This window comes from Clostridium aromativorans (genome assembly GCF_020908015.1).
In the GTDB taxonomy this organism is placed as follows: domain Bacteria; phylum Bacillota; class Clostridia; order Clostridiales; family Clostridiaceae; genus Clostridium_B; species Clostridium_B aromativorans.
The window spans coordinates 1-57,671 of sequence record NZ_JAJJPB010000010.1 but is presented as its reverse complement, the minus strand read 5'-3'; the positions used below and the strand labels follow the sequence as shown (position 1 = coordinate 57,671).

Here is a 57,671-nt window from a genome sequence, read left to right as displayed (position 1 = left end):
GTCCATAAAATGCGGAACAGTATTTAGCACTGTAAGCCATTATGCCCACATCCTTGAATCCATTTTCGTCCAAAGTATTTCTAATAGCTCCCACTCTTCCATCCATCATATCAGAAGGAGCCACCATATCAGCTCCAGCTGCAGCGTGGGACAAAGCTATTTTTGCAATATATTTTATAGTTTTATCATTATCAACTTCATGCCCATTTAATATCCCGCAGTGACCGTGACTGGTGTATTCACACATGCACACATCAGTAATTACAAAAAGTTCTGGATTCAATTCCTTAAGTTTTCTGATAGCTCTTTGAACTATTCCATTTTCCTCAAAAGCCGAGGTGCCGACTTCATCTTTATATCCTGGAATTCCAAATAAAATTACACTCTTTACCCCAGCATCTTTAAGCTCATCTACAATATCATGAAGCATGTCTACAGAATAATGATAATTGTTTTCCAAAGAAGATATTTCCCTTTTGATATTTTCTCCCTCCACCACAAACAGCGGATAGATAAAGTCCTGCCTGTTAAGGGCTGTTTCCCTTACCATATCCCGTATAACTTGATTTTTTCTAAGTCTTCTGTGTCTTGTAAACATCTCTATTACTACCTTTCCTTATTTTATATTTAGATATCACTGTGAATCGTGCACTGTGAATTGTGCATTGTGTAAACAATAGTATCTATAACACCTTTTGTAGTGTACTCCTGAGACATATGATAATATATATCATGTTTTTCTAATTCCTTTCCAGTTATAGGACCTATAGCTACCACTTTTTTCTGCCTTATAGCTTCAATTCCAACAAGACATATCATATTTTTGACTGTGGTAGGGCTTGTAAATACCACTATATCCACATTATCAAAACATTCTCCATGAGGTAATTTGCCCAATACAGTCTCATAAGTATAACATTCATCCACGATACATCCTTCTTTCCGCAGGGTTTCTGCCAGATAAGGCCTTGAATTTTTAGATCTCGGAATAAATATCTTGTCTCCCTTTTTTATAAAACTTTTCATTTTGTCGTGGAGGCTTTCAGCTACAAATTTTTCTGCCACCATTTCCGGTATAATTCCCCTCTGCTTTATAGCTTTTTCTGTAGCAGGACCTATTGCCGTAAACTTTCCTTTTATCTTTCTAATATCGTAGTTTTCACTTAAAAGCCTGTCAAAGAAACTATTTACTCCATTTACACTGGTAAACACAATATAATCATAGTCCGAAAGCCTGTTTATATATTTTTTAATATTTTCTGAAGTATACTTTATTTCAATAGAATGTATTTCAGTAACTTCTGCTCCCAGGTCCAGTAACTTTTGTCGCATTACCCTTGACTGTGTTTTGGATCTGGCTATACAGACATTCCTCCCAAAAAGCGGCTTTTTTTCATACCAGTTCAGCTGTTCACTAAACCCGACCACTTCCCCTATTACTATTATACAGGGAGAGGACAATGAAGCCTTGCTGGCCTTTTCGCATATATCATTAAGCTGTCCTACAATCTTTTTTTGTTTTGCAGTAGTTCCATTCATTACTACTGCACAAGGTGTATTTTCCCTCATTCCATTTCTCATCAAATTGCCGCATATTATACTTAAATTTTTAAAGCCCATCAGGAAAATCAAAGTACCACCTATTCTGGCTGCAGCATTCCAATCTATTTTCAATTTATCTGCAGTTTTCCCTGTAAACACATGAAAACTTTGAGCTATTTTTCTATGGGTTACAGGTATACCTGCATAATTCAGCACAGAAATAGGTGATGTAATTCCCGGAATAACCTCAAATTCAATACCTTCTTTCAAAAGAGCAAGAGCTTCTTCTCCTCCTCTTCCAAATATATAAGGATCTCCCCCTTTAATTCTTCCTACAATATGACCCTCTTTTGCTAGTTTAATTAACATTGCATTTATCTCATCCTGACTTTTATAATGACAACCTGGTTCTTTTCCACAATAATATATTTTACAGTGATCATTCAAATATTTTAAAACTCCGGTACCTGCCAATCTATCATACATTACTACAGTACATTCTCTAAGTTTCCTTACGGCTTTTAAAGTTATAAGTTCCTCATCACCAGGACCTGCACCTATAAGATAAACTTTACCCATATGCAACCTCCCTCAAGAATTTATTATATTTTTAGCAAGTTTTTCACCTAAAAACATATAATTTTCTTCATTACCCGTTATGTCCTTTTTCACCAATTTACTTCCCATCTTAAATATTCCTATGATATTTATAAGATTACCCTCTATTTTGGCATAGGCACCTATTGTAGAATGGCAGTCTCCCTTCAATGTCCTCATAAAACTTCTTTCAGCTTCCACGCAGATTCTCGTACTCCTATCATTTAAATTCACAAAAAAATCTTTGTGCTGGCTGTTCTTTTTTATTTCCACCCCCAGAGCTCCCTGCCCAATGGCAGGTATCAATTCTTCTATTGGAAAATAATCTGTTACTAATTTTTCAAGTTTTAATCTCTTAATACCTGCTGCAGCTACAACTATTCCCTGCAAATCCTGTTCTTTTATCTTTTTTATCCTGGTCTGTATATTGCCTCTTATAGCAACTATCTCCAAATCAGGTCTTAAAAGTTTTATCTGGGCAGCCCTTCTATTACTGCTTGTACCAATTTTTGAGCCTTCGGGCAGTTCTTCAAAATGTACATTACCTGCCGAAATAAAAGCATCTCTTACATCTTTTCTTTCTAGTACAGCCGCTATTTCAAACTCACCGGGAATGTCGAAGGGAACATCCTTCATGCTGTGAACTGCTGCATCCGCCTTGCCCTTCAAAAGTGCCAGCTCAATTTCTTTTAGAAACAGCCCCTTTCCTCCTATTTTATTTAAAGCTATGTCAAGTCTTTTATCTCCAGTAGTTTCTACAAGTATTTTTTGACATTCAGCATTAAAATTTCTTTTCAATATACCCATGACTATTTCAGTCTGAAGTTGAGCCAGTTTGCTCTTTCGAGTTGCAATCTTAAACTCCAAATGATATCACCCCCTACAAAAACGAATCATCATTTACCCAAAAAACATCTTCATTATCATAGAAGATTTCCCTTTTCTGTAGAAAAAGTAAAAATCCTCCGTACACACAAATCTCATGACTTTTTCTCTATATTCCATATTTCCCATATTGTTTCTCACTTTAGAGGTAAACTTCACAAAATCATCATAGTCCTTCAAATATTTTACTACCTCATCTGCAATAAACCTCGAAGTCATAGGAGACACACCTACTCCCATAGTATTAATTCCCAGGGAAATATTTTCAGTATTCCTCTGACATGGGATAATACAGCTGCCATTTTCAGGTTCTGAGGCATCTAAATAAATTTTACACAACTCCCTGCAATGCCTTCCTATAACCTCATTTAATTCTCTATCACTGGTGGCAATGACCACAATGTGTTTATCCTCTATATATTTTTTTTGATATAAACCCGGAATTATATCGACATTCAAATTATCTTTCATATGATAAAATTCCTGGATAAACTCCGGTGAAAGCACGTATACCCTGCATCCTTTCAGTGCAAAAGTCCTTGACTTTATATAAGCTGCTCTTCCTCCGCCTATTACTATAACTTTTATTTCCGACGGCAGTAGAGCAATGAGCATATTTGAATTATTCTTCAACAGGTTTTTATTCACTTCTCTATCTTCTCCTCCAGCTAAATCTTTTTCAGCAGGTTTATCAGCTTTTGATTTTTAGCTCTATCCTTTATTGCCAGTCTTATAAATCTGCAGTCCAGACCTTTAAAATTGCTGCATTTTCTTATGAGTATACCCTTCTCCAGACATCTTTTATAAAGTTCTTCACAGTTCACACCCTGTATTCTGCAAAGTATAAAATTACTGAATGTATCATATACTTTTTCTATTATGTGAATTTTACTCAAATTGTCCATCATAAATTTTCTTTCATTTTCAATCCATTCAAGAGAGCTGTCCATATAAGATTTATCCCTCAATACGTATTTACCTGCCGTCTCTGCAAAACAATTTATATTCCAGGGATTTTGTTTAGCTCTTATTTTATCCATCAATTTCCTGTCTCTACAGAGCCCATAACCCATTCTTATTCCAGGTAGTGCAAAAAATTTTGTAAGCGCCCTCACGACAAAAATACATCTGTTCTGTTCCATTTCCTCTAAAAAACTACAGTTCCTTTTACCTGTAAACTCCACAAATGCTTCGTCTATAATTATTGTCCTGTGGTTTTCACTGCAGAAATTTACAATTTCATGAAATCTGCTCTTATCTATTATCACACCATTGGGATTATTGGGATTTCCCAAGATCAGAGCCTCCGCATCTTTAATCTTTGATTTAATATCCTGATAATCATAATCCATATTCTCTGTCAAATTGGAATAGCTTATACTGCACTTCCATTTCAGTGCGTCTTTCTCATACTCTATAAAAGAAGGCACTACTATACATATACTTTTAAAGCAGCTTATGGCCAGATCTATTATTTCAGCAGCCCCATTTCCCAAGACTATATCTCTATCATCAATGACATTTTCTCCATCATATCTAGAATTTCCAAAATAATTCTTTGAAAATTTCAAATACCTCTTTATATTACACTTTAATTTTCTGTACTCAGCATCTGGATATTTTTCCACACTTTCCAGTGCTTCACCTATATTTTTTCTAAAACTGTCCGGTACGCCTAAAGGATTTATATTTGAGCTGAAATCCAAAAGCTCCTTTCCCTTCAAAAGTCCTTCTGTATATATATCTCCACCATGTTCCATATAAACACATCCTAATCCCAATCTTGATCTTTAAATATAGCTCAAATTCAGCACAATCAGTATTATTCCAATTAAAATCACCATGAATATTTCTGTAAAATACATGAGATCTATACAATGCTTTATGTGTTCAAAATTCAATGTTGTAAGCTTATCTCCTATAGTAGGCTTATACACTATTTCACCAAAATAAACATTCGTACCGCCAAGCTGAACTCCCAGGGCACCTGCTGCGGCGGCTTCCGGATAAGCACAATTTGGACTCTTGTGATTTTTTCTATCCCTTATCATAATCTTTAAAGCTTTCATTGGGCTGCCATTTATCATAAAAGATGATATGCACATCAGCAATCCCGTAATTCTTGCAGGTATAAAGTTGAATAGATCATCTATCTTAGCGGGAAAAAATCCTATATACCTATACTTTTCATTCATATAACCAAGCATTGAATCCATAGTATTTATACCTTTATAGAGCATAGCAAAAGGTGCTCCCAGTACGGCTGCATATATAAGCGGGGCTATAACTCCATCGGAAGTGTTTTCTGCCACCGTTTCCACATCTGCCCTTATTATCTCCTCACTGTTTAAGTTAGATGTATCCCTACCCACTATATAGGAAAGCTTTAATCTTGCATCCTCAATATTCTCTTCCTTCAATGAATAATATACCTTTTTAGCTTCCACAGCTAGACATTTGGCGGAAATAGTTGTCCACATAATAAATACATTTACTATATGATATAAAACCATATGCTTTCCAAGAAGCATAAGCACAGCAAATGGAACCAAAAAGCTTACAGCTCCCACTACTAAAACTATCAAACCCCCAAAAGCTTTTAAAGTACCATTTTTCCTGCAAAATTTTCTTCCTCTTTTTTCTAAATAGGATATAAGTTTCCCTATATATATAACGGGATGCGGAAACCAATGTGGATCCCCAAATATCCAATCCACTATAACTGCTGCAAAAAGATCTATCATATTTATACTTATAAGGGAAATAGACAAATCAATCCCCCCATTCTAATATTACTGTAAGTAACTGTACAAGCTTTGTATCCATTATCTATTTACACTCATAATGGCATATATCTTATCTATGTCAAGATTTTTTCTCACTATACCAGCAAGTTTTTCTATCTCGCCTTCCCTAAGATCTTCATATACTTTGGACTTTTTATAACTCAAGCCTTTATTTTGTCTTATTTTATTTAAAATATATTCTCTGAAATCAATGGCATCAAAAACGCCGTGTATATAAGTTCCAAATACATTTTGTCTTGTGTTTACAGCTCCATCTTCTATATTGACTTTTTCTCCATTTTTCTCCGTAAATCTAAACAGCGGCTTTGCATTTTCACCATATTTGCATATGCCCATATGAATTTCATATCCATAGACATCCAATTTTCTTCTTTCTAAGGATCCATTTCCTTTTATAAAAGGGAAATCAATATTGCTTATGGCCTTTATCCTTGTGGTTACTTTTTCTTTTTCAAATACAGTTTCTATATCCAGAAGATCCATTCCCTCTACTTCTCCCATATCAGTTTCTGTTTTATATGGATCGCTTATGGTCTTTCCAAGTATTTGATAGCCTCCACAAACCCCTATTACAATTCCGCTTTCACTGTATTTTTTAATACAGGCTTCAAGTCCACACTTTCTAATTTTTATCAAATCTTCTATAGTATTTTTGCTGCCCGGAATTATAAGTAAATCAGGGTTCCCAAATTCTTCTACAGAAGTTATGAATCTCACTGAAACATCCTCTTCACTTTTCAGTGCATCCAAATCTGTGAAATTAGAAATATGGGGCAATTTTATTACAGCTATATCTATAGGTGCTGTAACCTTCCTGTTAAATTCCACAGCTCCATCTTCATCTTCCAGTGCCAGATTAAAATATGGTATAACTCCTATGCAGGGAACTTTAATAATATCTTCCAACATATTAAGACCGGGTTTTAGTATATCTATATCCCCTCTAAATTTATTTATTATTGTACCTTTAACTCTTTTCTTTTCCTCTTCATCAAAAAGCAGCATAGTCCCTGCAAGAGAGGCAAATACTCCTCCTTTGTCTATATCACCGGCTAAAATCACCGGTGCATCCACTATCTCAGCCATGCCCATATTCACGATATCTCTATCTCTTAAGTTTATTTCTGCAGGACTTCCTGCGCCCTCCATCACTATTATTTCAAAACTTTCTTCCATTTTTTTAAAATGATTTCTAAGCATGTCCCTAAATTCCAGCTTCATGTTGTGATATTCCATGGCAGTGCTGTTACCATATACCCTGCCATTTACTATTATCTGACATTTTTTATCCGAAGTTGGTTTCAACAATATTGGATTCATATAAGCCTCAGGCTGCAGTCCTGCAGCATAAGCCTGAAGCACCTGGGCACGCCCCATCTCTTTGCCATCCAGAGTTATATAGGAATTTAACGACATATTTTGAGATTTGAATGGACATACTGAATATCCATCCTGTTTAAATATCCTACAAAGAGCAGAGACAATTATACTTTTACCCACAGAAGAACCCGTTCCCTGGATCATAATTTTCGCCATCATAACCACTCCTCTAAACCTGTTAAATAAAATAAAAATTTATTTTTATTAAAATATATATTTAAATAAAAAGCGATGAGTTCTAGAGCTCATCGCTTTTAACATAAAAATTCAGCTTACACTGAAAGATTAAACATACTAAAAGTTCTTTCCCTCCGAAAGCAAAAACAACTACTAGGCAGGTCTCCTGGCTTATGATCCATATTTATTTTGAGCTCTTACTTTTAAAGTTAAAAGTCAAAATTCATAATCAAATACAGTAGCGGGGGCTGTTACGGATTCTAACCGCATTCCCTTTTCACCTATATATAAGGCACCTAGAATCTATTTTATATTATAGTTTTAAGTTTATTATATTCCACTTTCCATGTCAACTGATTACTTGATATTATATTTTATCAAAAAATCATTATCCTCAATTACCTTATTATAAACATCATCTCTTATTATATGATGATCTTCTGAAAATACCAGTACACGTTTAAAAAGCCCCTTTACATATTCAAAATCATGTGTAGAACATATTATGGTCTTTCCTGCCTTATTTAACTCTATAAACAAATTATTTAAAAACTTTTTACCCTTCGGATCTATGCCACTCATAGGCTCGTCTAAAACCAGCACTTCCGGGTTAAGAGCAAGTACAGCAGCTATGGCCACCCTCTTTTTTTCCCCTCCACTTATGTTATATGGCTCTTTGTCTTGTAAATTTTTTACATTCAAGAGTTTTAAACAATCTTCCACTCTTCTTTCTACTTCAGCCTCGTCCATTCCCATTTGTCTTGGGCCAAAGGCCACTTCTTCATATACATTGGAACAGAAAAGCTGCGCATCAGAGTTTTGAAATACAAATCCCATTTTTTTGTGAAACTTTTTAGAAAAACTACTATCCTCCAATTTACTCCTAGATATCTGTATATTATTAAAATAGTAACTTCCACTCATAGGAAATATCATCCCATTCAATAACTTTAAGAAAGTTGACTTTCCACTGCCATTGGCACCTATAAGTGCTATTGAATCTCCCTGTTCTATTTTAACATTTATACTCTTGAGCACCTCTTCATCTTTATATTTAAAAGATACATCCTTAAATTCTATCATCCTAACCTCATCCTAGCTATGTAAAAATACATGCCTATTATAAAAATATTTACTATTGAATATAGGAAATCAACAAACTTAAACTTGAACTTCACATGAGATATATATTCTCCTGTAAATCCTCTACATTCCATGGCATAATACATTTCATCTCCCATTTCCTTGGACTTTAAAAACAAACCTCCCATGAGTTTTGAAATGGAAGAATATTTGTTGCTGTTCTTTCCAACCGATCTCAGTTTAAGAGAATAAAACATATCTAGAGCAAATTCTCCTAAAATGTAAATATATCTCAAGGTTATATCAAATACTAGGATAAAAATATCAGGCACAAAAAACTTTTTCAGTGCTTTTATTATATCATGCCAACTGGTAGTATAGGATAGAGTATTTATGGAAATTATAGTTCCAACTACCTTTAGTATAAGCAAAATGCTGTTTTTTGTATTGCCCATAACCATGGAAGGCATGAGCATTACAGCAGTGAACAGCGGAACAGCTGTACTTAAAATCAGTATTCTCTTTATTTCTTTTATATTCAAAAGGCTTAATAACAACAGAAAATATACATCCATTAAAAATACATAGTGAAAACTTTTGGACAAAGATAAAAATATTATATTTAAAATAGTAAAAGACAATTTCACTATGGGATTTAAATTGTATAAGAGATTATTTTCATTTCTATTATTTCTTTTAATAAGAGATAATAGATGTAATATAGAAAAAATACTTTTGTCTATAAATTTATCTTTATCTTCTGGTGGAATATAATCATCTTTTTTTAAAAGCCAATCTTCCATAAATTACACCTGCAATTTCAAATTATAATATGTCCATGTTAAAAATATATCATAATTGTGATTATATTTCAAACAAACTCCCAATTCAATTTTGATTATATATTCTCCATTCCAAAAAAAGCATACCATGGACCCATGGCCACAGCAATTCCCCTAGCCTGCTCTTTTAAAAAAAATTTTTTTATCTCTTCTTTTTTCAGGGCAATTACTTCTATATCTTCTGCTGCTTCTAAATTCTGTTTTGGTTTCTTATTTTCCTCTAAATTCTCATCTATCTCAACTTTTACTACTCTTACTTTGTCCGTCAACAGTGCTGCATTGGAATACAGAGAAATCCCTACAGATTTTACATTTCCTGTATACCCCGTTTCCTCTTTTAACTCTCTCAATGCATTTTCAGGTAAACTTCCACTTTCCACAAGTCCAGCCGGGAATCCAATAACATAATTATCTATAGTAGGTCTATACTGTTTTATAAGTATATATCTATTGGATGGAACCATTTTACTTATTATTACAACTGTGTTTGTAGTATTGGTTCTCTCTATACTTTCCCACTTCAGCTGTTCATGTTTCTTTCCCTCATAAGTTATTTCCTCCAATTTAATCCAGTTTCCACTGTAAAGCGTTTTATCCGATAATTTTCTCATCATATACCTCCTAACTTTTTAGCTTCTTCTCCAATTATGCTAAAACCTTTTTTTATATCTTCTCTGCTCACCCTTGAAAAACCAAGTCTCAAAGTGTCCTGTCCCTTGTCATCTACATAAAATATATCTCCAGGAGTGAATATAACATTCCTCTCGCAGCATTTTTCTAAAAGTTGCCTGGAATTTATATCCTTTAGTTTTATAAAAATATGCATTCCTCCTTCACCAAGTATTTCCCTATTGGGTATATAATTCTTTGCACATTTCAATGCAAATTCATATTTCTCCCTGTATATTCTTCTAGCTTTTTTGATGTATTTATTAAAATCTCCACTTTGCAAATAGTCATAAAAAATTGCTTGATCCAGAGAAGAAGTATGTATATTTCTTGCCCGCTTGACACTCTCCAAATATCCCGTAAGTACCTTATCTGACAATATCCACCCTATCCTTATTCCTGGAAACAAGACTTTTGAAAAACTTCCTACGTATATGACACTGTTACCCTTCCCTGCAATAGCAGCTATCGGAAGCACATGGGCACCTGAATATCTCAATTCCTCATTAAAACCATCTTCAATTATAGGTATATTATAACCTTTAAGTATATTATACAACTTTGCTCTATTTTCGGGAGACATTACAATGCCTGTAGGATTGTGATAAGAAGGTATAAAATAGGAAATTTTAAATTTTCCTTCCTTTAATTTTTCTTTTAACTCATTTAGATCTACACCTTCTTTACCAATTTGGACCCCTTTTATATTGAGTCCATGTAATTTCATAATCTTAATAGCCGTATTATGAGTGGGGTTTTCACACAATATATTATCTCCCCTGTTTGTAAGACAAGACAGCACCAGATCAAATCCCTCAGTAAAACCATTTGTTATAATTATATCTTTTCCACTTGTATTAACACCTTTGTTCTCCATATACTTGAGAAGATATTCTATGAGAAACTTATAACCCTGAGCATATCCATAGTTCAGTATTTTTTTTCCTTCTATGGACATGCGGTTTAAAAAGGATTTTTTAAATTCCTCTATATTAAAAAGATTTTCATCAGGAGCTATGCTTTTAAAAGATATCATTCCACTTTTCCATTTTGTTTCATGTTTGATTATATCTAATTTTTCCGACAGCCTTCCATATTCATTTATTTCATCTTCCCAATCTATATTCCATTTTCCCTGGGTATTTACCTTTACGTCTGAAACAAAAGTGCCCTTTCCTCTTTTTATATAAACAAAGCCCTCATCCTGTAAAAATTCATAAGCATACATCACCGTATTTCTGCTTATATTTAACATTGAAGCCATTTCTCTGGAAGAGGGAAGTTTTTCATCTGCCCTAAGTAATCCCTTCAATATCATACTTTTAATATAATCTTTTAATTGTATATATACAAATTTATTATCCCTTATTTTCATATCAGAGAACATAATAGATTTCACCTCACCTATATATATTTTACACAATTGTGCATATAAATAAAGGGTAGTGTCCTATATGAAACCACAGCTTAAGCAAAATAGACCAAATGTGGTTCTTTATTTTACAAGGTAAATGTATAAAATAATTATTGAGAACAATAATATCAAAATTCAATAGTAGGTAAAATAATAAATGTGGAGGAATTGATATGAAAATAGGGGTTATAATGGGCGGTATATCTTCAGAAAGGGAAGTTTCATTAAACTCAGGCAAAGAGATAATAAACTATCTGGATAAAAATAAATACGAGGTAAAACCTATCGTTATAGATAAAAAAAGTGATGCTTTTGAAAAAGTAAAAGATATAGATTTTGCATTTATCGCACTTCACGGGAAATTTGGTGAAGACGGAATAATTCAATCTGTATTTGAAACCATGGATATACCATATTCAGGCTGTGGTCCTTTAACAAGCGGAATATGCATGGATAAGGATATAAGCAAAAAAATATTTAAGGCTACAGGAATTAATACTGCAAAATGGTTGTGTATCAATTCAATAGATGAAATAGACTATAAATACTTAGATGATATGGGATATCCTGTAGTTGTAAAGCCCAATTGCGGTGGTTCAAGCGTAGCTACAAGTATAGTAACCGAAAAAAAGCATGTAGAAGATGCCGTAAAGCTAGCTCTTGATTATGACCGGGAAATTATAATCGAAAAATATATAAAAGGTGACGAGGTAACCTGTTGTATATTAAACGGTAAGGTACTTCCACTTATCTCCATAAGACCCAAGGCTAATTTTTTTGATTACACTTCCAAATATGCGGATGGCGGGTCAGAAGAAATAATAGTAGAGCTGGAAAAATCCCTTCAAAATGAAATAGAAAAAATATGCCTCAAATGCTGGAAGGTTTTGAAATGCACCGGTTATGTAAGAGTGGATATGATAGTAAAAGACAATACACCATATGTACTTGAATTAAATACTCTTCCGGGTATGACAAAAAATAGCCTCTTTCCTAAAAGTGCTAATGCTGTAAATATGTCTTTTACACAATTGTTAGACAAAATAATTGAGTATTCTCTTAAAAAATAATAACTTCTAAATCATGCGATTTTCAGGTTCAGGATATATAAGAAGTTCAAAGTTCAAATATCAAAGTCCAATTTTGGTAGATTTCATCTGCCGTCAAAAATTGTCATACTTGATATTTGTTCTTTGAACTTTTACACATCGTGAATTGAATACATTCATCTTTCATTAAAACATATATTGTCTATCCCATCTGCTATAAATAAATGGCTGCTAATATTTTTTGCTCTAGTAGAAGCTAGACTTGCAGCATTAATCAATTTATCTATACAATTTAATATATCAGTTTCTTCATGGAGATTTTTTGCTTTATACTCTGCTATTCCTATAGATACCGAAACTAAAATCTTATCTGGGAAAATACTTTTTTTTATCGATGATATTAGCTGCTCTGCCAATACCTTATTTTCGCTTGAAGAATAGGATGTTAAAATAGCAAACTCATCCCCAGCATATCTGCAGAAGCAGATACTATCAGATACAATAATATTTTTCTTTAAAATAGAGGCCACTGATTTTAATATTTTGTCTCCTTTTATATGCCCATATTTCTTATTTATGAATCCAAAATTATCTAAATCCATAAATATAATTGAAATATTTCTATTTTCCTGAATAAATCTGTAAGCATTGTAAAATATATAATCACTTTTATAAAATTCCGTAAGTAAATCAATATGTTTCCCCAATTCAATTTTTAAAATCATTTTTGTAATAAATCCCACAATAACATTTTTTTCTTCCACCAATATGATTTCTAAATCTTCATTCTTGTTAAATATATCCAATGTTTTCCATATATACGTACTCCCCTTTACACATATATATCTATCCGACATGACATCTGCAATTATCCTATTGGGATGGGCCCTGATCAATTCTCTTTCTGTAACTATGCCAACCAATTCATTAGATTTGTAAACTACAAAACACTCAACATCATTTTCATAAAAACAGTGCTGGATAGAATTCGCCCCTGAGAACATATTGACTTTTAAAAAATTTTTATCTGCTATACTCAAAACATTTTGTATCATAAATCCACGGATTTACTAACATGCAATGTTATACTAACCTGCGCTTTTATAATCATTGTTTCGTCAGCAATTTTACCTCCTTCCTCCATAATGATAGAAATCAACTTATCTTCAGGTATTAAATTTATTAAAGATTTTTTAAGAACAATTGCCTCCACATATTTATGTTCTATTTTAATCACTTCATATTGTTCTGGAGAAAGCATGTCTACCATTCTTCTAGCTGCCTCCGGACCAATAGGAGACCTTTTGCCAATGATCAGAACATCCTGCATTGGAGGTACTTCAAATTCCGAAAAATACATTGATACTTCCGCTGTTTTCGTACCTTTATCTCTATTTTTCATTAACACGTCCCCTTCCTGTAACTTATATATAATATTATCATATTTTGTCTAAATCTTCTATAAATTATTTTATACTTGTCAAATCTGTATATAACAAGTCATATTTTATACTTTCATTTACCATTTTAATACACAGCCTGTTTTATGTTCAAACTCATTCTTTATATCCTTTAATTTTTCCTTATTGTTTTCTAAACATCCTTCTTTAATTTTCAATTCTACACTCAAATCAAAACTATTAAAAGCCGGATTCTTTCTCAATTCTATGCTTTCTCTTTTGCAAAGTACTACCGCCATTTCTATTATTTTATTCTGATTTGCACTTTCTGAAATACTTATATCCCAACCTGTACTATCTGCTATTTTTTTAATACTTCTTTTATATTTTTTCCCTATTACAGGACTAATAAAAGACAGCTCTATATATTTTTTATTCAAGCAGGATTTCACACTTTTCTTATAGGGTTTGAATTCCTCACTGTGAAAAAACTCGTCAATGAATTGTAAAGCTTTGTTTTGTTCCATAGTATCACATTCATTATCAGCTTTTACAGCTATAATATCTGTATTCTTTGTGGCTAAATCCCCCGTTGATTTAATCAAAATATCCATTCCTGTAATATTCTTAAATTTTCTCTCTTTGCTTTCTTCTATATCGACTGGTGAATTTAAGTTTACTAGAACTTCATTTTTTTCCAGCCTATAGGATATCTTATTTATATTTTCCTTCTGAAAAAATTCTTTTATTATTTCTGAAACCGCATTTATATTCACCCTATTACTTATTTTAACTTCCCATCCCCATTCCTCTTGAAATTCTTTCATCACATCATATATATCTCCGTTTACCACAGCTGGAAAATCAAAGCTTAAAATAATTTTTTTCTCATCATATATATAGCTGGCTTTTTTAAAATTAAATTTGCCAAAATGTTCATATATGATCTCCCTCAATTCATTTGGTTTGAGCTCTTTCTTATCTAGAATTTTTCGTACCTTTTCCTCCTCCTGACAGCCAAACAAGAACAACCTTTTGCTGTCGCTCTCAAAATACGGAGAATTAATTATGATTTTCTGAAAATGCTCAAAAGAATTTTTCAATTTATTACGGCCTCTCCATATATAGAAGAGTTCTTCCAGCGTAAACAGCTTTTTCCCATAATTGTCATATACAAATTCCCATAGCTTTCTCACATTGCCTTCATCCAATTCTTCATAGGAATTCATGATTTTGCCTATGTATCTTTCCCGCTGTTTTCGAGGTCTGTGTACATATATTTCATAACTTTCCCCACATTTAGGAGCATATATTTCTCCAGTCACTTCCGAAAAAAGTTCTCTTGAAAAACTCTCAACTACTTTTTGGTCCCCATGAACAATAAATATACTTCTTGGATTTAAAAGATGAATTAAAGACTTTATTTCAAATTTATCACTGTGAGCTGAAAGGCCTATTTTTTCAACTTTACACTTTACTTCAATGGTTTTTTCATTTATGCATAATTTTTTATCCTCTTCATCTTTCAAAAGATCCAGCAGTTTTCTCCCTGGTGATTCTTCATCCTGGTAGCCGGTTATAACTATATATCCCTTTTCCATAGCAGCTATTTTTTCCGCATAGTACTGGCTATAGCCCCCGGTAAGCATGCCTGAGCTTGATATTATCACACAAGGTTCTTCGCTTTCCAATATATTTTCCCTGGTTTCATTATCCTTTACTGCAATTATGTTGTCATCATAAAATGGCTCAATCCCTTTCAATATCTTTTTACCCAGAGAATTTTTAAGATACAGAGGGTTTAATTTATAAGCTCTGTTTATATCTCTTATCATTCCATCCACATAGACTTTAATATTTTTTAATACTTTTTTATTCATCGCCTTTTTTACAATGAGAATTACCTCCTGCGCCCTTCCAAGAGCAAAGGCCGGGATCAGCATTTTACCCTTTTCCCTGATGCACTCATCTATTATACCAACAAGTTTTTCTTCCTCTACCTGTCTGTTTGAATGAAGTCTGTCACCATAAGTGGATTCGAAAATCGCCACATCTGGTCTTAATTTGGGCAGTTTCAACCCTTCCACAGTTTTCTGAGAAAACAGAGAAAAATCACCTGAGTAAAAAAATGAACCTTCTGGAGTTGTAATATAGACACAGCTGGCTCCAGCTATATGCCCTGCCATATAGAAAGTAAGAACTATATTGTCGAATACAGTAAATTTAACCATATAATTTATGGGAAATACACGATTCAGCATGCTTATGACATCCTTTTCCGCATACAGGGGAATTTCTCCTTCTCTGTGGTTCATAATTTTTAGACTGTCATAGAGCAGCACTCTCATCAAATCCTTGGTCATCCTGGTAGTATATATCCTGGCTTCTGGGTATTCCCTGCTTATAATTGGAAGGGAGCCTATATGATCCATGTGGGCATGGCTTATTACTATGGCATCTACGCCCCCCTTATCCTGAATCAACTTAAAATCAGGAAGGGCATCTTTGGAAGAACTTTGCCTTATGCCGCAGTCCAGTAATATATTTTTATTATATATTGTCAGCAGTATACAGCTTCCTCCAACTTCACGGGCTCCTCCCAAAAATGAAATATCCATATTGTCTAATTCTCCCTTCTTATATATAAGTAGTTTATGTAAGTATACTTTACATGAAAATATCTTCTTATACAATTATAATACACTACATTAAAAATAAGGTATAACTTAAAATAAAAGTTACACCTTATTTTACAACTATGGACTTACATCAGGCAAAGAAAGAATAAAAAACCATTTCCAATAGAATTTCCAAAATTTCCACAATATAGTTGTTGCAACAATATAAGCCCTTTCTCCTATCCTATAATTATACTTATTTAGCTTAATAAACCAAACTTTTAGAACAGCTTACAGTATATTCTTTATATGAATTGGTATTTGGTATACCAAATACTATTGAAATGATTTCGAGCTTATGGTATACTGTAAGTGTAGTGTAAGAGGTAGAAATGAAATGGCTTTAAAAATATTTTAGGTAAATATTAATCAGTAGCTTTAGTAACTTCTTCCTTACTTACCACAGGCTGTTTTTTCACTGGTTTTGGTATGCGAGGCAAAACCAGTGACATTATACAGGCATATAAGGAAAGTATTGCAGCACATGAAAATACTACGTTCCATCCATAAGAACTAGCGAGGTATGCTCCTAGACCTCCACCTAAAATAGAGGCTATTCCTTTTCCACTATAGAGAAATCCATAGTTGGTAGCAGCATAAGTGGAACCGAATACATCTGCGTTAGTCGGTGGAAACAACGAAAAGAGCTGTCCCCATGTAAACATTATACACATCATACAAATTACATAGAGAATACCATTACCACCTATGACAGGTAAAATAAACAAGAATATTGCATTTAAACCGAAAGATATGAACATGGTCCTAGGACGACCTAACCTATCTGAAATCCATCCCCAAAAAACTCTTCCTATTCCATTCGCCAGGCTGTTTAACATGACTGCCAGCACAATAATTGAGGAAGCTATTCCCATTTCCTTTCCAAAAGGTTTAGTATTAGCTGTGATAATGAGTCCACCTACACTAATAGAAAAGAACATGGACCATATAAGCCAGAAATTCGGAGTTTTCAGCATCTGTGTAGGGCTGAATCCAATTTGGGATTGATCTAACTTGGCAATTTTCTCTTTTTTACTAGGCATTTTAGAACCAACAGGATAACGCAAAATCAAAGCTACAATTATGATTACAATGCCCTGTAAAACTCCAGTGACCAGAAAAGCTTGTGCAACACCGCTGTTTTGCAATAATTTATCAATTACCGGCACAAAAGGCATTGAGCCAAGACCAAAAGCACCTGCTATTATACCGGAAGCCATACCCCTTCGATCTGGGAACCAACGAATTGCCACGCTAACACAACCACCATAGATAATTGCTGCACCAACTCCTGCCATAGCATAGGCAAAATACAGACCACTTACAGAATTTACTTGTCCCATCATACTCCAGCCCACTCCAATAAATAGGCCTGCAAGGATAAACATCAGTTTTGAGCCAAATCTGTCAAGCAGATATCCTCCTGCCGGCTGAACAAAGGTTTCAAACATAATAAACAGAGTAAAAGCATACTGAATGACAGCTAGAGATGACTTTAATTGTGCAACTAATGGAGTGGTAAATAAAGTCCAGGCATACTGCAGATTGGCAATCATTATCATGGCAATGACAGCAGCTATAAGTTGAACCCAACGGTTCCCGAGGATTGATCCATATGCATTGATATTTTTAACTCTCATCTCATCAACATTAGTCATGCATTATTCCTCCTTAAATTAATATTTAATTTTCAAAGATCTCACTCAAATTAATGAGTCAGTTGACAATATCTACCTTTTTATCACCTTACTCTCTTTCAATTAGAACCCCGGAGTCAATAAATCAATCCGGGGATAAGTTTTCACCTAAAGAATAACGTAAAATACTGTTAATAAGGTCCAGATGGAGAAAATTCCTTATTAGCAAATTACACCTGAATCTAAGAACCACTTGATTACAGATATTGCTACTACTAATATATTTTAATTAAAATTTATTATTCTACTACTGGAGGCACACGGTATTCTATTCCGACCTCTTTCATACGTTGATTTGCAAATTTCTGAAGTTTCTCAATATGTTCAGGCTTAAGATGGTTAAATCGTCCTTGATACTTTATATATTCACTGACTGGTTTCAACTTAGCAGGTTTATAAGTCAACTTATACTTTCCATCTACAAGTTCATACAACTGTATCATACCTGTTTGAACTGCCAATTTAGCAATTTCAACTGTTTTTTCTGCCGGGAAGCTCCATCCTTTTGGACATGGTGCATGAATATAGAGAAAAGCTGGTCCCTCCGCATTGCAAGCTTTACGCACTTTATTCATCAAATCCAGAGGATAACCCACCGATGCAGTTCCCAGATATTTTAATTCAGGATGGCCATGAGCCATGATCTTAGTAATATCCTTTGGCATAAGTTTTCTACCTTCTGGAACTACAGGACCAGCTGGAGTAAAAGTAGTCCATGCTCCATAAGGTGTAGTTGGAGAGGCTTGAATTCCCGTGTTGGCATAGGATTCATTATCATAGCAAATAAATACTATATTATGTCCGCGGTAAAAGGCAGCAGATAGTGACTGTATTCCAATATCAGAAGTACCGCCGTCACCGGCCATTACAATGATATTAGGGTATTCTGCATCGGTTTTATGTTTACGTATCATAGCTTTAAATGCTGCTGATATTCCAGAGGCAACCCCTCCACCATTGGTAATTTGCGCATGTATCCATGGAACAGCCCAAGGTCCGCATCCATAACTTGTGTTTGCGACATACATACAACCTGTAGGTCCGATAAAAATCGTATTCTTGCCTGCTGCTTTGGCAACTAATCTATACTGCAGTGCAGGCCCACATCCAGCACAAGTACGATGACCTGGAACATAATATTCTTCTTTTGGTGCTTCCTTAATAGATTTAATTTCTTCTAACACTTGACTTCCTCCTTTCATATTTACAATTCAAACGGTGACCAATAACTCTGTTTTTCATTTTTCCCGGTTTTGGCTACATTTTTCATAATATTAAACATTTTATAAAACTCATCCTGAGTAATCATGGAACCTCCAAGTCCTGCTACAAATCCAATGGTTTCCACTTTCCTATCGTCATTATATAGAGCTGCCCTGACTTCGGTAAGAAGAACACCTGCTCCACAGGATATTCCGAAATTAACCGAGTTATCTACCACACCTACCACTTTAAATTTGCTCAAGGTTTCACGTACCTGTTTAGTTGGGAAAGGACGCAGTGTACGCAGCCTAACTACGCCAACTTTTTCACCCAGATTTCTCAAATGCTTTGCCACATTCTTAGCTGTTTCGGCATGTCCTCCCTGGATGAAAATAACCGATTCAGCATCATCAGTCATATATTTCTCAAGCCAAGGATCATATTTACGTCCAAATATATCCGCAAATTCCTCATGAACTTCTTCAAATACTTTATACACCCCTTCTACGGCCATATGTCTCTGATATTGAGTCCCAGGTCCCATTTCAGGTTCCATCTGCGGTCCTATAATTACAGGATTTTTTGTATCCAGCACGTGACGGTTTTTATAAGGCGGTAAAAATGCATCCACCTGCTCTTGAGATGGTACATCTACTTCACCAAGAATATGGGATACAAAGTATCCATCCTGACAGGCATACTGCGGTAAAAGAACACGTGGATCCTCACCAATGCGATAATACATAAGGCTTAAATCCAGTGCTTCCTGAGGTGTAGAAGCCCATCCCTGAATCCACCCTTGATCACGACAGCATAGAGCATCTGTATGCTCTGAACCAAAATCACCTGGCGGATCTAAAGTACGATCTGCAATTGCCATCTGAAGTGGAAGCCTTTCTCCTGAAATCGGTGAATACACCTCCATAGCATAGGTTACACCTACTCCTGAGCTGCCTGTAAAAGCCCTGGCCCCAGCAGCGGAAGCTCCATAAACAACACTCAACTGCCCATGTTCTCCTTCACCTAGAACAAATTCAGCATCTAATTCTCCATCTGCCACCATCCTTGCCAGCTCTGACATAATTCCGGTATATGGGCGGATTGGATATGAACATATAACATCCACATTAGCCAATTTAATTGCATTAGCTGTCGCCACACACCCTGACATTCTTTTTATATTGCTTTTCATTTTTCAATTCACCTCCTGTTAATATAAACTCAATCTTTAAAATCCAGTTCGGGTACTAAAGTAATTGCTCCTACTGGACATACTTCAGCACAAATTCCACAACCTTTACAATATTTTAAATTAAAGGTAATAGGGCTATCTTTAGTCATGAGATTCACACAAGAATCAGGGCAACTAATCCAGCAAGTTTGACACTCCACACATTTTTCAGAATCTAATATTGGCCTTCTAGTACGCCAATTACCAGTAATCATACCTTCATTTTCTTTCTGGGGAGAAGGTACAGTTCCTGCAAAGGGAATCTTTTCATACGGTACAGCCATTTTACAGCACCTCCTTAATATTTTTTAACTATTACACAGAAGCTTTCGGTATAGTATCTACATCTACAACAATTGATTGTTCATAAGCTTTTTTAGCAGCATCTTTATTGGCGACAATTTGAAGCAAATTATCGAATTTCACAATTTCTGTGCCTTTAACAACAGCAGCAGCCAGTACAGCACCAATACCTTTTCCTATTCCCGATGCATCTGTAGCACCTTCAGCACCTGAAAGAGTAATAATAGATTTTGAAAGGCTATTTGCATCCACTGTAACAATTTTTGAAAGGTTTTCTGTATTCTTTTTAATGAATCCAAATAGATATTCCGGAGAACGCCTTGTATTTACTACTAGCACTGCCCCCGGCTTTATTCCAGACAAAATATCCACACCTTTTACAAGAGTTTCTTCTGTAAGAACCACAATGTCAGGAGCTTCATTTTCATAAACATATCTTGACTCTATTTCCTGAGTACCAATTTTTCCATATGCCCTTACCGGAACATAAATACGGTCGGGAAGATCAACATAGTTCTCCCATGCTTGAACATATTTTCCCTCTAACGCAGCTGCTTCTGTTAAAGAAACTACTACATCACGAGCTTCTTTATTTTCATATACTCCTCTACCCCAAACTGTGATCTGTTTCAACCCTGGCTCATCAAATAAATTTTGACTTGACACCTTGTTCCACCTTCCTTTCTTTAATGGTTAATATTGCGAGAAATTTCAACGCTGAGACTTTGTTCTAATCACCTCCCCAAATTTCTTTTGATTATTTATTTCATCAATGGATTGATTAAAGATATCTTGACTTATCTTCATTTTCAAACCATTTTTTATGGACAACATAAGCGTCATGAATGAAGCCTTATGGCACAATGTAGCTAATTCCGCACCACTCATTCCCCTGGTTTTCTCGGCTAGCTTCCTAAAATCTACATCTTCGGAAACAGGCAGCCCTTTAGAATGTATTTTTAAAATTGACTCTCTTTCATCAATTTCTGGCAGAGATAACTTCAGTATGTATTCAAACCGTCCTTCTCTAAGTAAAACAGAATCAATTAAATCTATTCTATTAGTCGCAGCTAACACCGTAACTCCTTGAACTTTTTCTAAGCCATCAAATTCCAGTATAAGCTGACTTATCAGCCTGTCTCTTAAATTGTTTGTACCTGAAGAGCGGGAACGGACAATGCCATCCAACTCATCGAAAAACAAAATACAAGGTGCAGTCTGTTTAGCCTTTACAAATACATCATGTAAGGTCTTTTCTGATTCTCCCATCCAGTGGGAGATTAATGTAAGGCCATTTATACTTATAAAGTTTATTTTAGCGGAGCTTCCAACTGCATTTGCCAATAAAGTTTTACCTGTGCCTGAAGGACCTGTTAATAAAATGCCCTTAGGCGGCGTAAACTCATACTCTTTACACAGATCAGGATCATGAAGCGGAAGTTCCACTAAAGTTTGTAAAACTTTTTTAGTCCTATCTAACCCCCCTATATCATTCCATTTTACATCTGGAATTTCTGAGTAATATTCCCGGGTAGAGGAAGGTTCTATTTCTCTCAGTGCATCAGTAAAATTATCCATTGAAACCTTAAAAGGAGGAATATTATTGTCATCTGTAATTTTTGACAAAACTTTTCTAAGTGCTATCATTCCTGCTTCTTTACACAGTGCTGAAAGATCTGAACCAACAAATCCATAAGTAATTTTGGCCAGCTTATCCAATTTCACATTTTTATCAAGAGGCATACATCTCGTATGAATCTGCAGTATTTTAAGCCTGCCTTCTCTATTAGGGGGCATAATTGCAATTTCTCTATCAAATCTTCCAGCACGTCTAAGTGCAGGATCCAAAGAATCGGGTATATTTGTGGCACCGATTACAATAACTTGACCTCGATTTTCCAAACCATCCATGAGCGCAAGGAGTTGAGCTACCACTCTTTTTTCAACTTCACCATGAACATCTTCTCTCTTGGGTGCAATAGAATCCAACTCATCTAAAAAAATTATACTTGGAGCCCGGCTCTTTGCTTCTTTAAAGATTTCTCTTAATTTTGCTTCGCTTTCCCCATAAAACTTGTTCATTATTTCCGGTCCGTTTACATGGACAAAATAGACCTTTGTCTCAGAAGCAACCGCTCTGGCAATTAAAGTCTTTCCTGTACCTGGGGGGCCATAGAGTAGTATACCTTTAGGTGGCTCAACACCTAATCTTTTAAAGACATTAGGGTACTTTAAAGGTAATTCCACAATTTCTCTTATTTTTTGAACCTGCTCATCTAATCCACCTATATCTTCATATGTAATTCTCGATCCATTAATGCCAAGCTCAGGTTGTACAAAAATAATATCAGTTTCTTTATTAATTTTAACTACTCCCGACGGTGCTGTTCCACTTACAAGAAAACTGCACTCATTGCTGCCAAAGAGAGTTAAAGACAATTCATCCTCACAGAGCATCGGCATTCCTTTCAACATATTCTTTATCTCAATTTCATCTTTTTGTGTCCAATCATAGAAATTTTCAAGCGGGGAAAGCACTACCTTACGCGCTATTTTAACTTCAGTTTTACTTACCGTCACTTCACTGTTTATTCCCACACCAGCATTATGTCTAACTATTCCATCCATTTGGATCAATGGCTGGCCGTAAATATCATTAAAAGATGGATAAACTTTTGCTGCAGTAATCCTTTTACCCTCTATACTTATAGCATCTCCCGTATCTACTCCTAGTTGCTCCATATCCTCTCGATTCATTCTAACAATGCCCTTACGGGAATCTTCTACCAATCCCTCTTTAACTTTTAATTTAATAGAATCAAACTCAGTCATTTTCTTAACCTCCCAGTAACTTTGAGCAACTGCCAATCGAATTTAGACAAAATTTTTAATATATGGTATACGGTATACCATTTTACGATAAAATATATATTTTTAATGCTTCATTATTCCTTTACTCTATAACTTTTTTTATTTTTGACAAATTAACTTAATATTCAATAGTAGCGATTTAATTTGTGTTAAAATGGTATACCGTATACCATTTTAACACAATAAACCTTTCATCTTATTATAAATTTACCTGATTAATTACCATAATTTATATCAACACTTAATCCTTATTTCCTACCATTATATTCTACAACTAATTTTTCCAACTTTATTATAGCACCCTTAAATAATAAATTCAATAAATTTTCAGAAAATTTATTATTTAACAAACTCTTTTTTATCAATTAAAATCGCCAATCCCCGTAACTTACTTCTAAACATATTCACTGCATATAAATGACATCATTAACTATTCTTATTTGAATAAGCCATTTTAAGAAATATCTGGCCAGATTTCTCTACATGCTTTTTCATGGCTTCATAAGAAGCAGAACTATCATGTTTTTGTAAAGCATTAACTATTGCTCTATGCTCTAATATAACTTCTTGGATTCTACCAGGCTTAGTATAGGTCAAATGGGTGAATTTATTAACATATTCACAGAGTGTATTTATAAAATAATATAAATGTGGGCTATCTGCTGCTTTCCATATACATTCATGAAACCTTTTATTCAGCATGCTTAACTTTCCGTTATTTTCCTTTTCACATTCATCTGATATTTGATTAACAATTGAATTCAAATAGTCCAATTCTTCATCATTGATTTTTCCAGCCGCAATGCTGCAGCTCAATGCCTCTAATGTAGTTCTAATAAGTTGAATTTCCTCGATATCATCCTTGCTAAATCCAGAAACTACTACACCTTTACGTGGAATATATGTTACTAACCTTTCATATTGGAGTTGACGGATTGCCTCACGTACTGGAGTCCTGCTTATCTTCAACTGTTCTGCAATACTGCGCTCCACTAATCGTTGGCCTGGCTCTAATTTTCCATCCAGTATGGCATTACGTAAAATAGAAAATACCGAATCTCGAATATATCCCCTATTATCAAATCTTATGGGTGAAAATTGATATTCCACTTGCATTACCCCCTTAAATCTTTTTTAATATAATTCTCATATCCCATAATTAATTATAATTCCCATGGTATACTAAATGCAAGTGGAATATAATTATACTATCTTTATCTTTAAATACATTTTATTTAATTCACAGTTCACAATGCACCATTCCAAAAAAATTATGCATAAATAATTAATGCAGCCGAAAAAGTTACTATATAAAATACCTATGATATCAAAACGGAAATTATTCTCATTAAAATTCATCTCCAAATAATTTATTATGCACCCCATTACAAAATTTCCACATATCCTTCTTCCCCATTCAGCCTTATTCTCTGTCCATCTTTGATCAATTTCGTAGCATTTTCAACACCTACCACTGCAGGCAGACCATATTCCCTTGCAACAACAGCTCCATGTGTCATCATTCCACCTACTTCAGTAATCAAACCTTTGATGGATACAAACAGCGGAGTCCAACTGGGATCAGTAAATTTTGTAACTAGTATATCGCCTTCCTCTATATCCGCATCCTCCATTCTTAAAATAACACGTGCCCGGCCTTCAACGCTTCCAGATGAAACAGGTACTCCCGCCATAGCACCTTTAGGTATTTTATCCCTATTATATTGCCCTGTTATGATCTCACCTTCGGAGGTTATAACACGTGGAGGCGTAAGTTTTTGAAAAGTCTTATAATCTTTTTTTCTCTTACTTATGATATTGTAATCTATTTCATGTGCCTCAACAACTTTTCTAAATTCCTCAAAAGTCAAATAATATATATCTTCTCTTTCCTGTATTATACCCTTATGGACTAAAGCATCTGCTTCTTTCATAAATGTCTGTTTAATAATCCAGTCATACCACACCAAAACATACTTGTTAAACTCACGATAACCGGCATAATTGCGCAGGACGCTAACTGCCTTTTTGAACTTCCTTGCTTTTCCCTTTCCACCGTGCAATCTTTCAAGACGGTTTATAATTTCATGTTTTTTTTGTTTTGCCTCTATCAAGTTCTGTTCAAATTTCATACTGTGGGCACCTGGTCCAAAAGCTTTGATATTGCTGAGAATAGCAGGGTTGTTTGCTCTGTAATCTTTTATAGTAAATAGTATCCATTTCAGCCACATTGATTTTGAAGCCATAGCTGTCTTCTTCCTATACAGAGTCTTGATAAAATTCTTTCGCTTTACAAGATCAGCAAGAGCATTCTTCATTAAGACATCTACCGCATCCATTCCTTTGAAAAAAGACATCCTGATAAATGGCGAGGAAAGTTCACGGGATACATCAATATAAAGCCTTCCGCCCATTTCATTCATGGGAGTGCCAACCATCTGCTTGAATAAAGTTTGAAAAAGAGATATTCCTAGTGGCCGCATGGCTTCAGTCATCATCTGTCTGTGCCCAAATGAAATATATACATGATTTTTTCCATCCACAGCCTCTGATGGTACAGGATACAATGTAGTTATAGGCCTACTTTGAACAATATAAAATTTACCTTCACAAAGGCACCATTCTATATCCTGTGGACATCCAAAATAATTCTCAATCTTTCTGCCTATATTTGTCAGTTGTAAAATTTGCTCATCCCGAAGGGTCTGTATATTTTGCTTTGCAGTATCAATGTCCTTCCCTTTTGTACCACCATTTTGCAGTGCCGAAACAGCGAGTTTTTTGATAGATATCTTTTTATACAGTATTTTTCCTTCTCTCACTTTATAGATATCTGGATTAACCAGACCTGATACAAGAGCTTCACCAAGGCCAAAACTTGCATCAATAGATGTTACCTTTCTGTTGAAAGTTACAGGATCTGCAGTAAACATTATCCCTGAGGCCTGGGAGAAAACCATTTTTTGTATTACTACAGAGAGATACACCTTTCGATGATCAAAATTATTTTGTATACGATAAATTACCGCTCTGTCCGTATAAAGTGACGCCCAGCACTTTTTTACATATTTCAATATATTATTCATTCCCTTAATATTGAGATAGATATCCTGCTGACCAGCAAAAGAAGCTAGAGGCAAATCTTCTGCCGTAGCACTTGAACGCACTGCATATGCATTTTTCTCGCCAAGCTTTGAAATGTAATGCAAGACTTCTTCTATAATCTCCATCGGGATAGGTATCTGTTCTATAATCTCCCGAACCTTTTTACTGAATTCACTGATTTTTCTTTTGTCAATTATCTTTAAAAAAGATAATTGATCATTTACGCTATTAAATTCAGAATTGTCACAGACAATTTTTTTATAGACTTCAGTAGTTATACAAAAACCTTCTGGAACACATAATATCATTGATTTTAGACAGTTTTCCTAAATTAGCACCTTTACCGCCCACTAAAGGTAGATCTGATTTATCAATGTTGCTGAAATCCAACACATAGGGATTCATACATATTCCTCCTTATAAAGATTGTCTCTGAGTAAATCAATACATTCTTCAAATTCCTTAAAAAAAGCTTCATAATTTATTGCTGTCCTATTTGACAATTGATTCATATATCCATCAGTAAGCCAAAGAAGTATCTTTATAACAAGCTTTGGATCAACATTCTCCTTAAATTTTGAAAAATCTACACCATCAAAAGCAATTTTGTTCCTAAAATCTACACCTTTTGCTAGAATAATGGTTTTTATATCACCTTTTACTTCCCCGTCATTTTCAAAATACATGCTTGTTAAAAAGGATGGAATTGCAGGGTGTTTCCTCATAACAGAAATTTCAATATTAGATGAAAGCTTAATTCTGTCAAAGAAATCAGTAACCTTATAATTAAATTTTTCATCAACTTCTTTCATAATAATATTGTCGCATAGCTCAATTAAATAAAAATACAAAGCTTTTTTTGTACCAAAGTAATGAAACACCATGGATTTTGAAATTCCTGCTGCAGCAGCAATGTCCCCTATGGAAGTTTTCTTATAGCCATTTTTACCAAAGGATTTAAGTGCTACATCTATGATTTTATTTTGCTTCTCTACAGGCAAATTAAAAAATTTTTTCAAAAAGCTCACCTCTCAAAATTCATCCAAATGCTACTATTGCTAATATTGTTGACTTTTTAAAGAGAGATAAACACTGCTACGCGCCTGGATGAGGTAATTCTAAGGCTTGCAGTGATTTACCTATGAGAAAATTTTTTTTTAAGAACCTTAGAATCATTATATAAACCGAATCGGTTTATATAATATTATATTCTCATGAACCGACCAGGTCAACATTATTTTAAAGAAATCACATTGATCTTTTGATCTGTTCTATTTTTTAAGAATAGAACAAAAAGAACACTTTGGAAAATTCCAAAGTGTTCTTTTTGTTCTACATCTATGGTGCCGGAGGCGGGAGTCGAACCCGCATGATATCACTATCGACGGATTTTGAGTCCGTTGCGTCTGCCAATTCCACCACTTCGGCAAGTGACAAAAGTATAATATCACAAATATCACCTGTGGTCAAGAGGCAGTATAAAAGCAAATTTATAATAATATTCATATTGTGAAACAGTATATGACTTTTATCTTACTATTTTTATATTTTTTAAATAACATTATTTAAATCTAAAATAATTGTAAATTCAATGAAAATTTTAAATACTAGTTGTTATGTAAATGAAAATATGCTATTATTTAGTTGAGAATATTCTAAATAATGTATGATAGCCATAGAAGGTGATAAATTTTTAAATTAAATAATTTTAAAGTAATTATCCTAAGGTTTATTTAACCAACTAAGGAGGAACACAATGAGTAAACAAGATGCATTAAATGAGAATCTCGAGCGTGGCTTAGAAGAACGTCATATTCAATTGATAGCCCTGGGAGGAGCAATTGGCGTAGGGCTATTTTTAGGTTCTGCTACTGCTATTCAAACAGCTGGGCCAGCAATTCTATTGGTTTACATTATAGCTGGACTAGCTATGTTTGTCATAATGAGAGCTCTAGGTGAGTTGGCGACTTCCTATCCTGTTTCCGGATCCTTTAGCGCCTATGCCAATGAATTCATAAGTCCATTGGCAGGATATATGACTGGATGGACTTATTGGTTTATGTGGGTGGTAACCTGTATGGCTGAAATTACAGCTGTAGGCGTATACGTTAAATTCTGGATTCCAACTATGCCTCAGTGGATACCTGCACTGGCAGCACTTATTATAATGACATGCGTAAATCTAATTGCAGTAAAAGCCTACGGTGAATTTGAATTCTGGTTTGCAATTATCAAAGTAGTTACAATTATTGCAATAATAGTACTAGGGTTGCTCATGATTATATTTGGTTTCGGTAATGGTGGAAAACCTATCGGAATTTCAAATCTATGGACACATGGAGGATTTTTCCCTAAAGGTGGATGGGGACCTATGCTTGCAGTAACAATGGTTATGTTTGCTTATCTGGGCACAGAGCTCATAGGCGTTACAGCAGGTGAAGCAAAGAATCCTGAGAAAACGATACCGTCAGCTATCAACAAAGTACTTTGGAGAATACTTATATTTTATGTAGGTGCACTTTTTGTAATAATGTCACTCTATCCATGGAATACCCTTGGTACAACTGGAAGTCCTTTCGTCTTAACATTTAGCAAATTGGGTGTATCTGCAGCAGCAGGTATTATAAACTTTGTAGTATTGACTGCAGCTTTATCTTCCTGTAACAGCGGCATTTTCAGTACTGGACGTATGCTGTACAATCTTTCCCTGCAGGGAACAGCACCAAAAAAGTTTAGTAAGCTTGGTAAAACCCATGTTCCAGCTACTGGCATTTTGATTTCTGCATTTTTTATGTTAATTGGAGTTGTTCTTAATTTTCTGGTACCTGGAAAGGTATTTACTTACATTACAAGTGTAGCTACACTTGGTGCAATTTGGACTTGGGGCATTATACTGATAGCACAGATGAAGTTTAGAAAAAGACTTACTCCGGAAGAAATAAAAAAGTTGCATTTTCCAATGTTTGGATATCCTTATCTTAACTGGATTGTACTGGCATTTTTAGCTTTCGTCATCGTAATGCTAGCTTTTAGCCCAGATACTAGGATTGCTCTTATTGTAGGATGTTTCTGGTTCTTACTTATACTAGCTTTCTATTTTATACTTGGCTTAAATAAAAAGACCTCTAATCCTACAAAATCTGAACCAGAAGAATAAAATTTAAAATTGATTTACAAATTTTTATCAAGGTAGTATAATGAGTTTAAAATAAAATAGGCTGTGGGGGTGCTTTATATAGCTGAGAAGAGATATTCTCTAACCCTTTGAACCTGATCCAGATAAAACTGGCGTAGGGAAGCAATTTCACATGACTTTTGATTTTTATTAGGTGTATGCTTTTCCGCATACACCTTTTATATTTATACGGTGTCTATCACTGCCAGCACTCCTAGCTTCTTTAGAACCTTGGAGTTGCTTAAACAAATACAAAATTAGAGGTGTTTTTAATGAAAAAAGTATTGACAATTGCAGGTTCTGACAGCTCAGGTGGTGCGGGAATACAAGCTGATTTAAAAACCATGAGTGCACTTGGCGTGTATGGAATGAGTGTAATCACTGCCGTTACAGCCCAAAATACTATAGGTGTACAAGATGTACTGGACGTAACTCCTGAAATTGTGGAGGCTCAAATAAGATCCATATTTGACGATATCGAAGTAGATGCAGTAAAAATCGGAATGGTTTCAAATAGTAAAACCATATCTGTAATAAAAAAGCTCTTAATAGAATATAGGGCCAAAAATATAGTACTCGATCCGGTAATGATATCAAAAAGCGGATATTCTCTCTTAAAACCTGAAGCAGAAACAGCAATAAAAACTATGGTAAATGTTGCAGATGTAATAACTCCAAATATTCCAGAGGCAGAAGTTCTCAGCGGACTAAAAATTAAAAATGAAAAAGATATGGAAAGTGCAGCTTTTAAAATAAAAGAACTGGGTGCAAGGAGCATACTCGTAAAGGGAGGCCATAGATGCAATGATGCCAATGATATTTTGCTTCACGATAATAAGGTATTATCCCTTAAAGGTCATAGAATAAACACTAAAAACACTCATGGAACAGGATGTACTTTATCTTCCGCTATAGCTTCCTATTTAGCCAAAGGACACAATATTGAAAAGGCAGTAAACCTATCAAAGCAATATATAACTAAGGCAATAGAAAATTCATTTCCCATTGGTCATGGAGTTGGCCCTGTTGGACATTTTATAGAAGTTTATAAAAAAGCCGGTATAACTTTTTAATAGAAGAAATTATTTTTAAACTTAAAGGGGGTTAAAAAATTGAACAATATAAATCTAGACAAAGTAACAAAAATATTATCAGAGGTTAGAAATAAAATACCTCTTGTCCACTGTATTACCAACTATGTTACCATAAATGACTGTGCAAATATTCTCCTATCTTATGGTGCCTCCCCTGCTATGTGTGAGGCCTATGATGAGGTTTTTGATTTTGTCAAATTATCATCTGCCCTGTACATAAATTTAGGAACTCTTAATAAAGAGCAGGAACAAGCCGCAGTTTTAGCCAGCACTTCTGCAAAAATCCATGATATCCCCGTAGTATTAGATCCTGTAGCCTGTGCCGCCGTGCCAAAAAAAATTCAAGTTATAAACAGAATACTCCAGGTTGGAAAAATTGATGTCATAAAGGGAAACATAGGAGAGATTAAATTTTTGGCAGGACAATCCTCCAATGTAAAAGGTGTAGATTCCTTTGATACTGGAGAAGGTGCCTTAGAATGCTGCATAGCTTTATCTCAAAAATACAAGTGCACAGTTGCTGCCACCGGTAAAAAGGATTTCATAACAGATGGTAAAAGAAGTGCTGTAATTGAAAACGGCACAGAAATGTTTACTAAAGTTACTGGATCCGGTTGTATGCTGGGTGCCCTTTGCGGAGCTGCCTGTGGAGCATCTGAAGATAAATTCACAGCTACTGTAAATGCCATACTCTCAATGAATATAGCTGGAGAAGAAGCCTTTAAAGCAGCAAATACACCTGGAAGCTTTAGAGTTAAGCTCATAGACTGCATATATCAGTTAAGTGAAGAAAAATTAAAAGAAGGTGCCAAAATAGTATGGAAATAGATTATAGTCTATATTTGGTTACAGACAGAAGTTTTTTAAAAAATATTGATCTATCCAAAGCTGTAGAAGATGCAATTTCAGGCGGCGTCACTTTGGTTCAGCTAAGAGAAAAAAACATTTCCACAAGGGAATTTTACAAATTAGCACTGAAGATTAAGGAAGTTACTGATTATTACAAAGTTCCTTTCATAATAAATGACAGACTGGATATAGCTCAAGCTGTAGATGCAGATGGTGTACATCTTGGTCAAAGCGACATGCCCTTAGTCGCAGCCAGAAAGATATTGGGCAGAGATAAAATAATAGGAATATCTGCAGGTACTGTGGAAGAAGCTGTAGATGCACAAAAAAATAGTGCAGATTACATTGGAATAGGAACTATATTTTTCACTGGAACTAAAAAGGATATAGATACGCCAATAGGTATAGAAGGTCTACGTAAAATATACAATAGTATAAGCATACCTGCTGTTGCCATAGGTGGAATTAATGAGCAGAATTTCAAAGATGTATTATCTACTGGAGTGGATGGCATCTCCGTAATTTCTGCTATCTTAGGAAAGAATGATATAAAGGCTGCTGCAAAAGCTCTACTTAAATAGTATTTATTAAAAGTTATCAAATGCTGATTGAATTGTAGTCAAACTACAATTCAATCAGCATTTTTTCACACTTAACAGCTCTATATACTTTTAATTTATCAGTTTACAAATTTACCACGGTAAATTATAATATTTATTGTAATTGATTTATATAAAAGGGAGGCAATTAAAATGAAAAAAAAATTAAGTATTTTAGCAATCATGGTATTTATTGTGACATCAATATTTTCAGGATGTGGACAATCTCAAAAAACAGATACATCCTGGGATGACATAAAATCAAAGGGTAAATTTGTAGTTGGCCTAGACGACAGTTTCCCCCCAATGGGATTTAGGGATTCAAAAGGTCAAATCGTAGGGTTTGACATAGACATGGCCAAAGCCGCTGCAAAGAAAATGGGGGTAAATGTAGTCTTTAAGCCTGTAGAATGGGATGGTATTATTCTCAGTCTAAACAACAAGGACATAGATGTTATATGGAACGGTCTAACCATAACAGAAGACAGGAAAAAGCAGATATCTTTTTCAAAAGTATATCTTCAAAACAAACAGATAATTGTAGTGAGAAACAACTCAAATATAAAGACTAAGAAAGATTTATCAGGTAAAACCGTAGGACTTCAACTTGGGAGCAGCAGTGAAACTGCATTGAAGTCGGATACCGCCACTTCAAAATCCTTAAAAGAAGTGAGAAAATATTCAAATAATACAGAAGCTCTACTGGATTTAAACCAGGGACGTATTGATGCTGTTGTGGTAGATGAGGTTGTCGGGAGATATTATTTACAGAAAAAACCCGGATTATATAAAATACTTGATGACAATTTTGGGAAAGAAGATTATGGTGTTGGTATTAGAAAAAGCGATGCAGCTTTTAAAGATAAGTTAAATGAAGCACTGGATTCTATGAAGAAAGATGGAACTGCAGATAAGATATCCCAAAAGTGGTTCAGTAAAGATATAATAGCAAAATAAAAAGTTAGGATGTGATTTAATTGGATAATCTTATGGACATTACAGGATTTATATTAAAGGGAAGTCTAATAACTGGAGAATTATTTCTTATAACTGCTGTATTTTCCATACCTTTAGGATGTATAGTAGCAATAGGTAAAATATCTAAAATTAAGCCACTAAAAACTATATTAAGTTTGTACACCTGGGCTTTTAGAGGAACTCCTCTACTTTTACAGCTATTTTTTGCCTATTTTGGTCTTCCTGTAATTGGCATAAGACTATCTCCTCTAGCTGCTGCCGGACTTGCTTTTACTATAAATTATGCTGCATACTTAGCAGAGATATTCAGAGCTGGTATTGAATCCATAGACAAGGGTCAGTATGAAGCTTCCAGGGTCTTGGGAATGAGTTATTACCAAACTATGACAAAGATAATAATTCCACAGGCTACCAGAAATGTACTTCCTCCTGTTTGCAATGAAAGTATAAATCTAATAAAAGATTCTGCATTAGTTGCAACTATTGGAGTTGGGGATCTTTTAAGAGCAGCAAAGGAAGTAGTGACCCGTGATTTTACCATTACTCCCTTTATAATAGCTGCTGTAATATATCTAGTTATAACTTCAGTTTTGGTAATTGCCTTCAGGCACCTGGAAAAAAAATATTCAATCGATTAATTAATTGTAATGAGAATCACACCTTTATCTACTACTAACATGGTGTGGTTTATCTTTTTTTTCATGTTCATCCTCATTTTCCAGGCACTCCCTTAAGCACTCTTCTATTATATCAGTTGTTACTTTAAATTCATTATTTTCCTTCATCCATACCCCTTCCATTGAAAATACTGATTCATCAAAACAAAAATCCAGTTTTTTTATATCTTATATTGAATATAATATTATAAATTCTAAAAAGAGTTACTATAATTTTTTTCAGTTATCTGGGCTATTTTAATTATAATCTGTACTACTTTTTCCATGGAAAAAGCCGGTATATATTCAAATTTGCCGTGGAAATTATGTCCTCCTGTACATATATTAGGGGTTGGAAGTCCCATGAAAGAAAGTCTTGCTCCATCGGTACCCCCTCTAATTGGTACAACTTTAGGTTCTACATCAACTTCCTTCATGGCCTTAAAAGCTATGTCAACTATATATTTCACAGGCTCAATTTTTTCTTTCATATTCTTATACTGTTCTTCTATTTTAACATCTATAACCTCTCTGCCATATTCTTCGTTTATTTTTTTTACACATCTTTCTATAAAATTTTTTCTGCCATTAAATTTATTCTGATCAAAATCTCTTATAATATAATTAAGTTTAGTTTCATCTACATTTCCTTTCATTGAAACTAGATGATAAAATCCATCATATCCTTCCGTAGATGCCGGAATTTCATCTTTAGGAAGCATATTTATAAATTCACTAGCTATGAGCATTGAATTTATCATTTTCCCTTTTGCTTCACCAGGGTGTACATTTCTTCCAGAAACTGTTATCTTTGCAGAAGCTGCATTAAAATTCTCAAATTCCAGTTCTCCAAGGGCTCCACCGTCCACTGTATATGCAAATTTAGCATTGAATTTTTTTACATCAAAATGATCTGGTCCTCTCCCTATCTCTTCATCTGGTGTAAATCCTACTCTTATATCTCCATGTTTTATTTCTGGATGTTCCGCTAAATACTCCATTGCAGCCATTATCTCTGCAATACCAGCTTTGTCATCTGCACCTAATAAAGTTGTTCCATCCGTAGTTATAATTTTCTTACCCTTATAATTCTTTATCTCCGGAAAATCTTCGGTACTTAAAATTATATTCTCCTTTTTATTTAAAATTATATTCTCGCCATTATAATTTTCTAATATATGGGGATTTACATTTCTTCCTGAAGTTTCAGGACTGGTATCCATATGGGATATAAAACCGATTGTTGGAACTTTTTTATTTGTGTTGCCAGGTAACGTAGCCATAACATAACCTTTTTCATCCAGGGATATATTCTTCATATTGAGCCTTGACAATTCTTCTGAAAGCTGCTCTGCCAACTTCAACTGCTTTAAAGTACTCGGCACAGTGCTGGATTCCTCATCAGAGCTAGTATCAAACTTTACATATCTCAATAATTTATCTACGGCATTTTCCATACAAATTCCTCCAATAAAATAAAATATCTGAACATAAAAAGTACTTTATAATTATATTATTATTTAAATTTCTAATATATTATCGTTATAAAATAGATATAAATATTTATTTTTAACCTTTTTACCCGTAAGTTTTTCCAATGCCCGTGCATAATAATAAATTTGAATTTTATATTTCTCTCTCATATTCTCTAAGCTTTCTACATAATCTGTCTTGTAATCCAAGAGCACTAATTCATCTTTCTCCTGAAAATAGCAATCTATTACGCCCTGTACCAGCACTTTCTCATTATCATAAATTTTTGAAGGCAGTTCTTTATATATTTCACTGCTGCCTACTTCCATGTAAAAGGGAACTTCTCTATACAAATTTTCTGCTCTTTTCATTCTTTCACCAATAGAAGAATTAAAAAATTTTAATATTTTTTGTATTGATATGGATTTTGCCTCTTCTTCAGTTATAAATTCTTCCAGCACCAATTTGCGTATCTGCTCTTCTATTTCCGAATAGGAATTGACTTTTTTAATATCAATATGCTGCATTGCCAAATGCATAACCGTTCCTTTTTCCGCTGCAGTAAGACCTCTACTCCCTTTTAAAAAGAGTGGTTTTTTTAAATATACGGGTTCTATAAATTCCACACTATCTTCTCTATCTATAAGATTGAATCTTCTCTTCAATTCCGATACTGAAAATTTGGCAGGTATTTCAGAAGCCTTTTCATATTTATATTTCCAGTTTAGTCTTTTATTGACCTCTTTTGCACATGTCTTCTTACAAGAAATTTTATCTAAATTTTTGATCCATTCCGTTATATCATCTCCACGGACTTCTCCAGTAGATATGCCTTTTATAAAACTATCCATACCCTTAATATACATTTTCCATATGGATTCGTCCTCTTTAACTATCCAATTTGAATTATTTTGGGAACCTGCAATATCCCTGATAGGTTTTCCAAAAGGATGTCTTGCAATTGCTGGTCCTATCCAATCTAAAAAGTTTTTAGCATTCATAAGAGCATATTCTGAAATTTTAGATTTACTATAAGAAGCATACTCACACCACTTTTTAGCTGTTTTTTCAATGTCCCTCACCATTCCTGTTATTATAAGCTTCTCTTTTGCCCTGGTAAAAGCTACATATAATATTCTCATCTCTTCAGAAAGAGTCTCAATTTTTAATTTTCTCTTCAATACCTGCTTCATAATCGTAGGATAGGATATATGTCTTTCAATATCTATACAATCTGGCCCAAACCCTAATTTATCATGGAACAACAAACTTCTATTTATATCTATTAAATTAAAATTTTTCCCTGCTCCCGACAATATTACTATGGGAAATTCTAAACCTTTACTCTTGTGTATGCTCATTATCCTGACCACATCTTCATTTTCCCCGAGAACTTTTGCACTTCCCAGATCTCCACTGCTGCTTTTAAGTTTATTTATAAAATTTATAAAATTAAAAAGCCCCTTATAGCTGCTTTTCTCATACTGCTTTGCCCTTTCAAACAGCATCCTCAGATTTGCTTGCCTCTGAACTCCTCCAGACATAGCCCCTACAAAACCATAGTATCCCGTCTCTGTATAAAGATGCCATATAAATTCATCTATGGGCATATATATAACTTTTCTCCTCCAGTTTTCAAGCCTCTTCAAGAACTTTACAACTTTACATTTCAATACATCATCTATGCCCTCCAGAGAATATTTTGAGTTTGTGCTTTCCTCTGCCACTGCTTTGAGTACCTCATAAAAGGGTGCTTCCCTGTTTACCATTCTCAAATCCATAAGTTCTTCTGGCAAAAATGTTTCTATAGGTGATCTAAGTACTGCTATCAGCGGTATATCCTGTATTGGATTGTCTATTATTTCAAGAAGTGACACTACAGTTTTTATTTCAACGGTATCAAAATAACCTGTCGAAGTATCTGCAAATACAGGTATCCCAAAATCATTCAACTGTTCCACAAAAGTTGATGCCCAATTTCGAGTTGCACGCATCAATATTACTATATCCCTGTACATAACATTTCTATAGCAATCCATTTTACTGTCATATACTTTAAAACGCCCCTCAACTGATTTTGGGTTCACCAATTCATTTATTTTCCCCGCCACCATACGGGCTTCCACTTGAATGTTATCCAACATTTCCTCATTATCCAGCTCCAATCCTGACTCAGCTTCCTTTTTGTCAGCCATATAGATTTCTATGGCTCCCCCAGATTTCCCACTGCAATCTTTATATTGAGCTGAACTTATCAGGCATTCGTCATCATTATAATCAAGCTCCCCTACTTCCCTGCACATTATTTGCTTGAATAAATAGTTCACACCATCTATTATCTCTTTCCTGCTTCTAAAATTTTCAGATAATTTTATTTTTCTATTTCTACTTCCCTTTCTTTCAGAATAGGCATCATATTTTTGTAGAAATAACTCCGGTTTTGATTGTCTAAATCTATATATACTCTGTTTTACATCCCCTACCATAAATAAATTTGCATCTTGATCTTTTCTGCTTATCATATTTATTATAACTTCTTGAACTTCATTACTATCTTGGTATTCATCTATAAATATTTCCTGAAAATATTTTCTATATTCCAGGGCAACCTGCGAAGGTATTTTATGTCCCATATCATCCATATCTGTCAATATATCAAGACAAAAATGCTCAATATCACTAAAGTCCAGCACTCCTCTCTCCCTTTTTTTATCATAATATCTGCTGCTGAAATCCATCACAAGAGTTACTAGACAGTTAATTCTAGGATACACCTTCTTCATATCTTTAACTAGATTATCTGAATTTAAAAATATGCTTTCCCTTATATCATTTAACTTTTTCTTCACTTCATCTTTTATATCTCTAACACTCTTTTTTATACTTTCTATATCATCTCCTGTTTTTTTACCAGGAAGCTTATGAAATTTCAATTTCATAAACTCCTTCTTCATTTCATTCCATGAATTAGTTTGAAGTATTTTATCTATACTTTTAATATCATCTTCAAAAGGACATATATAATGTTCCAGACCTATAGTGCTTTTAATTATCTCCAGGGCATTTTCCATTTTATCTCTATAGCCGCCGACTTCTACATTCAAATTATGTATTAACATCTTAGCCCACAGAGTATCTTCGAAATTAAAATTTTCCCCCACATTGAAATCTTCTGCAGCTTCCTCTAACCATTTTTTAGGCCAGGGATTACTTCTTGAAAATTCATACAGAGATATAATCATATTTTGAAGCCTTATATCATTTTTGTCCCTGAAGCTATCCACCAGCTTTAAAAATTCACTTTCTGCATCCTGATATTTTTCCTCCAGAATTTCTTGAAGTGCATCTTGTTTCAAGAGTATGGCCTCAGTATTGTCACACACTCTAAAACCTGGATCTAAATCTATTAAATGAAAATTGCTCTTTATAATTTTAAGACAAAAAGAATGAATAGTCATTATATTGGATTGATTCAACAAGGCCAGTTGCTTTTGAAGATTCTTAGAATTGCAGTTCATCTCCAATAACCTTGAAAGTGCTTCTCCTATTCTCTCTTTCATTTCGGAAGCTGCTGCGTTTGTAAATGTAACAACCAACAACCTATCTATATCTACATCTTCATCAGTGTTAGTTATCTTCTGTATTATTCTTTCCACCAACACTGCCGTTTTACCTGTTCCAGCTCCTGCTGCTACTAACAAATTGCATTTTTGTGTAAAAATAGCTTCACGTTGAGCTTCAGTCCACTTTTTACTCATAGGTATCATTCCTCTTTATCAAATACTGTATTAAAATCAATAGACTACCTTATTCTTTCCAGAATTCTTTGCCTTATATAAATTCATATCTGCTTTTCTTATGACATTCTCGACATTCTCGATATTTTCATCTTTATTATCAGATATACTTATTCCTATAGAAACTGTGACAAAGCATAATTTTCCATTATATTCTACAGGTTCTCTTTCTATAGATTTCCTTATACTGCTCATCCTATTATATACATCTAACATTTCTTTAATATCATACATATATATTATGATTTCTTCTCCCCCATATCTGGCTACCATATCTTCTTTTCTCAGGTTATCTTTTATAATACTACTCACCCTTTTAAGAACCATATCACCACATTGATGTCCAAAAGTATCATTACAGTTCTTAAAATTATCTATATCCACCATTATGATGGCAAAACCCCTTCCACAATTTTTTATTTTCTCCTGTATAGCAGAGAAAAAATAGTTTCTATTAAATAAATTCGTGAGAAAATCTCTCTGAGAATTTTCCTTTATTTTATTGTAGAGTCTATTATTTTCTATACATATGGCAATTTGATTGCTAAGAGCAGATAATAACTTTATACTGCCCTGATTTAAATAATTGTATATATTATGTTCTACTAAAATAGCTCCCAAAAGTTCTTCTTTCAAGTATATAGGCATAAATAGAGAAGAATGTACCTGAATATCGCTGCCCATGCACATATTGTCCACAGAATTAGCTAAACATGGAGTTAATTTGGACAACTTATGTTCATTATATTCTCTTATTTTAAAATGATGATCCGTATTGTACAAATTAGTACATTTTAACTTTAATTTTCTATTCTCAAGAAGATATACACTAGAATAATTCACCCCTAAAATCCCTATCATTATATCATTTATCTTAGAAATTATCTCATCGCTGCCAAGGCATTTATTTATATATTGACTTATCTCTATTATTGAAGATAACATATCCAGTTTTTTATCCAATTCCCTAATCTCTTTATTCTGCTTTTGTATGGTTTCTTCCGCTAATTTTTGATAGCTTTCATAGTCACTTTTAAGTTGATTATATCTCTCCAATAATGATATAAACATAAATCTCTCCTCTATTACAATCTATTTAACTTAAATATGAGCAAAAACTGATTTGAACCCAAAAATTGTTTATTATATATACAATTTCATTAAATTATCGCTTTTTACAATAATACCAGTAAAAGTATATATTATTAGTAAAATTTTTCCTTTAAAATATAAAAATACATTGCCCATAAATAAATATAAAAACATACAACAAGCTTATATCTAGCTATTTCTATTTCATATTATACTACTCATTAAAGGTATATCATAGCATTTTCATATAATACTTATCGCGAATTTATACCGTTATTTTACAAAATTTAGCTATGGTTTTATGTTCAATATTCATTATTGTTTAATTTTTTACAATATATAAACAAAATTTACCAAATTATTGTTGAAGATAATCTGGTAAATTTTTATATTGAAATTTTATTTTAAAAACTTTCTCACTTCAGATTCCATTTGCCCCATTTCACATACAGTATTATGTATAATTTCACGTTTATTCAATTTCTCTATAGGCTTAGGGATTTTAAGATCAGCTGCCTTACTCATTACCTCTATAAGTTCAAAATCATCTACCTTATTATATTTGTCATCCAAAGCACCCATTACAGATCTGGTAAACTTAAAGGGACTCGCAGTAGAAACTATTACGGTCTTAGTATTATCATGAGTCTCCAGTAAATATTTTTTATATACAGAATAGGCAACTGAAGTATGAGTATCCATAAGGTATCTATATTTGTCAAACACCTCTTTTATGGATTGCCTTGTTTCTTCATCAGTGGCAAAACCGCCATAAAATATATTCATTCTGCTCTTCATGTGTTCGCTAATTTTATATCTCCCAAATTCATTTAAGTCATTCATAAGCTCCTTCACAGTAAAAGCATTTCTGCCGCTTATATCATATATAAATCTTTCTAAATTACTGGATATCAATATATCCATTGAAGGAGATATAGTAACTAAAAACTCTCTTCTAGCATCGTAAATTCCACTATTTAAAAAATCACTCAGCACTTTATTTTCATTGGAAGAACATAAAAGTCTATTTATAGGCAAGCCCATTTTTGTAGAGTAATAAGCTGCAAGTATATCTCCGAAATTTCCTGTTGGAACTGCAAAATTTATTTTTTCTCCGAACTCTATTTCCTTTCTCCGCAGAAGTTCCATATAGCTGTAAAAATAATATACCATCTGTGGTATCAGTCTTCCAATATTTATGGAATTAGCCGAAGAAAACATATATGATCTTTTATTCAGTTCCTCTTTTAATTCAGCGTCATTAAAAATCTTTTTAACTTCTCTTTGAGCATCATCAAAATTCCCCTTTATGCCAAGGACCTTTACATTCTTTCCTACTTGTGTGATCATCTGTTTCTTCTGTATATTACTTACCCCTTCTTCTGGGAAAAATACCATGACTTTTGTTCCATCTACATCTGAAAAGCCCTCCAATGCTGCTTTCCCTGTATCGCCGGAAGTTGCAGTAAGTATAACTATATCTTTATGCAAATTCTGCTTTTTAGCTGCAGTTTTCATTAAGTAAGGGAGAAGGCATAATGCTATATCTTTAAAAGCCAGTGTCGGTCCATGAAATAATTCTAAATAAAATACATCTCCCTCTTTGTTTAAAGGAGTTATAATATCTTTTTCAAATTTATGATCATAAGCCATGTCTATACATTCTTTCAATTCTTTTTCATCAAAATCTGTAAAGAATTTTTTGTTTATGTACAATGATAACTGTTTAAAAGTCATTTGTTCACAATTTTTTAATTCTTCTTTACTAATAAATGGAATACAGTTAGGTACAAGCAATCCTCCGTCTTCAGCTATGCCTTTTAATATAGCCTCAGATGCAGTTAAATTCTCATTTAAACCCCTCGTGCTATTATAATAAATTTCCTCCAAATTGTATCACTCCTTTTAAATTGTATTTATTTAGTCGGTTGCAGAATGCTGCAACCATTGATTTTACTAACTTTTTTAACTCTTTAATTATATATTTCACTCCAATGTGGTATCCTGTTAAGGGGATCAATCCACAACAAAAACCACAAAGGAGGAAATTGCAATGTTTTGTTTATCTGATTTTAAACAATTAAATTTTAGCGACCAGCTATCTGAACTTAACACTTTGTCTTATCAGCATCCAGTTAAACTTTTAAAGCTTCTTGAAGAAAATTTTGATATTAATGCCTTTATTCCTAAGTCATTTACCGATAGGTATTACTCAGAATTAGGACGCGATAGAAACTTCAGTTTAGCATCAGTGCTTTCATTGCTAATTGTAATGCATATATTTAAGATCCCTACAACCAGTCTTCTTTGTATATTTTTAGCTTTATCCTCAGACATCAGGAAGTTCTGTGAACTTGATAGGCAAATTCCTGATGAAACTTTCATCAGCAGATTTAAAACTACCTTTGAAAAACAGATTGAGAAGTTATTCAACTCAATGACTCTTAAGATTATTCAAATATGTGACGATATTGATGAAAATCTACTTAAGAATTCACCCAATAAAGGTCTCAATTCCATGCTTATCTACGATACTTCAGGCTTAAAGCCAAAAGTTAAAGAGAATAACCCTAAGACACTGGTTTCAGAAATAAATAAGCAAAAAGCTTTCGCTAAAGTTATTAATAATAAAGATTTTAACCCCTATGCTGCCGCATATAAGAATATGCCAAAGTTTGCACATAGAAGCTTTAGACTAAAGTAAGAAATTTAAATAAACTTATCAAATATGCTGCTTAATACACATATCCACAGTTAAGTATCATCCTACATGCTTCGCATACCCTTTTTCAAAAGGCTTATTTAGCATTTTCTTTTTTTGCTCAAATTTAAGGAATTTTTTAAAAGTTATCCACACTTTTAAAATTTAAATTCTGCAATCATCTATAATAAGTTTATAGTCAGTTAAATAACTGACATACGCTTATTTATTATTTAGTATAGATTAGAAAGTATCTATGTTTTTCTGTAGGAATTCTCCCAATTCCATAATTGCTGTCCATCTTGTTTTCAAATCTATTTAGATTTTATTTTTCTATTTATAATAGTAATTTTTTATATTCAAAGGGACTTTTTACCTTTGCATAATTCAACTGCTCCTTTAATGTCCACACTCCATCTAAATCTATATTGAATAAATATCCGGAAAAAAATTTTCTCAACATTTTCACGGTTTCTATTTCTTTTCTTCCTTCAAAAACTCTTCTTTATTAAATCCCTATAAATTTCCACCATATTGCTGCAAATGGAAGAAGTATCGCAAGATGAACTATTGATACTACAAAACCTGCAAACCACCATTCTTTCTGCTTTATATATCCTTCTGAAAAATATACTCCTCCCTGTGCTATACCATAATGCGTAAGTCCAGAACTAAGTGCCGATATATCTACTAAAATAAATACCGAAAGCACTGGAGGTACTCCAATACCAAGTAATATTGTAAAGAATGCTGAAAACAATGCAGTAAAATGAACCATATTACTTGCAAAAAGGTAATGTAGATAATACATAGAAACACATACTATCGCAAGAGCAGGGAACTGCGGTATACCACGTATATATTGAGTTATTATACTGCTCATCCACTTTATTATCCCAAGCTTGTTAAGTTGACCTGCCATCATCATAAATGCACCAAGCCATATCACAAGATTCCAAATTTCTTTTTTCCCAGTAAATTCTTCCCAAGATACAATTCCAGATCCAATAAGTATTACAAGTCCTAAAACACTTACAGTAGTAGCATCAATATTAAATATATTCCCAAATATCCATAATGTAACAACAATAATAAAAACTATTATCATAAATTTTTCAGATTTTTTCATGGGTCCTAATTGTTTAAGTTTGCCATCCATTAATTCTTTAACATTATCAAGTTTTTTTATTTCCGGTGGACATAAAAAATAAATAACAACCGGAACAATCATAAAATTCGACAATACAGAAACTATGCTTACCATAAACCATAATCCAAAAGTTATATGTGTCTTTACACCAAGATTTCCGGCCATACTAATAGCAAGCAAATTTACGGCAGAAGATGTAATAAAAAGTGATGAAGAAATAAGATTGCTGTGTATTGATGTAAGCATAAGAAATGCTCCCACTTTCTTTTCTGTACCATCTCCAACTTTTGAACCATAAGCTTCTGAAAGAGCTTTTGTAATAGGAAGTACAATCCCAGTAGATCTTGAAGTAGCACTTGGAATAAGCATACTCAATATTCCTTCGCAAAGTACTAGTGAATATCCAACTCCTATAGTTCTTTTGCCAATTTTCTTTATAATATTATATGCAAGTCTTTTACCAAGTCCTGTTTTAGTTATTCCTATAGAAAGACAATCAGCACATACTATAAGCCATATAAGGCTTTCACTATATGAAGAAAATGCATCTTTTATCGTAATTATATGTGTAAAAGTCAAAATAAATATTCCGACAAAAGAAGCTAAACCAAGTGACATGGCTCCAAGGGCACATGCCACTATAATAAATATAAAAACTGCAAGTAAATGCCATCCATTTATAGGTACCAAATTTGGTTTTGGTATAAAGCAAATTACTAATCCAACTAGGATTGAAATCAATAAAGGTTTGACTTTAAAATTTATCTTACTAAACATGGCTTTTTATTGTCAAACTTCCATCCTGGTATCAAATATTGCATAGCAACTGAATCATCACGGGCACCCAATGACATTTTATTGTACAATTTATTTGCTTTTATAACATTTTCCATATCTATATCTACTCCAAGACCTGGTTTGTCAGGAATATCTATCATTCCTCCAACAATCTGGAATGGATTCTTTGTAAGATACTGTCCATCCTGCCATATCCAGTGTGTATCTATGGCTGTTACTTTTCCAGGTGCCGCTGCCGCAGTCTGTGCATACATCGCAAGTGAAATATCAAAATGATTGTTTGAATGTGAACCCCAGGTAAGCCCCCAATCTCTACATGTCTGGGCAACACGTACAGAACCTTCCATAGTCCAGAAATGAGGATCTGCAAGCGGTATATCTACAGAATGCATCTGAAGTGAATGTACCATCTGGCGCCAATCAGTAGCTATCATATTTGTAGCTGTAGGCAGTCCAACTTCATTTCTGAACTCTGACATTACCTCACGCCCTGAGAATCCATCTTCAGCTCCGCATGGATCTTCTGCATATGCCAGCACTCCAACTAAGTTCTTACAAAGATCAATAGCCTCGCATAATGACCAAGCTCCATTAGGATCAAGAGTTATACGTGCATCCGAAAACCTTTTATGGAGTGCAGTAACAGCTTCTGCTTCTGCTTCTCCTTTCAAAACTCCACCTTTTAGTTTAAAGTCTTTAAAACCATACTTTGCCTGAGCTGCTTCTCCAAGTCTTACTACTGCTTCTGGAGTCAATGCTTCTTCTCTTCTAAGGCGCATCCATTCATCTTTTGAATTAGATTCATCCAGATAAGGAAGTTTTGTCTTTTTTCTGTCACCAACAAAAAAGAGATAACCTAAAACCTTTACTGATTTTCTCTGCTGTCCTTCTCCCAAGAGTTCACATACCGGTATTCCAAGATACTTTCCTACAAGATCAAGAAGTGCAGCTTCTATTGCAGTCATAGCATGAATTGCAATTCTCAGATCAAAAGTCTGAAATCCTCTCCCAAGACAATCTCTGCATGCAAAAGTATCCTTTACCGCCTTTATTATTGATTTGTACTTTCCTATACTTTGTCCAACAACAAGTGAAGTTGAATCTTCTATCGTCTTTCTTATTTTTTCTCCCCCTGGCACTTCTCCAATTCCCATATTTCCACTATTGTCTTTCAAAATCACGACATTACGTGTAAAAAATGGGCCGTGTGCTCCACTTAGATTAAGAAGCATACTATCATATCCTGCTACAGGTATAACTTTCAAATCTGTAACGACTGGTGTATCTTTTATTAAATTTTTTTCATTATTCATCTTTTCCCCCCCAGTAACATTAACTGCAGTAATTTTTTTGAAATATGCTTGAATAAAAATTTCACATTGTCTATGATTCAATTATCATCTTTTTAACTGCTTCAATCAATATTCAATTGCACAAATATTAATCCTTTACATTGATCTATTTTTATATATATGAACTAAATAATATTCAACAGCTATATTAAATTACCGTATTCATTAAATTTCATATACTCCGGTTTGCTTTCTATTTCAAGATCAGGATAATTTTTAATTTCATCATAATAAACTTCTGAAAGCATTATGTGTTCAATATGCAAACTGTTTGGTATCCTAACTATTCTTACATTTTCTTTATCAATATTTACACATGTCCTTATACAAAATTGTACAGCTTCCTTATCATCAGCTGCAACGCAAGGTATCCTTGCCGATTCAAGAACAGTACTCGTAATACAATTAGGATACATTTTCTCAACATCCAATTTGTCGAACAGCCTTTTTGTTATAACACTAGAAAGGCCAACTCCAAGACCGTTTCCATGGGATTCTTTACTTAAGTCAAGCATTGCAGTTCTTTGAACCTCTATTCCACCGCTCACATATTTAGTAGAAAATGTACCTGTTATATTGGGATCTACACCTGTACCACTATAATTTTTCCCTATTTCATCAACAACAAGTACATCACATTTTCCTACTATTATTCTTGGCATATTGGAAAATGCCTCTTTTAAAAGTTCAGGCTCTCTATCTGGAATTTCACTGGAATCAACGCCAACTATTTTACATGTCTCATCAAATGAATTTTCTATGCACGGAATTGCAAAAAGAATTGGTGCATTCTTTAAAATAGTTTTTCCAATGAGTTCAATATTGTTGCCAATTTTACCCATTCCCTGTGAATGTACACATTCAGCCCCAACCTGTTTACCAAGTCCAACTGCCATCATTTTCATAATCCCACTTTCATATTTCCCTCTAAAGGCATTATGAGGCTTTATACGACAGGATATTATTATTCCATCAGATTGTGCGGCATTTTTATCTATAACTACTTTTCTTCCATCTTTCAAAGTCCCAATTACTGAAACCTCCATTGAAGATTTTATGGGACATTTTAAAAAATTCTCCGTAATACCATAACTTTCAAGTAATTCAAGCTGACCTTCAGCAGTTGCTCCCCCATGACTTCCCATTGCAGGTACAACAAAAGGATGTGCCCCTCTGGATGAAACAAAATCAACTATAGCTTTTGTTATGATTGCAACATTTGCAATTCCCCTACTTCCAGCCGTAATAGCTATATTCATTCCAGGTTTGATTTTTCGTGAAAATTTTTTTTGAGAAAGTTCTCTTCTTATTACATTTGGTATATCCTCTGACTTAATTACAGGCCTCGGAAAAATTTGTTTCACCTTAAACATCCTTGGTATATAAACATCAGCTAATAACTTAGATACTGATCCTCCTTTTTTTATCTCCATATCACTCACTTACTTTCACATTTTTTGTGGCAATAAGATCACTGCCAAGTCCAAATATATTATTCACTATAACTTGACCTATTTTAATCGGTGCTTTTACTTTTATACTTTTAATCTTATCCATTACTTTAAATATATAAGCCTTAGGTATTGGATTTGTAAGTCTTATGCTCACAAGTGGCACAACTCCATTTTCTACAAGGACCGACGTTGTAATTGTTCTTCTAGGATCTACAATTTCCATTTTTACGTATTTTTCTCCTTTTTTACAAGACGCACCTTTAATTGAAATCGGTTTTTCTTTTTCAATATCAACCTCTATCTCACATCCATTAGGACATATTATACAGGTGTACTCTTTTATCATTTTGCGATCACCTCTATATTGCTCATAGATTTTATATCTTCTTTCTTCAATCCAATTTGAATCATTTTTGCAGGTATCACCTTTTTCAATTTCACAGCCTTAATAACTTGTCCGGATTGTATAATATCAATTTCACAGTTTTTCATCGGTTTTTTTACCCTCATGGAAATGCTGAAATCTTTTTTACCACTTATTTTCTGTGGCACTGCACTCCCTACATTATCACCTGCATTTATATTTATACAAGGTTTATAAAATACTTTTCCATTTACATATTCTGCTATTGAATCAGCAAGCTTCTCTGCTTCAAGGGACACAAAATCAACAACATCATGTACATGAAGTACATTTCCTGCTGCAAATATTCCACCAACATCTGTTTGATAATTTTCATCAACAACAGCACCTTTTGTTCTATTATCAAGGCTAACATTTGCAGACAATGAAATTTCATTTTCAGGTATAAGACCAACTGAAAGTATAAGTGTATCACACTTATAATACTTTTCTGTTCCAAGTATAGGCTTCATATTCTTATCCACTTTACACACAGTGACCCCTTCAAGCCTAGAATTCCCTTTAATTTTAGTAATAGTATGACTCAAATACAACGGAATATTATAATCATTGAGACACTGCTCAATGTTTCTCGGCAATCCACTTGGGTATGATTGTATTTCAAAAACAGCTTTTACATTTGCTCCTTCAAGTTTCATTCTTCTGGCCATTATCATGCCAATATCACCTGAGCCAAGTATCACAATTTCTTTTCCTATCATCTTGTTGTATAGATTAACATAAGCCTGAGCAACTCCTGCACTATATACTCCTGCAGGTCTCGTACCCGGAATGCCAATTGCACCTCTTGTCCTTTCCCTGCATCCCATGGCAAGTGCAACTGCTTTAGCTTTATATTTTAAAAGACCTTTCTTAGATACAACAGTAACAATTTTTTCAGGAGTAATATCAATCACTGTAGCATCCGTAATATATTCAATATTAAGCTCGTCAACCCTATCTATAAATAACTGAGCATATTCAGGTCCTGATAGAGTTTTTTTAAATCTAGTGAGTCCAAAACCATCATGGATACACTGTTTTAAAATACCTCCAAGTTGTTTTTCTCTTTCAACGATTACAATATTCTTGATACCTTTGTTCCTAAGCTCTACAGCTGTTGCAAGTCCCGCAGGACCTCCACCTACAATTACAACATCTTTTTTTATGAAAGCCATTATTTTCTCACCTTTCCCACAAACATATAAGATCCACTTCGTGAATATAATATCTTTTTCTCTGATTTATGTTTTTCCTTCCCAATTATTTCAGCTATTCTGGTCTGACAATATCCACCCTGACATCTTCCCATCATAGCACGTGTTCTATTTTTTATCCCAGTAATTGAATCCACTCCAAGACAGTTATGAACAGCTTGTATTATTTCTGCTTTTGTAACATTTTCACATCTGCATATGATCTTCCCATAGTCACTGTCACTCTTTATAAGTTTCTCTTTTACACTATCATCCTGTTCCGAAAATTTAAGAATTCCCTTTCTTTTCGGATTAAAAGTTTTATTTGGAATTAATTTTTCTTTTTTATTAAATAACGCTACCGCCCTTCGTGCAAGTGGAAGTGCACTTGTAAGTCCAGGAGACTCTATACCAACAAGATTTATAACATTAGGTACATCTTCTCTCATCTCAAGGACAAAATCCTGTACTTCTCCAGTTTTTTTATCCACAAGTTTAGGTCTTATTCCCGAAAAGTTCCTAATAAAATATTCTCTTTTAAGATTTTTGAATATCTTTTTTCCTTCAGCAATTAATTTATTCATTATAGGAGCTGTTACACCATAATCTTCAAAATCATAAACTATTTCAGAACTAGGTCCTATTAATATATTTCCATCTACAGTCGGCGTAGCATGTACACCAAATCCTCCTTTTTCATTAGGAGCTGGATAAATAGGCATATTCATAAATTTTCCAGCTTTTTTATCAAGTACATAGTATTCGCCCTTAAATCCTTTTAACTTATAACCTGGTATCCCAAGCATTTCTGATATAACATCTGAATTCAATCCCGCAGAATTTATTACCCACTTTGTATAAAAAGTTTTTGAAATGGTTTTTATTTTAAATATATCATTTTTTTTCGCTATATCTATAACTCTACTATCAAAATAGTACTCAACTCCATTTTGATGTGCATTTTCTGCAAGAGCTATGGTATATTCAAATGGGTTCAATATCCCACTTGCAGGCGAATACATTGCGAACTCACCTCCTGCACTAGGATCAAGTTTATTTATTGTACTCTTATCAATTATTTTAAGACCTTCAACTCCATTCAATTCTCCAAGTTTTTTATATTTAAGGAGGCTCTGCATATCTCTATCTGTAAATCCTATAACAAGTTTTCCAGTCCTTTTAAATGGTACGTCAAGTTCCTTTGCTACAGAATCAAACTCCTTATTCCCCTCAATGGCACATTGTGCTTTTAACGAACCATGTCTATAAGTAAAACCTGCATGAAGCATTCCCGTATTTCTTCCACTAGTTCCACAACAAACATCAGGTTCCTTTTCCAAAACACCTATTTTTAATTCATATCTTGAAAATTCTCTTGCAATGGCACTCCCAACTACTCCTCCACCAATAATTAAAATATCATATATATCCTTCAACTTTAAAATCGCCACCTAATTAGTTTTTATAAAATATTTCAATAACCTTTATTTCTATTTATGACACTTGTCAATTTTTCTCTATTGCCAAATGAATTAAATTTGATTCTTTATTTATTAAAAGAAATAAGTACAATGACATTTTTTCCGTAACACATACACTTTATATAATTCTTAATTTTATAAGCCGTATTACATTATTAACTGTTTTTTCCATATTTATCTTACCGTCTTTTATTGCATCGTTCAAATTAGATGCCCTATGGACAATACTAAAAATTGCATCTATGCCAAGATCATAAAGGACATCTATATTGTCTCCAATATTTCCTGCAAAAGCAATTACAGGTTTATTATATTTTTTTGCTATTGCTGCAACCCCCATTGGTGTTTTCCCATATTGTGTCTGAAAATCTATACTTCCTTCGCCCGTAAAAACCAAATCTGCTTTTTTTACTTTTTCTTCACATCCTGAATACTTGATAACTATATCGATTCCTTTTTCAAGTTTCCCTCCCATAAAAACCATAAGCCCTGCACCAAGCCCACCAGCTGCCCCGGCTCCTGGAATCTCCGCTACATCTATATTAAGCTGTTTATTAATTATATCTGCATAATGTCTTAAATTGTCATCGAGTATTTTTATCATTTCTTTCGTCGCACCTTTTTGAGGTCCAAATATATTTGATGCTCCATTATCACCACATAGTGGATTTGCAACATCACAGGCAACTTCAACTTTCATATTATTAAGTCTCGGATCAAGTTCACTTAAATCTATATTATCAATTTTGCCAAGTTCTCCACCGCCAAATCCAATTTCTTTTCCGAATCTATCCTTGAACTTACCACCCAGTGCTTGAATTGCACCGACTCCACCATCATTTGTGGAACTTCCACCTATTCCTACAAGAAGTTTTTTTGCCCCCTTATCAAGGCAATCTTTTATAAGCTGGCCCGTACCGTAAGTTGTCGTTATAAGAGGATTCCTTCTATTTTCAGGCACCAGAGTTATACCACTTGCACTTGCCATCTCTATTATTCCAGTTTCCCCATCTCCTAGAATTCCATATTCTGCTTCTATTGCATTACCAAGCGGTCCCATTACTTTTATTTTATATATTTTGCCACAAGTAGCATCCACAAGTGACTGCATCGTACCTTCTCCACCATCTGCCATGGGAACTTTTATACAATTAATATTTTCATCGGCTCTCTTAATTCCTAGTTCCATCGCATCACATACTTCTTTTGCGGTCATACTTTCTTTAAATGAATCTGGTGCTAATAAAATGTTTAAATGTTTCTTCATATTTGAACCCTCCAATGTCGCTCTATTAAATTAACGCTTACTTTTACAACTTTTTATATTATGATATTTTTAAATATTTCAAGCAATATTCAGTTGCACAAACTTACTTATAAATAAAAAATTATTTTTTATTTATTTGCATAACTTATATATTATGAAATTAATAGATTATATATATTTTCAACTACTTAAAAATATTTTGGAGTGTTTCTATTTATTCAATTGTATGTAGTTGTCCGCAAAAGTCAAAGAACTTCTTGATCCAATCCTAACTTTAGTATAGAAGAATTGGATCCTTATATTTAAATTACAAATTGAAGATAAATAATCAATCTAATGTATCTAATGGACAAATATATTTAAAAGCAACACTCCAATTAAACCTATTACAGAAAGTATACATGTATAACTTGTTCTAGTTTTTATTGCATCACTTACTGACAGTCCAAAATATTCCTTATACATCCAAAATCCAGGATCATTTACATGAGATGCAAATATACTTCCTGTAGTAGTTGCCAATACCATAAGACAAGGATTTAAACCAGAAGCAACTACAAGAGGTCCAGCCAATCCAGCAGCAGCAGTTACAGCCACAGTAGCTGAACCGAGTGCAGTCCTGAGTAACGCTGCAATAAGCCATATAAGTACTATAGGAGATACATTTAGATTTTTTGTAATGGCTACTATTGTATTACCTACTCCTGAATCTACAAGCACCTGTTTAAATGCCCCTCCTGCTCCTATAATCAAAATTATCATTGCTATAGCTTTTACTGACTCACTCATACTTTTTGCTATTTCATCCATTTTTCTATTACAACCAAAACCAAAAGTAAATATAGCAATAATTACAGATATCATCAAAGCTATAGGTGCATCTCCAAAGAACTTAATATATTTTAGTGCTACAGAATCCTTAGGAAGAAATACTCCACAAAATTCAGCAATAGCTATTAAAATTACAGGAATAAGTGCAGTAAATACACTCTTACCGAAACTTGGCATTTCCTCATCCTTAAACAATTTACTTGTAGTAAGCCCTTCAGGTATCTTTGTTTTCGCATTTTTTATAATCGAAGTCTTAGAAAAGAAAATTCCAACAATTATAGCACCAGGTATCGCAATAAGAAGCCCAAATAACAAAGTTTTGCCTATACTTGCATTAAAAGAATTTGCTACAAGTGTTGGACCTGGGTGAGGCGGAAGGAAACTATGACACACAGATAATGCAACGGATGCAGGAAAACCTATGTACATCAATGGAAATTTAGTTTCTTTAACTACACTGTATATTATAGGTATTAAAAGTATAAAACCTGCCTCATAAAACATCGAAATTCCAACTATAATTGATGTAATAAGCATAGCCCATTGAACTCTTTTTATTCCAAATTTATTTATCAATGTTTTTGCTATCCTTTGTCCAGCCCCACAATCTGACATAAGTCTTCCAAGCATAGCACCAAATCCAAGTATTAAGATAAGATCGTTCAACTGACCACCTATACCTTTATACATAGAATCAGTTACACTAGTAAGTGGCATACCTTCCATAACACCAACAAATAAAGAAACCAGTATTAAAGACATAAATCCATTTAGTTTACATGGTATCATTAATATTAAAAGCAAAGCTACTCCCATGCCAACTATAACTAAAGCCATTAAAATTCCCCCCAACTATTAAAATAGTAAAAATATTAGTAAAATTTTTTATATTATTATAGATAGCATATATTTTAATAACGTTTACTACATTTTGTACCTACTGTAAACACAATATGACCTCTATAATTTTTGAATTACTTTGTATTTTTATTATCATATTTTTCGACAACCGTTACAATATTCACCTGCACAAATTTTAATCGTTATCAAGAGTTTTTTTCATGTATATGCATAAATATTTTTTAACAAAAAAATAGACAACAGGTTATCAAACCCATGTCTACTTTTATATTATAATTTATTTTGTTACTTCAACCTTTGCCAGCTTCTCATAGAACTTTATGATAGCAGAGTGGTCACTCTGTCCTTCTCCATCAAGATGCAAATTCCTCAGTATTTCCAAAACCTGATTTGTAAGAAATAATGGTGCTCCCACACCAGCTCCTGTTTCAACTGCATTCGTAAGATCCTTTATGTGAAGGTCTATCTTGAATCCAGGTTTGAAATTCCTGTCAAGCACCATAGGTGCCTTTGCATCGAGTACCGTACTTCCTGCAAGTCCGCCCTTTATGGCATTGTATATGAGTTCAGGTGATACCCCTGCTTTTGTTCCGAGCACAAATGCCTCCGACATAGCTGCTATATTGAGTGCAACTATAACCTGGTTTGCAAGTTTCGTTACATTTCCAGCTCCTATGCTTCCACAGAGCACAGCACTTGAACCCATCTTCAGGAGCAAGTCCTTATATTTTTCAAAAGTCTCTTTCTTTCCGCCTACCATTATGGATAAAGTTCCATCTATGGCTTTCGGTTCTCCTCCGCTTACCGGCGCGTCTATCATATCTACTCCTTTGCCCGCAAGCTTTTCAGCCACTTCTCTCGAAACAAGAGGTGCTATAGAACTCATGTCAATAAGTACAGAACCTTTTTTTATCCCTTCTGCAACACCATTCTCTCCAAAAACAACCTGCTTTACCTGGGGTGAATTTGGAAGCATTGTTATAATAACATCGGTTTTTGATGCAACATCCTTTGCAGAAGTTCCTTCTTCAGCTCCTGCTTTTACAACTTCGTCAACAGCTGATTTATTGATATCAAATACTACAAGGTTATAACCTGCCTTTATCAAATTCTTCGACATCGGTTTTCCCATGATTCCAAGTCCTATAAATCCTATTTTCATACGTTAATCCTCCTGTACTTTAATTTATATTATTATTATCATATTTTCCGCTATTACAATCAATGTTCATTTGCACAAATATAAGTAACTATCCATAATTTGTTTCATATATATGCATAAACAAAATTTGAAACATTATGTAATTGGAGCTGGATTGAATATTCCAAGTGCATTATAGAGTCCATGAATATCCCCATAAGTTTTCTTTCTTCCACTTGCTACATCTATTATTAATTTAAACAATTCCCATCCGACTTCTTCTATACTTTTTTTACCAGTTGCTATTCTACCTGCATCAAGATCTATAAGATCAAACCATTTTTCCTTCAAAGTTGAATTACTGGATACCTTGATCACAGGACTTATCTTCAAATTATAGGTTGTACCTCTCCCCGTAGTAAATACTTGAAGTGTCATTCCCGATGCCAGCTGCATTGTTCCGCAGAAAAAATCACTAGCCGGAGTTGCCGCATAAGTCATTCCTCTCTTTTTAATTCTCTCACCTGGAGAGAGTACATCTACTATACTCGTGGTTCCCGACTTTGCAACAGAACCCAAGGCTTTATCTACTACATTTGAAAGTCCACCTTTTTTATTTCCAGGAGATGGATTCGCATCTCTGTCAACGTGTGATTTTTCAAGGTATTTATCATACCATTTCATTTCCCTGACAAGTTTTTTCAGAACTTTGTCATCTTTTGTTCTAGGTGCAAGAAGGTGTACTGCATCTCTTATTTCCGTAACTTCAGAAAACATAACTTTCGCACCGGCTCTTACAAGAAGATCTGCTGCAAATCCAACAGCAGGATTTGAAGTTATTCCGGAAAAGGCATCACTTCCACCACATTGAAGTCCAACTACAAGATCTGATACAGGACATTCCACTCTTGTACGGGAATTTAGCTTTTCAAGTTTTTTTTCTGCTTTTCTCATTATTTCATCAATCATTTCTTTAAAACCATGACATTCCTGTAAAACTACAAGATCATCGTTTTCTATTTTGGGAAATAATATTGTCGGTACAAGTTTCTCACAGCCAAGACATATAGTGAGAAGCTGTCCCCCAAAATTGGGATTCTTAGATAAATTTCTTATTGCCCTTATCGGTATTTCGGCATTATCACCGTATATAGCTACACCACAACCATATAGGTGATTAAGTGCAACAACATCATCTACATTTTTATATTTTGGAAGAAGTTCACTTCTTATTCTATCTACAGCTACATTTACCACTCCTTCCGAACATTGAACCGTAGTTGTAATTCCAAGAATATTTTTTGTGCCGACACTTCCGTCATCATTTCTGTATCCTAAAAAAGTATAACCTTCAAGGGGATTATAATGCTCCACCATATACCCACTTTTCAAATTATCCAGAGGACATGCCCTGGGAAGTCTTACTTTATCTTCATGAAGCCAGCTTCCTTTTTTAAGATCAGATTTTGCATATCCAATTATTTCACCATATCTTATGATAGGTTCATCTTTTGATACGTCCTCAAGCATTACTTTATTAGCTTCTGGAATATCTGAAAGAAGTTTAAACCCACCATCCAATAATGTATCTTTTTTTAATCCACCTTTATTTACTATAACTGCCACATTGTCTTTAGGATTAATTTTGATATATAGAGGTTCCATATTTCTGACATCCATTATATTTCACTCCTAATATAATAAGTTTATATAGTCGGTTGCAGAATACTGCAGCCATTGATTTTACTAACTTTTTTAACTCTTTAATTATATATTTCACTCCAATGTGGTATCCTGTTAAGGGGATCAATCCACAACAAAAACCACAAAGGAGGAAATTGCAATGTTTTGTTTATCTGAATTTAAACAATTAAATTTTAGCGACCAGCTATCTGAACTTAACACTTTGTCTTACCAGCATCCAGTTAAACTTTTAAAGCTTCTTGAAGAAAATTTTGATATTAATGCCTTTATTCCCAAGTCATTTACCGATAGGTATTACTCAGAATTAGGACGCGATAGAAACTTCAGTTTAGCATCAGTGCTTTCATCGCTAATTGTAATGCATATATTTAAGATCCCTACAACCAGTCTTCTTTGTATATTTTTAGCTTTATCCTCAGACATCAGGAAGTTCTGTGAACTTGATAGCCAAATCCCTGATGAAACTTTCATCAGCAGATTTAAAACTACCTTTGAAAAACAGATTGAGGAGTTATTCAGCTCAATGACTCTTAAGATTATTGAAATATGTGACGATATTGATGAAAATCTACCTAAGAATTCACCCGATATAGGTCTCAATTCCATGCTTATCTACGATACTTCAGGCTTAAAGCCAAAAGTTAAAGAGAATAACCCTAAGACACTGGTTTCAGAAATAAATAAGC

Annotated in this window: 48 protein-coding genes, 1 tRNA gene and 2 riboswitches (1 of these 51 running past the window's edge); of the genes, 9 read left to right on the top strand and 40 right to left on the bottom strand. The window is 33.9% G+C overall.

Annotated features, from left to right (window positions below):
• The 11 genes from hemB to pdxR all read right to left on the bottom strand — a co-directional run.
• Positions 1–598, bottom strand: partial view of a porphobilinogen synthase gene (gene hemB / locus LN736_RS09410; RefSeq protein WP_150357688.1) — the 5' portion only. Its footprint begins 374 nt before the window's first position; the window shows 598 of its 972 coding nt (coding positions 1–598); it begins with the start codon at positions 596–598; the stop codon falls past the left edge of the window.
• 29 nt (positions 599–627) lie between these two features.
• Positions 628–2,121 (bottom strand): uroporphyrinogen-III C-methyltransferase, encoded by a 1,494-nt coding sequence (gene cobA / locus LN736_RS09405; protein ID WP_150357690.1) that lies wholly within the window; start codon positions 2,119–2,121, stop codon positions 628–630.
• A gap of 12 nt (positions 2,122–2,133) precedes the next feature.
• Complete coding sequence (gene hemC, locus LN736_RS09400; RefSeq protein WP_150357692.1) at positions 2,134–3,006, bottom strand: hydroxymethylbilane synthase; 873 nt, start codon at positions 3,004–3,006, stop codon at positions 2,134–2,136.
• Positions 3,007–3,039: 33 nt separating this feature from the next.
• Entirely contained in the window at positions 3,040–3,672 is a 633-nt protein-coding gene (locus LN736_RS09395; protein WP_229981438.1) for an NAD(P)-dependent oxidoreductase, read from the bottom strand.
• 20 nt (positions 3,673–3,692) lie between these two features.
• Complete coding sequence (locus LN736_RS09390) at positions 3,693–4,784, bottom strand: pyridoxal phosphate-dependent aminotransferase (protein ID WP_150357696.1); 1,092 nt, start codon at positions 4,782–4,784, stop codon at positions 3,693–3,695.
• 30 nt (positions 4,785–4,814) lie between these two features.
• On the bottom strand, positions 4,815–5,768 hold the full coding sequence (cbiB, locus tag LN736_RS09385; protein WP_150357702.1) for an adenosylcobinamide-phosphate synthase CbiB: 954 nt from the start codon (positions 5,766–5,768) through the stop codon (positions 4,815–4,817).
• 81 nt (positions 5,769–5,849) lie between these two features.
• Positions 5,850–7,367, bottom strand: a complete 1,518-nt coding sequence (locus LN736_RS09380) for a cobyric acid synthase (protein ID WP_229981437.1) — start codon at positions 7,365–7,367, stop codon at positions 5,850–5,852.
• A gap of 160 nt (positions 7,368–7,527) precedes the next feature.
• A riboswitch (cobalamin riboswitch) is annotated at positions 7,528–7,703 on the bottom strand.
• Between the two features lie 42 nt (positions 7,704–7,745).
• Positions 7,746–8,471: an energy-coupling factor ABC transporter ATP-binding protein gene (locus LN736_RS09375; RefSeq protein ID WP_150357155.1), complete on the bottom strand. Its 726-nt coding sequence runs from the start codon at positions 8,469–8,471 to the stop codon at positions 7,746–7,748.
• Complete coding sequence (locus LN736_RS09370) at positions 8,468–9,274, bottom strand: energy-coupling factor transporter transmembrane component T (protein WP_150357156.1); 807 nt, start codon at positions 9,272–9,274, stop codon at positions 8,468–8,470. The genes LN736_RS09375 and LN736_RS09370 overlap by 4 nt, the downstream gene beginning before the upstream one ends.
• 95 nt (positions 9,275–9,369) lie before the next feature.
• The gene (locus LN736_RS09365) at positions 9,370–9,924 is read right to left on the bottom strand and encodes an NUDIX domain-containing protein (RefSeq protein WP_150357157.1); all 555 of its coding nucleotides are present in this window, start codon (positions 9,922–9,924) and stop codon (positions 9,370–9,372) included.
• The gene (gene pdxR, locus LN736_RS09360; RefSeq protein WP_150357158.1) at positions 9,924–11,369 is read right to left on the bottom strand and encodes a MocR-like pyridoxine biosynthesis transcription factor PdxR; all 1,446 of its coding nucleotides are present in this window, start codon (positions 11,367–11,369) and stop codon (positions 9,924–9,926) included. Before pdxR ends, LN736_RS09365 begins: the two co-directional genes overlap by 1 nt.
• A 200-nt stretch (positions 11,370–11,569) precedes the next feature.
• Between pdxR and LN736_RS09355 the strand changes: the two genes are divergently transcribed.
• Positions 11,570–12,466 carry a D-alanine--D-alanine ligase gene (locus LN736_RS09355; protein WP_150357159.1) on the top strand — a complete coding sequence of 299 codons (897 nt, stop codon included), beginning with the start codon at positions 11,570–11,572 and terminating at the stop codon, positions 12,464–12,466.
• A gap of 155 nt (positions 12,467–12,621) precedes the next feature.
• Here LN736_RS09355 and LN736_RS09350 read toward each other — a convergent pair whose 3' ends face one another.
• The 14 genes from LN736_RS09350 to LN736_RS09290 all read right to left on the bottom strand — a co-directional run bounded on the left by LN736_RS09350 (position 12,622) and on the right by LN736_RS09290 (position 28,361).
• Positions 12,622–13,500 (bottom strand): GGDEF domain-containing protein, encoded by an 879-nt coding sequence (locus LN736_RS09350; protein WP_150357160.1) that lies wholly within the window; start codon positions 13,498–13,500, stop codon positions 12,622–12,624.
• Positions 13,497–13,847, bottom strand: coding sequence for a hypothetical protein (locus LN736_RS09345; protein ID WP_150357161.1), 351 nt, complete (start codon positions 13,845–13,847; stop codon positions 13,497–13,499). Before LN736_RS09345 ends, LN736_RS09350 begins: the two co-directional genes overlap by 4 nt.
• Before the next feature lie 117 nt (positions 13,848–13,964).
• On the bottom strand, positions 13,965–16,463 hold the full coding sequence (locus tag LN736_RS09340) for an MBL fold metallo-hydrolase (RefSeq protein ID WP_229981436.1): 2,499 nt from the start codon (positions 16,461–16,463) through the stop codon (positions 13,965–13,967).
• 425 nt (positions 16,464–16,888) lie between these two features.
• Positions 16,889–18,181 carry an oxalate/formate MFS antiporter gene (gene oxlT, locus LN736_RS09335; protein ID WP_150357163.1) on the bottom strand — a complete coding sequence of 431 codons (1,293 nt, stop codon included), beginning with the start codon at positions 18,179–18,181 and terminating at the stop codon, positions 16,889–16,891.
• Positions 18,182–18,459: 278 nt separating this feature from the next.
• Entirely contained in the window at positions 18,460–19,404 is a 945-nt protein-coding gene (locus LN736_RS09330; RefSeq protein WP_150357164.1) for an oxalate oxidoreductase subunit beta, read from the bottom strand.
• A gap of 20 nt (positions 19,405–19,424) precedes the next feature.
• Positions 19,425–20,615, bottom strand: a complete 1,191-nt coding sequence (locus LN736_RS09325; RefSeq protein WP_229981435.1) for an oxalate oxidoreductase subunit alpha — start codon at positions 20,613–20,615, stop codon at positions 19,425–19,427.
• Positions 20,616–20,644: 29 nt separating this feature from the next.
• Positions 20,645–20,938 (bottom strand): 4Fe-4S dicluster-binding protein, encoded by a 294-nt coding sequence (locus LN736_RS09320; RefSeq protein ID WP_150357166.1) that lies wholly within the window; start codon positions 20,936–20,938, stop codon positions 20,645–20,647.
• 31 nt (positions 20,939–20,969) lie between these two features.
• Entirely contained in the window at positions 20,970–21,623 is a 654-nt protein-coding gene (locus tag LN736_RS09315) for an oxalate oxidoreductase subunit delta (RefSeq protein WP_150357167.1), read from the bottom strand.
• A 45-nt stretch (positions 21,624–21,668) separates the two neighbouring features.
• On the bottom strand, positions 21,669–23,789 hold the full coding sequence (locus LN736_RS09310; RefSeq protein ID WP_229981434.1) for a CDC48 family AAA ATPase: 2,121 nt from the start codon (positions 23,787–23,789) through the stop codon (positions 21,669–21,671).
• Positions 23,790–24,254: 465 nt separating this feature from the next.
• Positions 24,255–24,938, bottom strand: a complete 684-nt coding sequence (locus tag LN736_RS09305; protein WP_150357169.1) for a GntR family transcriptional regulator — start codon at positions 24,936–24,938, stop codon at positions 24,255–24,257.
• A gap of 275 nt (positions 24,939–25,213) precedes the next feature.
• Positions 25,214–27,241: a phosphoenolpyruvate synthase gene (locus LN736_RS09300; RefSeq protein ID WP_407647134.1), complete on the bottom strand. Its 2,028-nt coding sequence runs from the start codon at positions 27,239–27,241 to the stop codon at positions 25,214–25,216.
• On the bottom strand, positions 27,201–27,338 hold the full coding sequence (locus LN736_RS19195) for a hypothetical protein (RefSeq protein WP_407647133.1): 138 nt from the start codon (positions 27,336–27,338) through the stop codon (positions 27,201–27,203). The genes LN736_RS09300 and LN736_RS19195 overlap by 41 nt, the downstream gene beginning before the upstream one ends.
• On the bottom strand, positions 27,335–27,952 hold the full coding sequence (locus LN736_RS09295; RefSeq protein ID WP_150357170.1) for a TetR/AcrR family transcriptional regulator: 618 nt from the start codon (positions 27,950–27,952) through the stop codon (positions 27,335–27,337). Before LN736_RS09295 ends, LN736_RS19195 begins: the two co-directional genes overlap by 4 nt.
• 322 nt (positions 27,953–28,274) lie before the next feature.
• Positions 28,275–28,361: transfer RNA gene (locus tag LN736_RS09290), tRNA-Leu, on the bottom strand.
• A 328-nt stretch (positions 28,362–28,689) separates the two neighbouring features.
• Between LN736_RS09290 and LN736_RS09285 the strand changes: the two genes are divergently transcribed.
• The 6 genes from LN736_RS09285 (at position 28,690) to LN736_RS09260 (ending at position 34,266) form a co-directional block, all read left to right on the top strand.
• On the top strand, positions 28,690–30,090 hold the full coding sequence (locus tag LN736_RS09285) for an amino acid permease (protein WP_150357171.1): 1,401 nt from the start codon (positions 28,690–28,692) through the stop codon (positions 30,088–30,090).
• Between the two features lie 55 nt (positions 30,091–30,145).
• A riboswitch (TPP riboswitch) is annotated at positions 30,146–30,248 on the top strand.
• Positions 30,249–30,380: 132 nt separating this feature from the next.
• Positions 30,381–31,181, top strand: coding sequence for a bifunctional hydroxymethylpyrimidine kinase/phosphomethylpyrimidine kinase (gene thiD / locus LN736_RS09280; RefSeq protein ID WP_150357172.1), 801 nt, complete (start codon positions 30,381–30,383; stop codon positions 31,179–31,181).
• Between the two features lie 39 nt (positions 31,182–31,220).
• Positions 31,221–32,030, top strand: a complete 810-nt coding sequence (gene thiM / locus LN736_RS09275; protein WP_179977851.1) for a hydroxyethylthiazole kinase — start codon at positions 31,221–31,223, stop codon at positions 32,028–32,030.
• Complete coding sequence (gene thiE / locus LN736_RS09270) at positions 32,021–32,632, top strand: thiamine phosphate synthase (RefSeq protein WP_150357174.1); 612 nt, start codon at positions 32,021–32,023, stop codon at positions 32,630–32,632. Before thiM ends, thiE begins: the two co-directional genes overlap by 10 nt.
• Before the next feature lie 171 nt (positions 32,633–32,803).
• Entirely contained in the window at positions 32,804–33,607 is an 804-nt protein-coding gene (locus tag LN736_RS09265; RefSeq protein ID WP_150357175.1) for an amino acid ABC transporter substrate-binding protein, read from the top strand.
• Between the two features lie 20 nt (positions 33,608–33,627).
• Complete coding sequence (locus tag LN736_RS09260) at positions 33,628–34,266, top strand: amino acid ABC transporter permease (RefSeq protein ID WP_150357176.1); 639 nt, start codon at positions 33,628–33,630, stop codon at positions 34,264–34,266.
• A gap of 24 nt (positions 34,267–34,290) precedes the next feature.
• Here the strand turns inward: LN736_RS09260 and LN736_RS18970 are convergent, their stop codons facing one another.
• The 5 genes from LN736_RS18970 to thrC all read right to left on the bottom strand — a co-directional run bounded on the left by LN736_RS18970 (position 34,291) and on the right by thrC (position 42,536).
• Positions 34,291–34,413 carry a hypothetical protein gene (locus LN736_RS18970; RefSeq protein WP_268253824.1) on the bottom strand — a complete coding sequence of 41 codons (123 nt, stop codon included), beginning with the start codon at positions 34,411–34,413 and terminating at the stop codon, positions 34,291–34,293.
• Between the two features lie 86 nt (positions 34,414–34,499).
• The gene (gene pepT / locus LN736_RS09255; protein ID WP_229981433.1) at positions 34,500–35,741 is read right to left on the bottom strand and encodes a peptidase T; all 1,242 of its coding nucleotides are present in this window, start codon (positions 35,739–35,741) and stop codon (positions 34,500–34,502) included.
• Between the two features lie 63 nt (positions 35,742–35,804).
• Positions 35,805–39,515, bottom strand: coding sequence for a helicase-exonuclease AddAB subunit AddA (addA, locus tag LN736_RS09250; RefSeq protein WP_179977853.1), 3,711 nt, complete (start codon positions 39,513–39,515; stop codon positions 35,805–35,807).
• A 36-nt stretch (positions 39,516–39,551) separates the two neighbouring features.
• On the bottom strand, positions 39,552–40,625 hold the full coding sequence (locus tag LN736_RS09245; protein ID WP_150357928.1) for a sensor domain-containing diguanylate cyclase: 1,074 nt from the start codon (positions 40,623–40,625) through the stop codon (positions 39,552–39,554).
• 420 nt (positions 40,626–41,045) lie between these two features.
• Positions 41,046–42,536 carry a threonine synthase gene (thrC, locus tag LN736_RS09240; protein WP_150357927.1) on the bottom strand — a complete coding sequence of 497 codons (1,491 nt, stop codon included), beginning with the start codon at positions 42,534–42,536 and terminating at the stop codon, positions 41,046–41,048.
• A 163-nt stretch (positions 42,537–42,699) separates the two neighbouring features.
• Here thrC and LN736_RS09235 point away from each other — a divergent pair, with 163 nt between their 5' ends.
• Complete coding sequence (locus LN736_RS09235) at positions 42,700–43,350, top strand: transposase (protein WP_229981432.1); 651 nt, start codon at positions 42,700–42,702, stop codon at positions 43,348–43,350.
• 505 nt (positions 43,351–43,855) lie between these two features.
• Here the strand turns inward: LN736_RS09235 and LN736_RS09230 are convergent.
• From LN736_RS09230 to garD, 10 genes are all read right to left on the bottom strand, one after another.
• Positions 43,856–45,274 carry a DASS family sodium-coupled anion symporter gene (locus tag LN736_RS09230; RefSeq protein ID WP_229981431.1) on the bottom strand — a complete coding sequence of 473 codons (1,419 nt, stop codon included), beginning with the start codon at positions 45,272–45,274 and terminating at the stop codon, positions 43,856–43,858.
• On the bottom strand, positions 45,259–46,608 hold the full coding sequence (locus LN736_RS09225) for an enolase C-terminal domain-like protein (RefSeq protein ID WP_229981430.1): 1,350 nt from the start codon (positions 46,606–46,608) through the stop codon (positions 45,259–45,261). The genes LN736_RS09230 and LN736_RS09225 overlap by 16 nt, the downstream gene beginning before the upstream one ends.
• A gap of 182 nt (positions 46,609–46,790) precedes the next feature.
• A complete protein-coding gene (locus tag LN736_RS09220) occupies positions 46,791–48,080 on the bottom strand; it encodes a nickel pincer cofactor-dependent isomerase, group 22 (protein ID WP_229981429.1) in 1,290 nt (429 codons plus the stop codon).
• A 1-nt stretch (position 48,081) separates the two neighbouring features.
• Positions 48,082–48,447 carry a DUF1667 domain-containing protein gene (locus LN736_RS09215; protein ID WP_229981428.1) on the bottom strand — a complete coding sequence of 122 codons (366 nt, stop codon included), beginning with the start codon at positions 48,445–48,447 and terminating at the stop codon, positions 48,082–48,084.
• Entirely contained in the window at positions 48,444–49,682 is a 1,239-nt protein-coding gene (locus LN736_RS09210) for an NAD(P)/FAD-dependent oxidoreductase (protein ID WP_268253823.1), read from the bottom strand. Before LN736_RS09210 ends, LN736_RS09215 begins: the two co-directional genes overlap by 4 nt.
• Positions 49,682–51,136: an NAD(P)/FAD-dependent oxidoreductase gene (locus LN736_RS09205; protein WP_229981427.1), complete on the bottom strand. Its 1,455-nt coding sequence runs from the start codon at positions 51,134–51,136 to the stop codon at positions 49,682–49,684. The genes LN736_RS09210 and LN736_RS09205 overlap by 1 nt, the downstream gene beginning before the upstream one ends.
• A gap of 163 nt (positions 51,137–51,299) precedes the next feature.
• Complete coding sequence (locus LN736_RS09200) at positions 51,300–52,448, bottom strand: glycerate kinase family protein (protein ID WP_229981426.1); 1,149 nt, start codon at positions 52,446–52,448, stop codon at positions 51,300–51,302.
• A 342-nt stretch (positions 52,449–52,790) separates the two neighbouring features.
• On the bottom strand, positions 52,791–54,116 hold the full coding sequence (locus LN736_RS09195) for a gluconate:H+ symporter (RefSeq protein WP_229981425.1): 1,326 nt from the start codon (positions 54,114–54,116) through the stop codon (positions 52,791–52,793).
• 301 nt (positions 54,117–54,417) lie between these two features.
• Entirely contained in the window at positions 54,418–55,302 is an 885-nt protein-coding gene (garR, locus tag LN736_RS09190; RefSeq protein WP_229981424.1) for a 2-hydroxy-3-oxopropionate reductase, read from the bottom strand.
• Positions 55,303–55,437: 135 nt separating this feature from the next.
• Positions 55,438–56,961, bottom strand: a complete 1,524-nt coding sequence (garD, locus tag LN736_RS09185) for a galactarate dehydratase (protein ID WP_229981423.1) — start codon at positions 56,959–56,961, stop codon at positions 55,438–55,440.
• Positions 56,962–57,124: 163 nt separating this feature from the next.
• On the opposite strand from garD, the gene LN736_RS09180 reads away from it, so the two are divergent.
• Positions 57,125–57,671: transposase (locus LN736_RS09180; RefSeq protein WP_229981422.1), on the top strand; the 547-nt coding region annotated here is incomplete at its 3' end.

What these genes read in the sequence shown, in the direction of transcription:
- LN736_RS09245 (WP_150357928.1), bottom strand. Translation starts at nt 40,625, where the DNA reads ATGTTTATATCATTATTGGAGAGATATAATCAACTTAAAAGTGACTAT.
- LN736_RS09340 (WP_229981436.1), bottom strand. Translation starts at nt 16,463, where the DNA reads ATGGATATTTCATTTTTGGGAGGAGCCCGTGAAGTTGGAGGAAGCTGT.
- LN736_RS09390 (WP_150357696.1), bottom strand. Translation starts at nt 4,784, where the DNA reads ATGGAACATGGTGGAGATATATATACAGAAGGACTTTTGAAGGGAAAG.
- LN736_RS09265 (WP_150357175.1), top strand. Translation starts at nt 32,804, where the DNA reads ATGAAAAAAAAATTAAGTATTTTAGCAATCATGGTATTTATTGTGACA.
- garR (WP_229981424.1), bottom strand. Translation starts at nt 55,302, where the DNA reads ATGAAAATAGGATTTATAGGACTTGGAATCATGGGAAAACCGATGTCG.
- LN736_RS09365 (WP_150357157.1), bottom strand. Translation starts at nt 9,924, where the DNA reads ATGAGAAAATTATCGGATAAAACGCTTTACAGTGGAAACTGGATTAAA.
- cbiB (WP_150357702.1), bottom strand. Translation starts at nt 5,768, where the DNA reads ATGATAGATCTTTTTGCAGCAGTTATAGTGGATTGGATATTTGGGGAT.
- addA (WP_179977853.1), bottom strand. Translation starts at nt 39,515, where the DNA reads ATGAGTAAAAAGTGGACTGAAGCTCAACGTGAAGCTATTTTTACACAA.
- garD (WP_229981423.1), bottom strand. Translation starts at nt 56,961, where the DNA reads ATGGATGTCAGAAATATGGAACCTCTATATATCAAAATTAATCCTAAA.
- LN736_RS09370 (WP_150357156.1), bottom strand. Translation starts at nt 9,274, where the DNA reads ATGGAAGATTGGCTTTTAAAAAAAGATGATTATATTCCACCAGAAGAT.
- LN736_RS09215 (WP_229981428.1), bottom strand. Translation starts at nt 48,447, where the DNA reads ATGATAAAAGAGTACACCTGTATAATATGTCCTAATGGATGTGAGATA.
- LN736_RS09225 (WP_229981430.1), bottom strand. Translation starts at nt 46,608, where the DNA reads ATGAATAATGAAAAAAATTTAATAAAAGATACACCAGTCGTTACAGAT.
- LN736_RS09220 (WP_229981429.1), bottom strand. Translation starts at nt 48,080, where the DNA reads ATGGAGATAAAAAAAGGAGGATCAGTATCTAAGTTATTAGCTGATGTT.
- LN736_RS09320 (WP_150357166.1), bottom strand. Translation starts at nt 20,938, where the DNA reads ATGGCTGTACCGTATGAAAAGATTCCCTTTGCAGGAACTGTACCTTCT.
- pdxR (WP_150357158.1), bottom strand. Translation starts at nt 11,369, where the DNA reads ATGTTCTCTGATATGAAAATAAGGGATAATAAATTTGTATATATACAA.
- LN736_RS09200 (WP_229981426.1), bottom strand. Translation starts at nt 52,448, where the DNA reads ATGAAGAAACATTTAAACATTTTATTAGCACCAGATTCATTTAAAGAA.
- LN736_RS09325 (WP_229981435.1), bottom strand. Translation starts at nt 20,615, where the DNA reads ATGAAAAGCAATATAAAAAGAATGTCAGGGTGTGTGGCGACAGCTAAT.
- LN736_RS09345 (WP_150357161.1), bottom strand. Translation starts at nt 13,847, where the DNA reads ATGAAAAATAGAGATAAAGGTACGAAAACAGCGGAAGTATCAATGTAT.
- thiE (WP_150357174.1), top strand. Translation starts at nt 32,021, where the DNA reads ATGGAAATAGATTATAGTCTATATTTGGTTACAGACAGAAGTTTTTTA.
- pepT (WP_229981433.1), bottom strand. Translation starts at nt 35,741, where the DNA reads ATGGAAAATGCCGTAGATAAATTATTGAGATATGTAAAGTTTGATACT.
- LN736_RS09355 (WP_150357159.1), top strand. Translation starts at nt 11,570, where the DNA reads ATGAAAATAGGGGTTATAATGGGCGGTATATCTTCAGAAAGGGAAGTT.
- LN736_RS09285 (WP_150357171.1), top strand. Translation starts at nt 28,690, where the DNA reads ATGAGTAAACAAGATGCATTAAATGAGAATCTCGAGCGTGGCTTAGAA.
- cobA (WP_150357690.1), bottom strand. Translation starts at nt 2,121, where the DNA reads ATGGGTAAAGTTTATCTTATAGGTGCAGGTCCTGGTGATGAGGAACTT.
- LN736_RS09380 (WP_229981437.1), bottom strand. Translation starts at nt 7,367, where the DNA reads ATGGCGAAAATTATGATCCAGGGAACGGGTTCTTCTGTGGGTAAAAGT.
- LN736_RS09235 (WP_229981432.1), top strand. Translation starts at nt 42,700, where the DNA reads ATGTTTTGTTTATCTGATTTTAAACAATTAAATTTTAGCGACCAGCTA.
- LN736_RS09195 (WP_229981425.1), bottom strand. Translation starts at nt 54,116, where the DNA reads ATGGCTTTAGTTATAGTTGGCATGGGAGTAGCTTTGCTTTTAATATTA.
- LN736_RS18970 (WP_268253824.1), bottom strand. Translation starts at nt 34,413, where the DNA reads ATGAAGGAAAATAATGAATTTAAAGTAACAACTGATATAATAGAAGAG.
- LN736_RS09230 (WP_229981431.1), bottom strand. Translation starts at nt 45,274, where the DNA reads ATGTTTAGTAAGATAAATTTTAAAGTCAAACCTTTATTGATTTCAATC.
- LN736_RS09310 (WP_229981434.1), bottom strand. Translation starts at nt 23,789, where the DNA reads ATGACTGAGTTTGATTCTATTAAATTAAAAGTTAAAGAGGGATTGGTA.
- thiD (WP_150357172.1), top strand. Translation starts at nt 30,381, where the DNA reads ATGAAAAAAGTATTGACAATTGCAGGTTCTGACAGCTCAGGTGGTGCG.
- oxlT (WP_150357163.1), bottom strand. Translation starts at nt 18,181, where the DNA reads ATGACTAATGTTGATGAGATGAGAGTTAAAAATATCAATGCATATGGA.
- LN736_RS09300 (WP_407647134.1), bottom strand. Translation starts at nt 27,241, where the DNA reads ATGATATTATGTGTTCCAGAAGGTTTTTGTATAACTACTGAAGTCTAT.
- LN736_RS09350 (WP_150357160.1), bottom strand. Translation starts at nt 13,500, where the DNA reads ATGATACAAAATGTTTTGAGTATAGCAGATAAAAATTTTTTAAAAGTC.
- LN736_RS09210 (WP_268253823.1), bottom strand. Translation starts at nt 49,682, where the DNA reads ATGGCTTTCATAAAAAAAGATGTTGTAATTGTAGGTGGAGGTCCTGCG.
- LN736_RS09375 (WP_150357155.1), bottom strand. Translation starts at nt 8,471, where the DNA reads ATGATAGAATTTAAGGATGTATCTTTTAAATATAAAGATGAAGAGGTG.
- LN736_RS19195 (WP_407647133.1), bottom strand. Translation starts at nt 27,338, where the DNA reads ATGAATCCCTATGTGTTGGATTTCAGCAACATTGATAAATCAGATCTA.